General features: G+C 61.3%; 51 protein-coding genes, 1 tRNA gene and 1 pseudogene. 33 read left to right on the top strand and 20 right to left on the bottom strand.

What is annotated here, in order from left to right:
- Window positions 1-206 precede the first annotated feature (206 nt).
- The gene (locus AC0ZT5_RS17895) at window positions 207-1,583 is read left to right on the top strand and encodes a tyrosine-type recombinase/integrase (RefSeq protein WP_488497500.1); all 1,377 of its coding nucleotides are present in this window, start codon (window positions 207-209) and stop codon (window positions 1,581-1,583) included.
- On the opposite strand, the gene AC0ZT5_RS17900 is transcribed toward AC0ZT5_RS17895, so the two are convergent.
- The gene (locus AC0ZT5_RS17900; RefSeq protein ID WP_488497501.1) at window positions 1,557-1,796 is read right to left on the bottom strand and encodes a hypothetical protein; all 240 of its coding nucleotides are present in this window, start codon (window positions 1,794-1,796) and stop codon (window positions 1,557-1,559) included. The two genes, AC0ZT5_RS17895 and AC0ZT5_RS17900, sit on opposite strands and share 27 nt — an antisense overlap.
- Window positions 1,797-2,117: 321 nt before the next feature.
- Here AC0ZT5_RS17900 and AC0ZT5_RS17905 point away from each other — a divergent pair, with 321 nt between their 5' ends.
- From AC0ZT5_RS17905 to AC0ZT5_RS17945, 9 genes are all read left to right on the top strand, one after another.
- A complete protein-coding gene (locus tag AC0ZT5_RS17905; RefSeq protein WP_488497502.1) occupies window positions 2,118-2,339 on the top strand; it encodes a helix-turn-helix domain-containing protein in 222 nt (73 codons plus the stop codon).
- 58 nt (window positions 2,340-2,397) lie between these two features.
- Window positions 2,398-4,005, top strand: coding sequence for a hypothetical protein (locus tag AC0ZT5_RS17910; RefSeq protein WP_488497503.1), 1,608 nt, complete (start codon window positions 2,398-2,400; stop codon window positions 4,003-4,005).
- On the top strand, window positions 4,002-4,229 hold the full coding sequence (locus AC0ZT5_RS17915; protein ID WP_488497504.1) for a hypothetical protein: 228 nt from the start codon (window positions 4,002-4,004) through the stop codon (window positions 4,227-4,229). The genes AC0ZT5_RS17910 and AC0ZT5_RS17915 overlap by 4 nt, the downstream gene beginning before the upstream one ends.
- Before the next feature lie 15 nt (window positions 4,230-4,244).
- Window positions 4,245-4,649 carry a hypothetical protein gene (locus tag AC0ZT5_RS17920; RefSeq protein ID WP_488497505.1) on the top strand — a complete coding sequence of 135 codons (405 nt, stop codon included), beginning with the start codon at window positions 4,245-4,247 and terminating at the stop codon, window positions 4,647-4,649.
- A gap of 361 nt (window positions 4,650-5,010) precedes the next feature.
- Window positions 5,011-7,323, top strand: coding sequence for a VapE domain-containing protein (locus AC0ZT5_RS17925; RefSeq protein WP_488497506.1), 2,313 nt, complete (start codon window positions 5,011-5,013; stop codon window positions 7,321-7,323).
- A gap of 333 nt (window positions 7,324-7,656) precedes the next feature.
- Complete coding sequence (locus tag AC0ZT5_RS17930; RefSeq protein ID WP_488497507.1) at window positions 7,657-8,055, top strand: hypothetical protein; 399 nt, start codon at window positions 7,657-7,659, stop codon at window positions 8,053-8,055.
- Between the two features lie 531 nt (window positions 8,056-8,586).
- Entirely contained in the window at window positions 8,587-9,483 is an 897-nt protein-coding gene (locus AC0ZT5_RS17935; protein WP_488497508.1) for a LysR family transcriptional regulator, read from the top strand.
- 419 nt (window positions 9,484-9,902) lie between these two features.
- Window positions 9,903-10,943, top strand: coding sequence for an aldo/keto reductase (locus AC0ZT5_RS17940; protein WP_488497509.1), 1,041 nt, complete (start codon window positions 9,903-9,905; stop codon window positions 10,941-10,943).
- A gap of 496 nt (window positions 10,944-11,439) precedes the next feature.
- Entirely contained in the window at window positions 11,440-12,732 is a 1,293-nt protein-coding gene (locus AC0ZT5_RS17945; RefSeq protein WP_488497510.1) for a sensor histidine kinase, read from the top strand.
- 183 nt (window positions 12,733-12,915) lie between these two features.
- Here AC0ZT5_RS17945 and AC0ZT5_RS17950 read toward each other — a convergent pair whose 3' ends face one another.
- Both AC0ZT5_RS17950 and AC0ZT5_RS17955 read right to left on the bottom strand, forming a co-directional pair.
- Window positions 12,916-13,512, bottom strand: coding sequence for a tyrosine-type recombinase/integrase (locus AC0ZT5_RS17950; RefSeq protein WP_111546305.1), 597 nt, complete (start codon window positions 13,510-13,512; stop codon window positions 12,916-12,918).
- Window positions 13,513-13,770: 258 nt separating this feature from the next.
- Window positions 13,771-15,615, bottom strand: a complete 1,845-nt coding sequence (locus AC0ZT5_RS17955) for an adenylate/guanylate cyclase domain-containing protein (protein WP_488497511.1) — start codon at window positions 15,613-15,615, stop codon at window positions 13,771-13,773.
- 556 nt (window positions 15,616-16,171) lie between these two features.
- Between AC0ZT5_RS17955 and AC0ZT5_RS17960 the strand changes: the two genes are divergently transcribed.
- Window positions 16,172-17,938 (top strand): adenylate/guanylate cyclase domain-containing protein, encoded by a 1,767-nt coding sequence (locus AC0ZT5_RS17960; protein ID WP_488497512.1) that lies wholly within the window; start codon window positions 16,172-16,174, stop codon window positions 17,936-17,938.
- Window positions 17,939-18,326: 388 nt separating this feature from the next.
- On the opposite strand, the gene AC0ZT5_RS17965 is transcribed toward AC0ZT5_RS17960, so the two are convergent.
- Window positions 18,327-18,872 carry a recombinase family protein gene (locus tag AC0ZT5_RS17965; RefSeq protein WP_488497513.1) on the bottom strand — a complete coding sequence of 182 codons (546 nt, stop codon included), beginning with the start codon at window positions 18,870-18,872 and terminating at the stop codon, window positions 18,327-18,329.
- Window positions 18,873-19,275: 403 nt separating this feature from the next.
- Here AC0ZT5_RS17965 and AC0ZT5_RS17970 point away from each other — a divergent pair, with 403 nt between their 5' ends.
- The 3 genes from AC0ZT5_RS17970 to AC0ZT5_RS17980 all read left to right on the top strand — a co-directional run bounded on the left by AC0ZT5_RS17970 (window position 19,276) and on the right by AC0ZT5_RS17980 (window position 22,317).
- Window positions 19,276-19,464: an excisionase family DNA-binding protein gene (locus tag AC0ZT5_RS17970; protein WP_488497514.1), complete on the top strand. Its 189-nt coding sequence runs from the start codon at window positions 19,276-19,278 to the stop codon at window positions 19,462-19,464.
- A 191-nt stretch (window positions 19,465-19,655) separates the two neighbouring features.
- A complete protein-coding gene (locus AC0ZT5_RS17975) occupies window positions 19,656-19,988 on the top strand; it encodes a hypothetical protein (protein WP_488497515.1) in 333 nt (110 codons plus the stop codon).
- A gap of 1,192 nt (window positions 19,989-21,180) precedes the next feature.
- A complete protein-coding gene (locus tag AC0ZT5_RS17980) occupies window positions 21,181-22,317 on the top strand; it encodes a Nal1-like putative serine protease (RefSeq protein ID WP_488497516.1) in 1,137 nt (378 codons plus the stop codon).
- Window positions 22,318-22,583: 266 nt separating this feature from the next.
- On the opposite strand, the pseudogene AC0ZT5_RS17985 reads toward AC0ZT5_RS17980, so the two are convergent.
- Window positions 22,584-22,741 (bottom strand): annotated as a pseudogene (locus AC0ZT5_RS17985) (IS1595 family transposase); the annotation flags it as partial.
- Between the two features lie 166 nt (window positions 22,742-22,907).
- Here AC0ZT5_RS17985 and AC0ZT5_RS17990 point away from each other — a divergent pair.
- Window positions 22,908-23,225 carry a hypothetical protein gene (locus AC0ZT5_RS17990; RefSeq protein ID WP_488497517.1) on the top strand — a complete coding sequence of 106 codons (318 nt, stop codon included), beginning with the start codon at window positions 22,908-22,910 and terminating at the stop codon, window positions 23,223-23,225.
- Between the two features lie 25 nt (window positions 23,226-23,250).
- Window positions 23,251-23,610 (top strand): DUF4160 domain-containing protein, encoded by a 360-nt coding sequence (locus AC0ZT5_RS17995; protein WP_488497518.1) that lies wholly within the window; start codon window positions 23,251-23,253, stop codon window positions 23,608-23,610.
- Between the two features lie 89 nt (window positions 23,611-23,699).
- Here the strand turns inward: AC0ZT5_RS17995 and AC0ZT5_RS18000 are convergent, their stop codons facing one another.
- The 3 genes from AC0ZT5_RS18000 to AC0ZT5_RS18010 form a co-directional block, all read right to left on the bottom strand.
- The gene (locus AC0ZT5_RS18000) at window positions 23,700-26,843 is read right to left on the bottom strand and encodes a BPTD_3080 family restriction endonuclease (protein WP_488497519.1); all 3,144 of its coding nucleotides are present in this window, start codon (window positions 26,841-26,843) and stop codon (window positions 23,700-23,702) included.
- A complete protein-coding gene (locus AC0ZT5_RS18005; RefSeq protein ID WP_488497520.1) occupies window positions 26,843-29,545 on the bottom strand; it encodes a DNA methyltransferase in 2,703 nt (900 codons plus the stop codon). Before AC0ZT5_RS18005 ends, AC0ZT5_RS18000 begins: the two co-directional genes overlap by 1 nt.
- 302 nt (window positions 29,546-29,847) lie before the next feature.
- A tRNA-Ser gene (locus AC0ZT5_RS18010) sits at window positions 29,848-29,937 on the bottom strand.
- A 363-nt stretch (window positions 29,938-30,300) separates the two neighbouring features.
- On the opposite strand from AC0ZT5_RS18010, the gene AC0ZT5_RS18015 reads away from it, so the two are divergent.
- From AC0ZT5_RS18015 to AC0ZT5_RS18035, 5 genes are all read left to right on the top strand, one after another.
- On the top strand, window positions 30,301-31,005 hold the full coding sequence (locus tag AC0ZT5_RS18015) for a hypothetical protein (RefSeq protein WP_488497521.1): 705 nt from the start codon (window positions 30,301-30,303) through the stop codon (window positions 31,003-31,005).
- Window positions 31,006-31,125: 120 nt separating this feature from the next.
- The gene (locus tag AC0ZT5_RS18020) at window positions 31,126-31,449 is read left to right on the top strand and encodes a hypothetical protein (protein WP_488497522.1); all 324 of its coding nucleotides are present in this window, start codon (window positions 31,126-31,128) and stop codon (window positions 31,447-31,449) included.
- 97 nt (window positions 31,450-31,546) lie between these two features.
- The gene (gene msrA, locus AC0ZT5_RS18025; RefSeq protein WP_488497523.1) at window positions 31,547-32,209 is read left to right on the top strand and encodes a peptide-methionine (S)-S-oxide reductase MsrA; all 663 of its coding nucleotides are present in this window, start codon (window positions 31,547-31,549) and stop codon (window positions 32,207-32,209) included.
- A 27-nt stretch (window positions 32,210-32,236) separates the two neighbouring features.
- Window positions 32,237-32,425: a hypothetical protein gene (locus tag AC0ZT5_RS18030; protein WP_488497524.1), complete on the top strand. Its 189-nt coding sequence runs from the start codon at window positions 32,237-32,239 to the stop codon at window positions 32,423-32,425.
- Window positions 32,422-33,411 (top strand): BMP family lipoprotein, encoded by a 990-nt coding sequence (locus tag AC0ZT5_RS18035; RefSeq protein WP_477285737.1) that lies wholly within the window; start codon window positions 32,422-32,424, stop codon window positions 33,409-33,411. The genes AC0ZT5_RS18030 and AC0ZT5_RS18035 overlap by 4 nt, the downstream gene beginning before the upstream one ends.
- Window positions 33,412-33,475: 64 nt before the next feature.
- On the opposite strand, the gene AC0ZT5_RS18040 is transcribed toward AC0ZT5_RS18035, so the two are convergent.
- Window positions 33,476-33,862: a hypothetical protein gene (locus AC0ZT5_RS18040; RefSeq protein WP_488497525.1), complete on the bottom strand. Its 387-nt coding sequence runs from the start codon at window positions 33,860-33,862 to the stop codon at window positions 33,476-33,478.
- Between the two features lie 21 nt (window positions 33,863-33,883).
- A complete protein-coding gene (locus tag AC0ZT5_RS18045; RefSeq protein ID WP_123151274.1) occupies window positions 33,884-34,090 on the bottom strand; it encodes a SlyX family protein in 207 nt (68 codons plus the stop codon).
- Between the two features lie 259 nt (window positions 34,091-34,349).
- Between AC0ZT5_RS18045 and AC0ZT5_RS18050 the strand changes: the two genes are divergently transcribed.
- The 6 genes from AC0ZT5_RS18050 to deoA all read left to right on the top strand — a co-directional run bounded on the left by AC0ZT5_RS18050 (window position 34,350) and on the right by deoA (window position 40,622).
- Window positions 34,350-35,882 (top strand): ABC transporter ATP-binding protein, encoded by a 1,533-nt coding sequence (locus AC0ZT5_RS18050; RefSeq protein WP_488497526.1) that lies wholly within the window; start codon window positions 34,350-34,352, stop codon window positions 35,880-35,882.
- Entirely contained in the window at window positions 35,879-37,018 is a 1,140-nt protein-coding gene (locus AC0ZT5_RS18055) for an ABC transporter permease (protein WP_488497527.1), read from the top strand. Before AC0ZT5_RS18050 ends, AC0ZT5_RS18055 begins: the two co-directional genes overlap by 4 nt.
- A 1-nt stretch (window position 37,019) precedes the next feature.
- Window positions 37,020-37,991, top strand: coding sequence for an ABC transporter permease (locus AC0ZT5_RS18060; protein WP_488497528.1), 972 nt, complete (start codon window positions 37,020-37,022; stop codon window positions 37,989-37,991).
- Between the two features lie 63 nt (window positions 37,992-38,054).
- The gene (gene cdd, locus AC0ZT5_RS18065) at window positions 38,055-38,447 is read left to right on the top strand and encodes a cytidine deaminase (protein WP_488497529.1); all 393 of its coding nucleotides are present in this window, start codon (window positions 38,055-38,057) and stop codon (window positions 38,445-38,447) included.
- Window positions 38,448-38,493: 46 nt separating this feature from the next.
- A complete protein-coding gene (locus AC0ZT5_RS18070) occupies window positions 38,494-39,303 on the top strand; it encodes a purine-nucleoside phosphorylase (protein WP_488497530.1) in 810 nt (269 codons plus the stop codon).
- Window positions 39,303-40,622 carry a thymidine phosphorylase gene (gene deoA / locus AC0ZT5_RS18075; RefSeq protein ID WP_488497531.1) on the top strand — a complete coding sequence of 440 codons (1,320 nt, stop codon included), beginning with the start codon at window positions 39,303-39,305 and terminating at the stop codon, window positions 40,620-40,622. Before AC0ZT5_RS18070 ends, deoA begins: the two co-directional genes overlap by 1 nt.
- Window positions 40,623-40,646: 24 nt before the next feature.
- Here deoA and AC0ZT5_RS18080 read toward each other — a convergent pair whose 3' ends face one another.
- The 3 genes from AC0ZT5_RS18080 to AC0ZT5_RS18090 form a co-directional block, all read right to left on the bottom strand.
- Window positions 40,647-41,210, bottom strand: a complete 564-nt coding sequence (locus tag AC0ZT5_RS18080; protein ID WP_488497532.1) for a TIGR02281 family clan AA aspartic protease — start codon at window positions 41,208-41,210, stop codon at window positions 40,647-40,649.
- A 120-nt stretch (window positions 41,211-41,330) separates the two neighbouring features.
- On the bottom strand, window positions 41,331-41,960 hold the full coding sequence (gene upp, locus AC0ZT5_RS18085; RefSeq protein WP_095084682.1) for a uracil phosphoribosyltransferase: 630 nt from the start codon (window positions 41,958-41,960) through the stop codon (window positions 41,331-41,333).
- A 148-nt stretch (window positions 41,961-42,108) separates the two neighbouring features.
- Window positions 42,109-43,083, bottom strand: a complete 975-nt coding sequence (locus AC0ZT5_RS18090; RefSeq protein ID WP_488497533.1) for an adenosine deaminase — start codon at window positions 43,081-43,083, stop codon at window positions 42,109-42,111.
- A gap of 134 nt (window positions 43,084-43,217) precedes the next feature.
- On the opposite strand from AC0ZT5_RS18090, the gene ubiE reads away from it, so the two are divergent.
- The 3 genes from ubiE to coaBC all read left to right on the top strand — a co-directional run bounded on the left by ubiE (window position 43,218) and on the right by coaBC (window position 47,197).
- Window positions 43,218-43,994: a bifunctional demethylmenaquinone methyltransferase/2-methoxy-6-polyprenyl-1,4-benzoquinol methylase UbiE gene (gene ubiE, locus AC0ZT5_RS18095; protein ID WP_488497534.1), complete on the top strand. Its 777-nt coding sequence runs from the start codon at window positions 43,218-43,220 to the stop codon at window positions 43,992-43,994.
- A 70-nt stretch (window positions 43,995-44,064) separates the two neighbouring features.
- Entirely contained in the window at window positions 44,065-45,639 is a 1,575-nt protein-coding gene (gene ubiB, locus AC0ZT5_RS18100; RefSeq protein ID WP_488497535.1) for a 2-polyprenylphenol 6-hydroxylase, read from the top strand.
- Window positions 45,640-45,727: 88 nt separating this feature from the next.
- On the top strand, window positions 45,728-47,197 hold the full coding sequence (coaBC, locus tag AC0ZT5_RS18105; protein WP_488497536.1) for a bifunctional phosphopantothenoylcysteine decarboxylase/phosphopantothenate--cysteine ligase CoaBC: 1,470 nt from the start codon (window positions 45,728-45,730) through the stop codon (window positions 47,195-47,197).
- 58 nt (window positions 47,198-47,255) lie between these two features.
- On the opposite strand, the gene AC0ZT5_RS18110 is transcribed toward coaBC, so the two are convergent.
- Window positions 47,256-47,822 carry an invasion associated locus B family protein gene (locus AC0ZT5_RS18110; RefSeq protein WP_488497537.1) on the bottom strand — a complete coding sequence of 189 codons (567 nt, stop codon included), beginning with the start codon at window positions 47,820-47,822 and terminating at the stop codon, window positions 47,256-47,258.
- A 340-nt stretch (window positions 47,823-48,162) separates the two neighbouring features.
- On the opposite strand from AC0ZT5_RS18110, the gene AC0ZT5_RS18115 reads away from it, so the two are divergent.
- Window positions 48,163-48,471, top strand: a complete 309-nt coding sequence (locus AC0ZT5_RS18115; RefSeq protein WP_488497538.1) for a hypothetical protein — start codon at window positions 48,163-48,165, stop codon at window positions 48,469-48,471.
- Between the two features lie 126 nt (window positions 48,472-48,597).
- A complete protein-coding gene (locus AC0ZT5_RS18120; RefSeq protein ID WP_488497539.1) occupies window positions 48,598-49,074 on the top strand; it encodes an NUDIX hydrolase in 477 nt (158 codons plus the stop codon).
- Window positions 49,075-49,083: 9 nt separating this feature from the next.
- Here the strand turns inward: AC0ZT5_RS18120 and AC0ZT5_RS18125 are convergent, their stop codons facing one another.
- The 5 genes from AC0ZT5_RS18125 to AC0ZT5_RS18145 all read right to left on the bottom strand — a co-directional run bounded on the left by AC0ZT5_RS18125 (window position 49,084) and on the right by AC0ZT5_RS18145 (window position 54,306).
- Window positions 49,084-49,932, bottom strand: a complete 849-nt coding sequence (locus AC0ZT5_RS18125) for a citryl-CoA lyase (protein ID WP_488497540.1) — start codon at window positions 49,930-49,932, stop codon at window positions 49,084-49,086.
- The gene (locus AC0ZT5_RS18130; RefSeq protein ID WP_488497541.1) at window positions 49,929-51,113 is read right to left on the bottom strand and encodes a CaiB/BaiF CoA transferase family protein; all 1,185 of its coding nucleotides are present in this window, start codon (window positions 51,111-51,113) and stop codon (window positions 49,929-49,931) included. Before AC0ZT5_RS18130 ends, AC0ZT5_RS18125 begins: the two co-directional genes overlap by 4 nt.
- 15 nt (window positions 51,114-51,128) lie before the next feature.
- Complete coding sequence (locus AC0ZT5_RS18135) at window positions 51,129-52,652, bottom strand: tripartite tricarboxylate transporter permease (RefSeq protein WP_488497542.1); 1,524 nt, start codon at window positions 52,650-52,652, stop codon at window positions 51,129-51,131.
- A gap of 4 nt (window positions 52,653-52,656) precedes the next feature.
- Window positions 52,657-53,193: a tripartite tricarboxylate transporter TctB family protein gene (locus tag AC0ZT5_RS18140; protein ID WP_488497543.1), complete on the bottom strand. Its 537-nt coding sequence runs from the start codon at window positions 53,191-53,193 to the stop codon at window positions 52,657-52,659.
- A gap of 135 nt (window positions 53,194-53,328) precedes the next feature.
- A complete protein-coding gene (locus AC0ZT5_RS18145) occupies window positions 53,329-54,306 on the bottom strand; it encodes a Bug family tripartite tricarboxylate transporter substrate binding protein (RefSeq protein WP_284283710.1) in 978 nt (325 codons plus the stop codon).
- Between the two features lie 288 nt (window positions 54,307-54,594).
- On the opposite strand from AC0ZT5_RS18145, the gene AC0ZT5_RS18150 reads away from it, so the two are divergent.
- Complete coding sequence (locus AC0ZT5_RS18150) at window positions 54,595-55,365, top strand: IclR family transcriptional regulator (RefSeq protein ID WP_477306913.1); 771 nt, start codon at window positions 54,595-54,597, stop codon at window positions 55,363-55,365.
- A 155-nt stretch (window positions 55,366-55,520) separates the two neighbouring features.
- On the opposite strand, the gene AC0ZT5_RS18155 is transcribed toward AC0ZT5_RS18150, so the two are convergent.
- Window positions 55,521-56,060 (bottom strand): GNAT family N-acetyltransferase, encoded by a 540-nt coding sequence (locus AC0ZT5_RS18155; RefSeq protein ID WP_488497544.1) that lies wholly within the window; start codon window positions 56,058-56,060, stop codon window positions 55,521-55,523.
- Between the last annotated feature and the right edge of the window lie 95 nt (window positions 56,061-56,155).

Raw genomic sequence — 56,155 nt, forward strand, 5'->3', positions numbered from 1 at the left:
TTTTCGTTCAGATTGGCCCACGGCCTCACGTTGTGGACTTTTCTGTTTGAGTAGGCCAGCCAAGCAGGGAAAGAAGCAGAAGACCTAGGCTCTCCAGAAATCTCCAGCGATTTCAAAGCGTTGTCGAGCGATGGTGGCGGAGAGAGCGTCCGCCTAAAGTCTTCGCCAGCAATAGTTTGAGGCAGTATGGGTTATCTGATAACTATTTGATAACACTTGATTTTGTGAAAAGCCTGTCCGCCACCGTCCGTTCTCGTTTGCTCGCTTCCGCGATTTTGGTTTATGGTTGCCTTTATGTTTTTGAGGGGCGAGCCATGGCGGCTAAGGCGAAAATCACGACTGACAAGGCACTGTCGGCCCTTACCGGGCAGGGCAAAATTTATTCCGATAGCATCAAAGACACAGGGCTCTACCTGTTCGTCACGAAGACAGGCACCCGGCGGTGGGTTTTCATTTACAGCCGCCACGGCAAGCGCCGTGAAATGGCGCTTGGCTTGGTGGATGGCCCTAAGGGCGTTTCCCTGAAAGAAGCTCGCAACCAAGCCCGTGCGTACCAGGCGACGCTCGCGCTAGGCGGCGACCCTTGGAACGACGTGCGCCGCGAAAAGGAACAGCAGACCAAAGCGCAGACGTTCGGCGAATTCGCGGACACGTTCATATCGGAACAGGCCAAGGGCTTCCGTAATGCCAAGCATATCGCGCAATGGAAGATGACGATGAAGGTCTATGCGAAGCGCCTTCAACGCCTTCCGCTCGACAAGATTGAAACCGCCGACGTGCTGGCGGTATTACAACCGATCTGGACCGCGAAACCTGAGACTGCGAGACGCACACAGGGACGCATTGAGCGCATTCTTGACGCCGCACGGGCACAGGAGTTGCGGGGCGGAGAGAACCCGGCGCGATGGCGCGGCCACCTCGATAAGCTACTGTCCCGCCAGAGTAAGCTATCGCGCGGGCACCATGCCGCGCTCCCATACGCGAGCGTTCCCGCGTTCCTCGCCAAATTGCGTCAGTCGGACGCGGTTTCCGCGCTGGCTCTGGAATTCCTCATCCTGACAGCCGCGCGCACCGGGGAAGTGATCGCGGCCCGCTGGAATGAAATCGACGCGACAAACGCCGTGTGGACAGTTCCCGCCGCTCGTATGAAGGCCGGACGCGAACACCGTGTCCCGCTGTCAACTCGCGCGCTTGAAATCCTAAACGCCGTGGTTCCGGTCCGCACTGCGCCTGACGGTTTCATTTTCCCAGGGGCCAAAGAGGGCAAAGGGCTCTCCCAAATGGCGCTGGCAATGATGCTGCGGCAATGCGGTGAAAATGACATGACGGTGCACGGCTTTCGGTCGTCGTTTCGGGATTGGGCGGCGGAGGAAACCGACGCTCCCCGCGAAGTCGCCGAAGCGGCCCTGGCCCACGCGGTCGGCGACGCGACAGAGCGTGCGTACCGTCGGGGCGATGCGTTGGCGAAGCGGCGTTTGTTGATGGATGCTTGGGCGGCTTTCGCGCGGAACGACCCAGTTGCTGAAAGAGGCACATTTGACGCGAGCACGGATGATCTAGCCCCAAAGGACGCCAATGATTAGGAGAAGCAGGACGAACCCGAGAAGAAACGAGTAGAGCTTCAGATAGCTCTTGTCTATCCGAACAACGATCACCTCGCGCTCCAGAGGCGCTCCAAGAGGCTGCTCTTCAAGCACTGTTTCACGGTAAGTCTCAAGGAAGGGTACTTTTGATGAGCGAAGCCTCTCATATTTCTCATCTAGCCGCCTCCTGGGGTCCATCTTCTTGTCCTCCATTCCCGTGTTGATCTGTGTATGTTGCAGCAGGTCGTCATTCCAAGCTGGCTCGATCGAGCCGTTCGTCGTGGTTTTCGTGGAAGACCACAAGGGGCGTGAACCGAAATTCGAACGCTACCCAGCGCTGACAAGTTGCCAGCAAGCTACATCTAGTTTTAGGAGATATCGCACGGATTGCGCGACAAAACTATGCTGCAGCATTTTCAATGATTTAGGGGAACGGTGCGGGATAACGGCCCGATTTTTCCATCAACATGTTGTGGCTCAAAGGTGGCGATGAGTATTGTCCTGTATGTTGGTGACATATGAGGACAACGAAGCATGTTGACGGAAACCACGACCGCGCGCGGTGCGATGTCGGTAGCAGAATTCCAGCACTGGGCCAGCGTCGGGCGGAGCAAGCTTTACCAAGAAATCAGTGCCGGGCGGCTCCAGGTACGGAAGATCGGGCGCAAGACCGTCGTCACTATGCGCGATGCGGAGGCGTGGCTTGCCAACCTTCCCGCCCTGGAAGTCCCGCAGCGCCACCGGGTAGAGAAGTAATATGCCACGCTTTTCTGGAACACTAGTCGAGGATACGCCGGACTCGGAAGGTCCGTGGGTGAAGTACGGCAAAATGGCTCGCTTCACAGGAACGCCGGTCGAGGAAAACAACCCAGACTCTCCCGTGCCGGATGGTCCTTGGGTGAAGTATGCAAAGCAACCTCGCTTCAACGGGACGCCAGTTGACTTCCCTTCCGACGTAGGTCAGCCGGCGCAGGCGCAGGAGGCTATGTCGGCCTCCGACGTGCTGTCAGGCGCTGTCAGCAATTTCCTGCCCAGCGCCGGCCAGTTCGCCAAAGACCTGGCGCAGCCCGTGCTGCACCCGATCCAGACCGCGCAGAGCATTGGTGACATTGCCGCCGGTGTCGCGGCGAAGGCGGGCATTGGCAACGCCGACCAGGGTGCGGCTGACGCCCTCGGCCAGTTCTTCGCACAGCGCTACGGTGGCATCGAAAACGTCAAACGTACGATGGCGCAAGACCCTGTCGGCTTCCTGTCGGACCTCGCCACCATCTTCTCTGGCGGCTCGCTGCTCGGCGCGAAGGCTCCAGGCATGCTCGGCACCGTCGCTCGTGCGGCCGGTACGGCAGCGGACATCGTTGACCCGCTGGCGAACGCCGGCCGCGTCGCTGGCGGTGTCACGCGCGGAGTGGGCAACAAAATCGTTGCGCCTGTGCTGGGCGTGACGACCGGCGCGGGTGGTGACGCAATCCGTGGGATGCAGCGTGCCGGCCGCGAGGGAAACACCGCCGCGCTGGCACAAATGCGGGATGCAGCCCCCGTCACGGACATCCTTGATAGTGCTGAAAACGCCGTCCGTGCCTTGTCGAGTGACGCCAGCGCGAACTACGCGCGGGACATGGCAAGGGTCAAATCCAACACCAGCGTCCTGGATTTCAACGATATCGATCGGGCTTTGACTGACGCACAGGGCGAGGTCTTCTTTAACGGCAAAGCCAAAGACACCCGCGCAGCTTCGGTGCTGGCTGACACTCAACAACTGGTTGATGAGTGGCGGAACGCCGGTCCAGCTTTGCATACGCCAATGGGTTTCGACGTGCTCAAACAACGCCTCGGCGAAATCCGCGATACCGCTGATGTGGGCACGCTCGCGCGGCGCGTCGCTGACAAGGCGTACCATAGCGTCAGGGACACAATCGAGGCGGCAGCGCCAGAGTACGCCGCCGCTATGCGTGGATACGCCGACGCGGCGGGAATGCTGAAGGATGTCCGCAAGACTTTTTCGCTCACGGATATCGCCTCCCACGACACCACAATCCGCAAGCTCCTATCAACCGCCCGGAACAACGTGAATACCAATTTCGGGGCACGGCAGACGCTTCTGGGCAAATTGGCGACGAAAGAGCCTTCGCTCCCTGGCATGATTTCCGGTAGGGCTTTGTCGTCGTGGGAGCCGCAAGGGCTCGCTCGCGTCATGCAGTCGGGGTCCCGCTTCGCTGTGCCTGGGGCGGTGCTGCTTTCGAACCCGACCGCGCTTGCGGCGGCTCTCGCGTCGCTTGCTGTGTCGTCTCCCCGCGTCGTCGGTAGTGCCGCTTATGGCATCGGACGGGCACGGGCCACCCTCAACCCCGCAATGATGCGGCTCATCACCAAATCCGCTTATCAGTCGGGCCGCGCGGAGCGGGCGGTGGGAGGTGCCAAATGACGAATTTCGTCAGGGACATCGTTTCGGCCTTTGTGCGCAACGCCGCTGCGGCTCTTTCGCCCGAAGACACGGAATATGTGAGGGCAACCCGGATCGACCCACCCCCACCAGCCGACTTTGACCCCGATGAGCCCGAGACCGTGGTCTGGGCTTTTGCCTGGGCGGCGTCCTTGGCAAGGGGCTTTGATCCCCTAGCGCCCGAATACTCCCCCACCATTCATTGAAGGAAATCTACCCCAATGCTCCTACCGGAATTCGTGCCCGAACGCTTCAAAACCCCCGAAGCACAGGCCGCGCTAGAGTGGCTTGTGACCCGCGTTAATGCGCTTGGCTCAGAGAGGGATAAGCGCCTGTTGGTTGAAGCGACAAAATCGCTTCTGAACGAAATGGTTGCCAACGCCAACACCACGCCGCGCGAGGAAGTTGACAGGTTGATCGAGTCGTATCTCGCGGATTGGCATGGTGATTTTGGTTTGGACTACGACGATATGATAGAGCGGGCGAGTGACAACGCCGATGCGCCATCACCTCCGGGCGCAGAGGAAGTCCTGTCCGACGAAAACCTGCTTTCATTCCCTATGCCGGACCTGTTCGTTATCGCGGGGTTCCCCCCGGCGACGAGCATAGGGCGAGGGGCTTCATGAATGATTTCCGCGCTATGGCCCGTGATGCTTGGAAAGCGCGGATGGCGGCCCGTGTTGTCAATGCTGACAGCGGCTGACAAGCAGTAATCCCGTGCTCGCCTAGGGCACCGGGCCCTAGGGTAGCGGGCAAATTATCGCCCACTGATTTACCCCATATCTAGTGCCTACAGCTTGCTTTTTTGCACTTCTGGCGCTAGATTTTGTGTTGCTTGTTCGCGCACGGACACGCCATTCCGTTGCCTGCACCACTAACCGGCCTTGGGGGGTCGGGGTGCAGGCAACCAGGAAAAGCATCCCCGCCGGCAAAGCCCGTTTCTCCCCAAAATCCCAACACTCTACTTTCCTTCGGAAAGGCTCCCCCGTGCGCTCAGACACTAGCCATACCTTTGGCAGCTCCGCTGCCCCGTTTATCCGTGCCGGTTTCCCGGCAGCGGACGTACTGCCGATCATCCCGCCCGGCGCTCAACTTGTCCAAAAATCGACCGTCAAGCCAGACCAAGCAGGAAAGGTTCCTGGTCGCTTCTGTAATGGCCCTTGGTCCGGCCTGTCAGGGCCATGGCCTTCTAGGGGCATTGACCCTGGTACCATTTCAGCCGCCAAGGAATGGCCCACCGGCAACGTGGGGCTTCGCTCGGCGAACTTCCCTGCAATCGACATCGACACCTCTACGGACGAAGCGCTTGCGCTTGTCGAGGCTTTGGTTGTGTCGTTATTCGGCACGGGGTTGCCTGCGCGCTTCCGGCCCGGCGCGCCCCGCGCCCTATATCCGTTCCGGCTCAAACCGGGTGCCGAGGCCTTCCGCAAGGGCCGGCTAGAGTGGACCGACAAGCAGGGGAAAAGGCATGTAGTGGAAGTGCTCGGCTTCGGGCAGCAATATGTTGTTGCCGGCACGCACCCGAAAGGCGGGGCGTACCAGTGGCGCGACGGCAAAAGCATTGTGTCAGTGGGTGCTGACAACCTCCCCTGCCTGACAGGCGGAGACGTTGCGGCGTTTGTCGATCTGCTGATAGAGGCAATCCAGGCAGACGGCGGCACTATTGTCAGCGCGGCAGCGTCGGTGGAGGGCCCAACGCACTATGAGGTGACGGTGCGTGATGCCGATCCCGCATGGCCCGACGAAATGGCGTTAGAAGCCTTGAACGCAATTCCGAACACCCAGCAGGCACTGCCGTCGAGGGAAAGCTTCGTCGCACTCTTGGCGAGCTTCAAAGCCGCAACAGGCCGCAAAGCCGACGCGCTGGCGTCCGACGCTGAAGCCTGGGCAGTGCGGCATGGGTGGGCGGACTCCGAATATTTCTGGAAGATATGGGACAGCCTCACGGTTTCGCACGTGCCGCCGGAACACTTGGCGTATGTAGCCAAGCAACACGGGTGGGACGGAGCCGCGCAACTTGCCCAGGTTGATTTCGCCGAAATTGATGGCAGTGCGGCCGACGACCAATCCCGTGCAGCCGGCTACGTGCCTCCGATCTTAGAGAAAAAAGGAGCGGTCAACATGGCGGCGTTGGCAGACGCCCTCCGCCATGCCGACTCGCCCTACGTCCGGTTCAACGAAATGGATCAGCGGCCCTTCCTCGTGCGCTCTCTGACGGGCGAACATAGCTTTAGGCCCCGGCCTTTGACGGACATGGACGAGCTAGTAATGCTGGAACGCCTGCAAAAAGGGCCGTTTCCTACAGCCAATCTGGATGCCCTACATCAAGCAATCAATCTCGTCGCCGAAGAGCTCAAATACCATCCCGTCATGGACCATTTGAACAGCTTGGTTTGGGATGGGCGCCCACGTATAGACACTTGGTTGACGCGGTATCTCGGCGCAGAAGCAACCCCGGCGAACCAAGGGCTTTGGGTCAACGATACCTTGGTCCACCCCGGGCTTGGGGCCATGTTCCTGTTTTCGATGGTTGCGAGGGTGAAGCACCCCGGCATCCAGGCCGATCACGTCCTTATTCTTGAAGGCGGGCAGGGCACGGGAAAATCGTCCGCAAGTCGTATTCTAGCGGGCGAGTGGTTTTCTGACACGCTGCCGGATGTCTCAAGCCGGGACGCGGCCATTCAATTGCAAGGTGTCTGGCTACTTGAGTTGTCGGAACTTGCCACCATGCGGAAATCGGACGCAAACTCACTTAAGCGTTTCATTTCCAGCCCTGTAGATCAGTTTCGCCCAGTTCACGGGAAACGCACTGTCCGGGTGCCGCGCCAGAATGTCTTTATCGGGACGACAAATGAGGCGGCGTATCTTCAAGATGACACAGGCAACCGGCGTTTCTGGCCTGTGCAGACTGGCGCAATCGACCTTGACGCCCTGACGCGGGATCGCGACCAGCTTTTGGCCGAAGCCTTCACGCGGTTTAATGCCGGCGAAAAGCACTACCCGACGCGGGAGTTCGAAGCCAAATACCTCGCGCCATTGCAAGCGAACCGCCTCGAATGTGATGCGTGGGACGAGCCGATTGACGATTTCCTGTCCGATAAGACCGAAGTCAAAAGCTTGGCGGCCATTGCCGAAGGGGCGTTGAAGTTGCTCCCAGCCCAAATCACCAAGCCAACGCAAATGCGGATTAGCTCAGTCATGCGGCGGAGGGGCTGGGTGCAAGCCAAAGGGGCAAAGGGGGCTCGCTGCTGGCGGCGGGGGGCGCAGCGGCCCAGCGTGCCAGGGGCGACGGCGTTTTAGGTGGCATTAGGTGGCACGACGGTGGCGCAAGATTTCGGGAGCAGCGCCACCAATTAAACCATTGAATTGGCAAGTGAAATCGCCCTAGGTGGCACAGGTGGCATTACTTTTTCTAAAAGATAATAAGGGTGGGTGGGAGCTCCGTGCCCAACACACTCCTCCGCTGGCAGATAAATATGAGGAATTTTGATGCCACCTGTGCCACCCGCAGTGAACGCTTTGAAATAGAACGATAATTCGGAACAAGGTGATGCTACCCCTTCTGCCACCTTGCGCCACCCAATGCCACCTCACAACACGTGGGTTGCACGAGGTGACTCCCCAGGAACAGCAATGGAAATGACAGACAAAAAGCAGGCTATCGAACGGGTTGACAAGGGGCGGTTCGCCAAGGGCCAAAGCGGCAACCCTGGTGGTCGCGCGGCAGTCCCCGCCGATATCAAGGAAATGCTCGGGCGGTTGACCCCCCGTGCGGTGGAAATCATGGCGGAAACGTTGGAATGCGATGACCCCAAATTGCGCTTCCAAGCCGCACAAGAGGTCTTGAACCGCTCGCTGGGCAAGCCCCATGCCACGCTTGATGTGAAGGCAACGGTTGACAGCGGCCAAGCACACCTACAGGCGCTTGTGTCACTGACAGCTCTCGGCGCTTCTCAGAAGACGGTCGAGGCGCTGACTATCGACGCAACGCCCGCGCTCTCCGCTCCGCTTGCAATCGAGAGTGACGATTAGGGTCAAAACTCAATCAACTGGCTGCCGCCAATGACCGAGATGGGTGGCGAGCTGTCATTCCTGTCGGGCACTGGAACGAGCAGGCAGCGCCATGAGCGGCCCTTAGGGATAAGGCATCGAATGACCGCAGTGGGGCCGGAAGCCGAATTGCGGCTTCACGACTTTGGGATGGCGATCGCGGACGTTTTTGCGCGAGCGGCATGAAGTCTCGACCTGACCCTGACCGGACCTTCCGGCCGCCAATCAGCATCCAAGTGGACGTTCGGCCGAACCACACCCATGACCCCCCTTGCCGACCCTTCTCTGCGACAGACTCCTGTCCTTAGCTGCGCGAAAACGCGGGCCCTTCTGAGTTTGCTCCAGCAGTAGAATCCGGCAGTGGCAATTAGAGCTTCGAAGGGCAGCCTGTAGCAAGAGAGTCTACGCCACTGTGCGCAAACGCATTTTTTTACGCGTTGCCGGTTAGGTAGCCGGGCTGGCTTTGAGCGATCTGGACCTATAATTTGCATTCGGTGTTGAATGGACCTCACGATGCCGCGTGACGATTTCAGCGAATTGCGGGCCTTCCTGGAGGTGGCGCGGGAGCGCAGCTTCACGCGGGCGGCAGTCAAGCTGGGCGTGACCCGCTCTGCACTCAGCCATACGATCCGGGCCCTGGAGGAGCGCCTCGGCGTTCGCCTTCTCTCGCGCACGACCCGCGACGTCGCCCCCACAGCGGCCGGCCAGCGCCTTGCAGAGCGCATCGGGCCGCACTTCGAGAGCATTGCAGCGGAAGTCGGCGCACTTGGAGCCCTCCGCGACACGCCGTCCGGAGAGGTCCGCGTCGTGTGTCCGGACGACGTGACGGAAATGATCTTTCGGCCCAGGCTGGCGGGGTTCCTTGCGGACCACCCGGACATTTCTGTGGAACTCGTCATCGACAATGGCTTCACGAACATCGTCGAACGCCAGTTCGATGCCGGGGTCCGGCTGGGCGAAGCGGTTGCGCGCGACATGATCGCCGTTCGCATCGGTCCAGATGTGCGCTACTGCGTGGTGGGCTCGCCTGGCTATCTTGCGCGTCGGTCAGCCCCGACCACCCCGCATGAGCTGACCGACCACAACTGCATCAATCTCAGGCTGCCGACATCAGGCGCGCTCTATGCCTGGGAGTTCAAGAAGGACGGGCGCGAGTGCAGCGTGCGCGTCGATGGCCAACTGATCCTGAGCGACTTCCGGTCAGCGCTGGATTCAGCGCTCGACGGCATAGGTCTGGCTTATGCGCCGGCTGTACTCGTCGCGCGATATGTGAAAGCCGGCCAACTGCGCGAGGTACTGACGGATTGGTGCCCGACCTTCCAGGGCCACCACCTCTACTACCCGAGCCGGCGCAACCTGTCGCCTGCCTTCGGCACCTTCATCGACGCCTTTCGACACCGATCAAGGTAGCGTCCGAGATCCGTGGCAAAGCATAATCAGCTAACACCCATCTCGGCCGTCGGCCGCAGTCAGCTGCGGGAGTTGATAAGCTAGAGCGCTAGCGTGTGAAAATCGCCCCGCCGGGGCGACGGATGCATGAAGTCAATGAACGCGGGAATACGAAGTCGCTGCCTCCAAACATTGTTGTCTTCTGCTCAACAAGACATGTCGATTAGGGACCATTCTCAAACATGTCTGTCACCGCTACGTTGAAGCCAATCTCAACAGACTGCTGCAGTGGCGTTGAAAAGCCGGAGGTTGCCAATGTGTAAAACATTGCCTCCCTGCAGCCCAGCCCGGCTGTGCCGTCCGTCCATGCGCAGGCCCGTTGAAAGAATGGACTTCAGCAGTCCGCAAGCAGCTTGCGGCCGACACAAGGAAACCTCTCGATGCGTTACAATCAACTTGGAAATACCGGACTTTTCGTCTCGGAAATCTGCCTCGGCACCATGACATTCAGCGAAGCAGGCAGCGGGGGTGCCATCGCTGGCGTGGGCCAGAAGGCTGCTGACCAGATCGTTGAGCGCTCGCTCGCAGCCGGCGTCAACTTCATCGATACCGCCGATGTCTATTGGTTCGGGGAATCCGAAAGGCTGCTGGGCCAGGCGCTGAAGAACCTTGACGTCCCGCGCAAGGACGTCGTCCTCGCTACCAAGGTTTCTCGTGAGATGGGCGACAAGCCGAACGATCGCGGCGCCTCGCGCGGGCACATCATGGATTCCGTGGAAGCAAGCCTTAAGCGGCTGCAGACGGATCACATCGATCTCTATCAAATCCATGCGACCGATGCCGTGACGCCCATCGACGAGACGCTTCGCGCTTTCGACGATCTCATCTCGCGCGGTCTCGTGCGCTATATCGGTGTTTCGAACTGGCAGGCGTGGCGGATCGCCAAGGCGCTCGGCATTTCCGAACGCCGCGGCTTTGCCCGCTTCGAAACCGTCCAGGCCTACTACTCCATCGCTGGCCGCGATCTCGAACGCGACATCGCGCCGTTGCTGAATGAGGAGAAGCTCGGCTTGATGGTCTGGTCGCCACTTGCCGGCGGCCTGCTCTCAGGCAAGTACGGTCCCGGCGCGCCCGGCAACGGCGAAGGCCGTCGCGCCAGCTTCGATTTCCCGCCAGTGGACAAGGATAAGGCCTGGGCCTGCATTGCCGTCATGCGCGAGGTTGCCCAGAAGCATGGCAGCAACGTCGCGACCGTGGCACTCGCCTATGTTCTCGCCAAGCCGTTCGTCACCAGCGTCATCATCGGCGCGAAGCGCATCGAGCAACTCGATCAGAACCTTGCTGCCGTCACCCTGAAACTCGACGCCGGCGACATGCAGAAACTCGATGAGGTCAGCGCGCTGGGGCCGGAATATCCGGGCTGGATGCTTGCCCACCAAGGCGCTGGCCGCCGCCCGCCGCCCTTCGAGCCAAAAGCCTGAGACCTGGAAACGGAAACGCCGATGCCTCAGGCATCGATATTGCCGGCTGGGGGTCACCTGGCTGAGCTGTCCCCAGGCGGCGTTTGTCATAGGCCAGAGCATCCTGGTGGATAGCGGGCTCCAGCATAGGGCCGGTCATCGATCCGGACCATCTCGAGGAGGCTCAAGTGATTTGTATCTGCTGCGGTTCTGTCTTTCTACGGCGGCCATTCCAATACTACTTCTGTTCGAACATGTGCTGGGAGGATGCCAAAACCAATACCCCGTGGAGAATTCTGTCCGATGATTTCGGACCGTTCACGCCTGCTGTCAGGCTCACTGCTTCCGCCAGCTATCCTCGTCCCGGCCCATGCCGGAGAGCGCGGCGACCAAGCCGTCAGTTAAACCACACCATGGGACACGACCCCCTATCTCGGTTTGGACGGACGTGAGCGCTATCGCGAACTGCAGCTAGTGCTAATATGCTGCGCTCACCGTCAAAGCCGAAGAACTGCTCATGAACGAGAGCATCGAAGGAGAATGGACCGTATCTGAGTTGGAAGATCGGGTGACCGAACTCATCGAGCATCAGACGGCCATCTCAGAAGTGCTGAGCGCCATTGCAAGCTCGCCGCACGACATGCAACCTATCTTCGACGCCATCCTCGACAGCGCCACACGTCTCTGTCGAGCGGATATAGGCGGGTTACGTCTCTCCGAAGAGCGCGGCCTGCGTAGCGTGGCGATTCGAGGGGACCCCCTTTTGGTTAGTCAGGCGTTGTCGTCATTCCCAGTAGGGAGCCTTCTGAGTCGATTAGCCACAAGCAAGTCACCCACCCACATCCCCGACTTGACAATGCTTAAAGGCTCTCGCCGGGATGATCTCTGGACCATGGAGGTGAACGCAGGTCTTCGAACGGCCCTGATTGTGCCGTTGCTCAAAGACGATGAGCTAGTCGGGGTAATTGCTCTGGGTCGCAAACAGGTGCAGCCGTTCACCGACAAACAGATTTCCTTGTTCAGGGACTTCGCTGCGCATGCCGCCATTGCCTTAGAGAGCACGCGTCGCGAGCGGCAGTTTCGCGAGATGCAGAACGAGCTGGCGCATGCCAACCGTATCACTACCATGGGCCAGCTCACCGCCTCGATTGTTCATGAAATCAGGCAGCCCATTGCGGCGGCACGCACAAACGTCACTGCCGCAATGCGGTTTTTGAACCAAAGCCCACCTGATCTGGCGGAGGTGAGGGAGGCGCTCGCCTGCATCGTGGACGACACCGATCGAACCAGCGACATCGTCGACCGGATCGGGACCCTCATCAAAAAAGCGCCACCTCGGAAGGAGACAGTCGACATCAATGCGGCGATCCTGGAGGTGGTCGCTTTGACCCATGGGGAATTGGTCAAGAGCTTCGTCACTGTGGGCACGCAACTGGCGGGCGGGATGCCACGCATCCAATGCGATCGGGTGCAACTACAACAAGTGATGTTGAACTTGATCGTCAATGCCATCCAGTCGATGAGTGGCGTTGAGGACGACAACCGCGAACTACACATCAGCACAGTGAGTATCGAGCCGGAGGCCGTGTGCGTCGCGGTGCGGGATACCGGCCAAGGACTGCGCCCGGAGAGCCTGCCGCGTCTCTTTGAACCCTTCTACACGACGAAGCCCGACGGCATGGGCATGGGCCTTTCGATCTGCCGCTCGATTATCGAAGCCCATGGCGGGCGGCTGTGGGCAACCAAGTGCGAGCCGCGGGGTGCTCTCTTTCAGTTTACAATCCCCGCTGACAGAGCCGCCAATCCTTGATCGATGTCGCCTATTGGCGCAGCCGTAAATCCAGCGTGGTCGTCGGAGATTTCTGCTTTCGGGCAACCGCACAACTTGACTCTACGACCGACATTAGGCGCTTAGCCGCCATTCGGTCGTGAATTCACCTATGTCCGCCGCGGGTCACGGAGCGACGCTTGTGAATGCGCCGCTCCGCATACTTCAGAGTTCAACCTGTTCAGAGATCGCCAATGCGTCATCGACTTCGATGCCGAGGTAACGGACGGTGCTCTCCAGCTTCGTGTGACCGAGAAGCAGTTGCACAGCTCGGATGTTGCCGGTCTTCTTGTAGATCTGCGACGCCTTTGTCCGCCTCATTGAGTGCGTACCGTATCGTTTCGGGTCGAGGCCGATGCTGGCCACCCATCTGCCTACGATCCTCCCATACTGCCTCGTAGACATGTGCGGCTTAGCGCGAACCCGGCTGGGGAAAAGGAAATCCCTTTCGGTCAGGCCTCGGCGTGCTATCCACGCACCGACGGCCGCGCGTGTCTGCTCCGTGATCTCGAACTGCACTGGCCGCCCTGTCTTCTTCTGTACGATAACCGCCCGATCACGCACGCTACCCGAAAGGGCGACGTCTCCGACGGTGATCGTGACCAAGTCGCAACCGCGCAGCTTGCTGTCGATCGCGAGATTGAACAGCGCAAGATCGCGTTCTGCGCCTGATACCTGCAGTCGCGTCCGGATGCTCCAGACTTCTCGTGGCTTGAGCGGAGGCTTCTGGCCAACAATGTGGCCTCGGTTCCAACTAGGCATGGTCCTTCTCCCATGCCGCCCTCCACAGCCGCAGCGCCCGATCCGAGCCCGCAAATTGTACGTCTCGCCTGGAGCCGCCTCCGAGGATTCTGTTCGAAAGGTTACCGACTTGCGACTTGCGGCGTGTCCGATTAAGTGGACCACGGTAATTGGCGCACTCGCGCCAACTCCTGACATTTGCGTTGGGCGCAGCGAAGTCGCAATCCGAGCCTTGCTAGACATTTTCTTGGCCTGCCGGCCAGGCCACACCGTCAGCCCTCACTCCTCCGGCAAGCCCGCGATCCGCATGTGTTTGAGCAAGCGTTCGAGGCCTCCGGGGGCAGTATATACCTTCTCCAATTGCTTGCGCAGTTTGCTGATGGAGTTGAGCGGCGAGTCTTTGAGGAAAACGGCAAGCGCTTCTTTCGCTTCCCGCTCCTTTCCCAGACAGGCGTAGATTCCTGCAAGCGTTCGGTATGCTTCGTTCGGGATCCTGGACATTTTCCGCATCCACGTCAGCGCAGCCCCGCAATCGTTCTTTGCGTAGAGCGCCCAGCCCATCTGCCAGTTGAACCATTCAGGGTAGAAAGGATCGATGCCCATAGCCTGCTTGATCCGATCCATCGCTTCGTCTGTACGGCCGACCCAGATCAGCGGATCCGTACTGCTGACGAGGATCATGGAGTTGCTGGGATTGAGGGCGATCGCCTGATCGAACCGCGCAAGGGCCTGCTCGACCTCGCCGGCGTCAGCATGCACGCGGGCGCGTGCCCACTGCGACTCGGGATCGTCCGGAGCGAGCAGGATAGCCTTGTCTGCGTATTCGGCGGCACGCTTCAACCCCTCGTCACGGTCCTGCTCGTGCCACCCGAAATCCGCGTCAATGCGATAGGAGTGGGACAGCCCGATATAGCCGAACTGGGAGTTCGGATCCGCTTCGATCGCCTTGAGGCTGAACTGCCGAAGCAAAGCGGTCCCCTTGCCAGAGAAATCCTTGTCGATCTCGGCAAACCCCATCAGATAGTAGTGCAGCGCGCTCACTCGGGCGGCATCGCTCTGTGGCCAGGGTCGCTCGATCCTATGCCAGACCCTTTCCGCAATAGTACGGATGATTTCCTCCTGAACGACGAAAAGATCGCCGATCGCGCGGTTGTAGGTGTTGGCCCAGAGATGCGATCCGTCATGCGCATTCAGCAGTTGGGCCGTCACTTTCAGCCGGTCTCCCATCTTCTGCTGGCTGCCTTCGAGCAGGTAGTCGACCCCGAGTTCATCGCCGATCTGCCTGGCATCTGTCGGCTTGTCGCGGTACCTGAAGCTCGAGTTCTGGGCGACGACGGCATAAGTCTTGCTCTGCGCCAGCTCGGTGATGATCCCCTCGGCGACGGCGTCGCTAAGATATCCCTTGTCCGCACCGGTACTGAAGTCCTCGAAAGGAAGGACCGCAATCGTCGGCATGTCGCTCGAACGAACTGGACCTGCCCGCCATGTCTCGGCACCGTAGTAGGCGCCGATCGCTGCGGCGACGAGAACGACTGCAGCAAGAATGAAGCCGCGCCGGGAATGGCTGCGGCTCTTGTTTAGAGCCTTGATCAGGCGGCGCCGTGGCTGCCCATGCAGATTCACCCGGTAGACCGCCACGGGCTCTACGATGTTCTTCATACGCTGCTCGCCCATGGCCTCGAAAGCGAAGGCAAGCTTCTTTTCTACCTCCTTGGCCACCTTGCCAGACACGTAAATGCCGCCAGGCTCCGCGATCTGCTCCAGGCGCGCGGCTATGTTGACCCCTTCACCAAAACGGTCGTCACCCTCGACGATCACCTCGCCCAGATTGACGCCGATCCGCACCTGGAAGCGCTGGTCCTCTGGAACGGCCGCGTTGCGCTCTACGAGGCCCTTTTGCAGCGCCACGGCGCATTCGACCGCATCCACAACGCTTGAGAACTCAGCCAGCAGACCGTCGCCCATGAGCTTGAATATCTGGCCATGGTGGCGGGCAATTTCCGGTTCGAACACTTCTTCTCGGCCGGCCTTAAGACGCTCGAACGTGCCCTGTTCGTCCTGCTCCATCAGTGCGGAGTAGCCGACGACGTCTGCGGCAAGAATGGCTGCGAGCTTCCGGTCCATGACCGACCTCAACGTAGCTCTTTTATCACGGGGCTGAACAGCGGTACAGGGTGGGGTATTTGGAACACCCGATCGTAAACATGTTAAGCTGAGCCAAGATTCCTTAGATGTCGCAGGTGTTCTATTGGCGGGTAGCAGCCGAACTCTCTGGAGGTCGCAGAAGCAGAGCGCTCGTCGAGCTCCCGCAATGCCTAAGTCGGCTTCGATGTCTGATCGCGACGTTGTCCGCACCCACGAACGTCCGCTCTTTGGAATCCGCAGCCTGAAGCTGCCAGTCCGCTATCGTGCCCCGGTCGGCAAAGCGCCGCCTGGGCGGTTGAAGTCAGGCTTGCCACCGCCCTATAGCGGACATTACCGGCGACCACGCTGGAGGTCGCGGTTGCGCCATTTCGAGACATCTCAGCATCGCCGGCAATGTCGCGCTTCGGATGGAAAGCGGCTGCCCGGTCAATGGAAGACCCGGAGTGCCCTCCATCGCTGCGAAATCTTGCTATTCAAAAATGAAGCAGCCCTGTCCCTGAGTCTGTGTTATGTCGGATAGCGAAGGAGGGGCAAGGTGAGCGAGACCCGCAAGCTTGCGGCGATCCTGGCCGCCGATGTCGTCGGATACAGCCGGCTGGCAGGCTCGGACGAAGATCGGACGCTCGCGCGCCTCCGGGCGCTCCGCAGCGACCTCATTGATCCTACCATCGCCGTGCACACCGGACGCGTGGTGAAGCGCACTGGAGACGGAACCCTCGTCGAGTTCCGCAGCGTGGTCGACGCGGTCCGGTGCGCCATCGAGGTGCAGAACGCCATGCTTGAACGCAATGCCGGCGTGCCGCCTGATCGACGTATCGAGTTCCGCGTCGGTATCCATATCGGCGACATAGTCGAGGAGAGCGACGGCGACCTGATGGGCGACGGTATCAACATTGCTGCCCGTCTGGAAGGTATCGCCGAACCTAATGGGATTTGCCTGTCGGGTGCGGCATACGAGCAGGTGCGCGACAAGCTGAAGGATGAATTCGAGGATCTCGGCGACAAAGACCTCAAAAACATCGCGCGGCCGGTGCGAGCCTTTCGTGTGGTCTTAAACGGGGACACCGCCAGAGAGCCCATTGTGCCCGACTTGTGGGGTGGAAAATTGGCGCTGCCCAACAAGCCGTCGATCGCCGTCTTGCCGTTCCAGAACATGAGCGGCGACCCAGAGCAGGAATACTTCGGCGACGGGATCGCCGAGGATATCATCACCGCCCTGTCGAAACTTCGCGGCTTCTTCGTCATCGCCCGAAATTCGACCTTCGCGTACAAGGGCAAGGCGCCAGAAATCCGTCAGGTCGCGCGCGAGCTCGGCGTTCGCTATGTACTGGAAGGCAGCGTCCGAAAGGCGGGGGAGCGCCTGCGCGTAACCGGCCAGCTAGTCGATGCCACCACGGGAAACCATATTTGGGCGGAACGTTACGACCGACCCGCGACCGAGATTTTCGCGCTACAAGACGAGATCACCGCCAGCGTTGTTGCGGCGATAGAGCCGCAGATTTACGCAGCTGAACGCCTTCGCCTTCAAAGTAAGGCGCCGGAGAGTCTCGATGCGTGGGGCTGCGTTGTACGAGCAATGCCTTACATCTGGACATGGGTTATTCAAGACGAGGACACTGGCATCAACCTGCTGAAGCGAGCGATTGAGCTTGATCCCGACTATGCACGCGCCCGCAGCCTACTCGCGTGGGCCTTCGCCACCCGTGCAGTCACCGGTAAATTGGAGTTTGAGCGAGGCATATCCGATGGCCTCGCCTTTGCCCAAGGTGCGATAGACCTTGATCCCGACGACCCGTGGGCCCATTTTGCGGCAGGTTACATATACTCGTTTTCGAGACGACTTGGGCCGGCGGTGGAGGAACTGAACGAGGCATTGCAGCGCAACCCGAACTTTGCATTTGCCCACATAATCTTGGGTGTAGCGTACGGCTATGCGGGACTTGCGGAAGATGGTCTCCGTCAGCTCGAAATCGCGCGACGATTGAGCCCCCTTGACCAAACCCAAGCAGCGAACCTTTCGGTCGAAGGGCTTTGCCATTTAGTCGCCGGACGCTACTCCGAAGCGGTAAGGGCGGAACGTCGAGCCGTGCAGATGAGACCAAACTTTGGAACCGCTTGGCGCACACTCACAGCAGCCGCAGGACTAGCCGGTGATCTGGAAACCGCGCGTCAAGGTCTCGTCGAATGCAAACGTCTGCAGCCAAACGTCAGCATTGCCTGGGTCGAGAAATACCATCCACTGATCCGTACTGAGGACCGCTCCAGGTATATCGATGGCCTACGTCGTGCGGGCCTCGAATAGTTCAGGCTAAATAGGTGCCGGTCCCTTAACACCGGCGCCGATCTCGGCAAGGCACAAGTAGACCGCAAGGCGCTTAGCCTGGCCGCTTCATGCGCAAGCTTGGAGGTCGTGTGAAGCCGTTCGCGCGTGTGGTGAGCAATGTCCAGGCTCAGGTCCGTTTGCGACATTCGAAACGACCAAAGCCTATGACTGCGTTGGGTCATGGGCGTGAGTTCGACCGAGGGCGAGCGAACTTCCGCAACGGGTGGAACTCGGTCGTTCAGAGTGATTGGGTTTTGACCCGAGAGCCTCCGAACCGAACGCCCTCATCACGCCCGTCTAATGGGGAATAGGGGGCGCAAAAAAACCGCCAATGAGGCGGGTTTTTGGTTCTTTGTGGCGAGGGCTCCTAAGCCGCTTCGCCTAGGAGCCTGTAGACGCTGGCGCGCCCTATCTTCAATTCCTTGGCGATCTCTGTTGCGCCTTTCCCTTCCTCCCGGAGAGCGCGGACGCGCTCCGCATCGATTGAAGCCTTGCGACCCTGATAGACGCCAGCGGCTTTTGCCTTGGTGATACCCTCCATCTGGCGTTCCCGCCGGAGGTTGGTTTCAAATTCCGCGAACACGCCCAGCATGTCGAGGAAGGCTTTCCCGGCGGCGCTGCTGGTATCAATCGGCTGTTCCGTCGCTTGGAGGTGCGCGCCCTTCTCGCGGAGGCGGCGCATGATCGTTTGCAAGTCGCCGACGCTACGCGCGAGACGGTCAATGCGCGTCACCACCAGCGTATCGCCAGCCCGAAGGAAGTCGAGGAGCGTCGCCAACTCCGCCCGCTTCTCCATAGTCGTGCCGCTCTGCTTTTCCGCTCGGACGACTTCGCACCCCGCTGCTTTCAATGCAGTGGTTTGGATTGAGAGGTCTTGGTCGGTGGTGCTTACCCGGGCATATCCGTATTTCATCGAGGGCCGTGCTCCAAATGTCTCGTTTGAGTCTAGAGCTCTAACGTGTATTGTCTCATATGCCGGACGTCAACCCTAATAAAACACTTTTCGCGTCTCGCCCCGCTGCCTTTCCGGGGTATACCAAAATGAGACGCGTTCAGTGCTGGAGCATTACGCGGCGCCATGCCAGCTTCGGCTTTTGCCTGACCTATTGCGCACGGAGGCAGATGCGATCTACCAGCAAATGCTTCAAGGCAGTTGGGGCAACCCCGGGATTGCCCCCATGATCGTGGGTTCGGGCTGGTTTCGCCCCTAGCCGAAACAATAGCCGCCCCAGCCGCTTGCTTTTACCCCCCCAGGGGTGGCCCCACAGGGGGCACTTCTATAATATTAGGGCCGTCTTTCATTGGATAGGAAAAAGGTGGCAAAGGAGGAAAACCCACAGGTCGAAAAGCTCGCCTACAGTGTTCCCGAAGCCGCATACGCGCTTTCCTTGTCGCGGGACTACGTTTGGAAGCTCGTTGCTATGGGCAAAGTGCGGTCGATAAAGGTGGGAAAGCGGCGGCTCATCCCCGCTGATACGCTGAAAGAGTTTTTGAAGACCCGGTAACTAAGCCTCCCCTGCGAGGCCCGCTTTATCGTACGTCAGAACTTGTTTTAAAAACAAATTGTTGCGGACAGAGTCCATTGACCGGTACGGCCAATTGGGCACAAGCTCTCCAGTGCTTTCCGAAGCAAGGCGGTCCTAGCTAGCTAGTAGTCAAAGGGCCTCACCGCAAAAACGATCACGGAGATATCGTTATGGACATCGATATCACGCCGATTGAAGTTTTGAAGCCACTGCTGGACGTCGCCGATGCAAGCGACTTGGCACGATTGATCGACGGACATCAGCGCGCATTCTTCGCCTTCAATCAGCATTGCATGGTGTTGGCTGAACAGCAGAACTCGGGCGCCGCGAAAGAGGCCGAATGTCGGAAACTCAGCGCAAAGGAACGAAGTGCAATGCACGATCTTCTGGTCTACCAACCGGCATGCCTCGCGGAAGTCAGGGCCAAAGTAGCTTATGCCTTGCTCGCGGGCGACGCGTTCACCGCAGCCGATCGCGACGGCCTGTTGCGGTCACTTCTTTAACAGGCTTAGCTGGGAGAGCCATTTCCGGAATAAATGCAAGCAAGGCAAAGAAACCTATAGACGTTCGCCAAAGCAGAGCAGGGAAACGGCACCGTATTACTTGTTCTTCGGGTACGATCTCAGCCCGCCCTTACGGTGGGTAGCTTACGAAAGGAGCTAGCCGAATGCGCTCAATTGTTTCGGGCGTATTGGTGTTTGCATCGAGTGTGGCAATCGCTCAACAAGCTCCGCTCGAACAGCAGCGATGCTGGCTAGGTGGCATGGGGTACTCCCCTGGTGCAACCGTGCGGGCCAGCGATACCGTAATGAAGTGTTCGCCTGCCTTCATTTGGGAGGCCACCAATGCCGCTGCATCTGGCTGCGTCTTTAAAGGCGAGTTCTATAGCACTGGCGCTATCGAGGGCGGTAAAGACGCCCCCAAGAACGAGTGTCAGCCCGACGGCACTTGGGCGACTGTCTCGCCTAATCCGTAGGTCTCACCGGCCCCTTTCCATGCCATCTGATGAAAGCTGCATCCTTGCCGATGATTTGTCCTTCACCTCTTCAAAAAGGCTTCATGCAGCGCCTGGAGCGTTAATGATTGCAGCCAGGCGATATCAGGGGGGCGACGATGCTCTTATGCACCCGGTCCGCATCCGAAAGGAACAGTTCTAAATCGGCATGTGAAAGCTACTTGGGATGTTTGTTTTGGGGGGGTGAAAGGCCGGATTCAGCAGACAAGTGGAAAAATGCGAAAACGCCTATTTGGCACTGGAAATTATGCGTTTTGCATATTCATAATGGCGAAGCGGATTCTCCCGCTTTGATACGACTTCCCCGGATGGCTCGGGGAAGAAGGCACCCGTAACAGGGGTGCGCCATCCAGCGACGCCCGGTGGGGCGGGGTGTGAGCGCTTTTGCGGGCCGACTCACCCCCTCCATCGCGCTGGAATGTCAATTGATCAGGATTCCGAAACTCGGTGACAAGAGTCCCAGCCCGAAAAACCGATTCGTTTCAGTGCTTTCTGTGGGAAAAGTCACATGACCAGTGGAAAACCGGGAAAAGAATCTGATGAAAAACGGTTCAATGAGACCGTACAGCGGATGTTGAAGACGCCACCGAAGCCGCATGAAAGTCGATCCGACCGTCCAGCCGAAGACGCACGTAAGCCGTATCGTATAAAGGGACTCGCAAAGAAAACAGAACCGTAGCATGGTGCAAGCAATCTTGGGGGGATTGCAAATGCAGCCATCGGTAGCAGCCCGTATTTTCTACGAATGGGCGTCGGTCGAAGGTCTGATCCCAGAAAAGCCTCAACCGATACGGCAAAGTACCGATGCCGAGTTCGCGTTGATTGCCCCAAAAGGGGCGCTTGGTACTGCCGTCTTGCGCAGCAAGCAAATAGAAGCCGTGTCGTTCGACGCGTCCAGTCAAAGCATATCCGTATTTACCAAACGGGTCGCACCAAGGACCAAAAGGCAGTTAGCTTTACTGCCAGACCGAGTTGATGACGTTGCAATCAAGTACCGTCAGGGGGTGCAGGAGCCGGTGGGCTCGGTCCCCAATCCTCCCCATGGCGGGCCGACTTACATTGTCAGACAGGGAGCTGGCGGCAATCGTTTAGCTTGCGGCAGCTCCATATCAGTCGGGAACAATCGAGAAGCAGGAACGATTGGTTGCCTCGTGCGCGATCCTGCGGGGGTCATCTACGGGCTGACCAACAACCACGTGAGTGGCGGCTGCAACTTTGCCGGGGTCGGTTTACCCATCGTCGCTCCCGGGATCTTTGACGTGGTGCCAAATGGTCTCAATCCATTCACTTTGGGATTGCATACGCGCTCACTGACAATGGTGCCAGGATCGGCTGACAACATTGACCCTAAGCTCAATAGCGATGCCGCGATCTTTCAGCTCCTCGATATCGGGCTTGTGACATCCTATCAGGGGAACTCATACGATACGCCTGCGACGGTCGGCGCTCTCGCAGCAGGGATGAACGTGGAAAAGGTTGGCCGCACAACCGGGGCCACAAAAGGGCGCGTTGTCGGGCAGATGCATGGGGCTCACGGCATCCGCTACGCAGCTCCCTTGTACACATTTTCCGGCGACGTCTATTTTGAGCCCGTTTTTGTGATTACTGGAATTACTGACACTTTTTCCGACCAAGGGGATTCCGGCTCGTTGATCACGTCCTTGGACGCCAATGGGCAACGAATTGCGGTTGGAATCGTTGTTGGAGGAATGAATGACGGAAACGCACCGGGTCAGAAATCAACGATTGCTTTACCAATTGAGCCAATCTTGGCTGCATTTGGGGTGAGTTTGGTTTCGGGTCACAACGTATTATGACTGGACGGCTAGAAAAGGCTGCATCAAAACTGCATAGCTCGATCAAGGCGCCGCCGGGATCAGTCAACACGTTGGCTTGCCCGCATCCGGTCGGACACAGGAAAGGTTGCATCAGGGTTTTGGTCGACCCGATGTATTGGCACTTTGCCAATGATATTCCGCATAGCTTCGAAGGCTACCCTGTGGTGATTGAACGCCGTCAGCCGTCGTCCGCCTATCACTGACGTTTTGATTTTCGCAAGCGCATCAGCTTTCGCGCCTTCTGCTTAGGCGATACCGGCTTCACCAATCCGTCGATAGGTAAGGCGCTTGCCATCGATCATGGCAAGCAGACTGGTCGTGGCGTGGGTGATCTTAAGCGCTGTGCGGCGATTGTAGGGAAATCGAATTCGGCAAGGTACCGGTGCAAATGAGCCTCGCCGCATGCTGATAGCCAACGACACGCTTCTGCAAACTGCCGCTTTTGCCATGCTTGGTGAGGGGACGGCCCTTGCGCCACGGTGACACGTAGGAAACGTCGGGCTGTCGGTGAATTGCATTGACGAACTCCAGGCACTAAAAGCGCGTTCGAAGGATGAGGTTTTTCGCGCATGGTTGATTTCAGCATTGTCGACGTCGGCAACAAGGCTTTCTTGCTTCCTATGGCCGAGAGCGCCTATCGGCAGATCGCCATAAGTTTGAGAGAGTACGACAGCGACGGCGGCCAGGTGTTCGACGCGCGGCTAGAGGTCGCCCTAAGTGCGGTTCGTCGGGCAGCCAAAGACATGGCCGACCTGTGCAATACCGAGCAAGCTGCTTTGGCTGCGAACGCAGAAATCGCAATGTATGAGGCCGGCCTGTTTGCCAATGGCATAAACCCACTAAGCGTGCCCCACCCCGCGCGCTACGCCGATTACTACCGCATTTGAGATTCACCGGCGAGCAAACCGCCCGATGGACCAAATCAGAATCAGCCTAGGTGAAGGCTTGGAGCGAGAGCTCCAGGCGCTTCTAAATCGAGTCAACCCCGACGGCCTAGTTGCCAAGCACTTTTTAGCGTTCGTGGAAGGTAAGCTACGGGCTGAGGTGCGGGCCAACGAGCATCCCCCACCGCATTTTCACATCACATATGACGGTGAAGATGCCAGCTACTCCATCGAGACGGGGCAGCGCCTCCCCAACATCAACGGCTTAGAACGCTACGACTGGGCCATCCGGCTCTGGTGGCAGAAGAACAAGCGCAAGATTGCCCTGAAGTGGAATAGTTCTCGTCCGTCAGACTGTCCTGTTGGTCCAGTTGCTGTTCCTGAGTGACTGCATTCTTTGCTGATGGGCACCGGCGCACCCTGGGCGGCGCTGGAACCCCCGCGAGGAGATAATAGCAACGCTTGGGACAGAAGGCGTTATGCTAGATCGAATACGCCTTCATCCCAGGCAGAATTCGAGTAGTCGTTGAGCATCAAACCCAGGCGGCAGGGATCGGTGACAAGTAGGTAATGCCACGTTCCGTGCTGACCGAGTCGCGTCACGGCTTTCGTCCATCGGTCTGCGGCCTTGGCCTTAGCGTCGGCGTTGTCGGTCACCTGACCCTTTATCTCGACAATTACGTTGTGACCCGTATCGGTCACGGCGATGAAGTCCGGAATGTATCGCGCCGGCAGACCGTTGCGGCGGTAGGGAATGAAGAAGCCAAGATGCTCGTTCTTCACCCACTTCGTGACACCGGGATGCGTATCAAGAAGAAGCCCCGCAATCTGTTCCCATTTCTGCGTGTCAGCGACCATCGCGTTAAGATGACTGCGCGTGGCGAGTTGGATCGGCTTTGTCGTGTGAAAATCGACATAGAGTGTGCTGCCGCGCCCCGCCGCCCCCTGCGGGATAACTGCCACCTCTGCGCTGGACGTTGACGTGCCTTTCTTGACAGCGTCCAGCAGTGCGCCGACGGCCGCCTGCATGTACTGGCCGACCAGCAACACGTCGCAGGGCTGGCTGTCTCCCAATCTTACTAGCTTCTCGGCCAGGAAGCGTTTTGCCGCAAAGGCAACGCGCGGAAAAAGTTGCTGTACCGGCACGGCCGCCGCCCCGTTGTCGGCCTGCCAGCGGATACAGATTTCGCGGGCAAGGCGGAAGGCAACCTGCTGATCGCGGAATAAGGCGCGCCACTCTTTCAACGAAAGGACCGGCTTTTCGCCGGGACCGTAGGCGGCTAGAGCGCCGTCAGGCGTAGTGAGCGGCGTCAGTTCCACAAGCTGTGGGATGCGCATGGGATCGATAGTGACCTTTGACACCTGGTCCCAATCGACGGAAACATCGAAACTCCCCGACTGGTGATAGCCTGTCACGATGGGGAAGGTGATTTCGTATTCCGCCTTCTCAGGCACCGAATAGATGTGGTTCGGGTCGGGCTGCGGCGGCTGCGGCCCTGCAGGCGCGACCTTGAACGGGATCAACTCAAACGGCACGCCGAAGACCTTAGCGGTTTCCTCGGCGAACATCTGCGTGTCCTCGTTGAGCGCGTAACTCTTGCGACGCAGCGCGCGGCCGACGACTTGCTCGCAGAGAAGTTGCGATCCGAACGGGCGTAGGCCGACGATGTGGGTCACTGTGTTAGCGTCCCACCCTTCGGCCAGCATGGCGACGGAAACGATGCAACGCACGTCTCGCCCTGGCGGGATGCGCTCGTCGATCCATTTGAGCGAGCCATCATTGTCCTCGCTTGCAGCCTTCTCGTTGTGCTTGCGCACAAGCTCAGACCATTCCTCGGGCACTTTGCCCCCGAGCCATTGCGCTTTGCCGATGGTATCGAGAATAAAGCGCAAACGCCGCGTCTCGTCCTTCGTGCCACCCGCCTCGATATCCTCGATCACCTTCGAGTCAATGCGGACGGTGACTTCCTGGCCGGGTGCATTGCGGAACCACGGCGGCGCAACGCCGTAGCTGTCATTGCCGTTGGCAAGCCACGAATGAACCTCACGAGCGACGGCCGTGTCGCGGCAGACGACGATGAAGACCGGCGGAACCGGGTGCCTCTGCTGCTGTTTGGAAAACTGCTCCCATTCAACGAATCGCTGGTGCCACTCGGCCGCCAGAAGATTGATGGGCGCGCTGGCATAGTTCATGACGATCTGCGGCGTCATGGTATCGCCGTAGCCGTCTTCTTTCGCCTTGGCCTGTACCCACCTCCAGATGTTGAAATACGCCGCTTCCTCCGCTCCGGTCACGTCACGTGCAGGCAGCTGCGGAATCTTCACAAGGCCGGATTCGATGGCGTCGAGAAGCCCGAAGTCGGAAACGACCCACGGGAACGGCTTGCCGACTTCGTTGCCGGAGCCCTGGATATAGAAAGGTGTTGCCGAAAGGTCGATGCAGAGATTGATGCCGCGCCGCCGGCTGCCGCTGGCTAGCTTGTTGATGCGATCGAGGCCTTCAATCCAGATCGTCGCTTCGCGTTCGTTCTTGCTGGCGAGGTCTTTGTCCTCGTCGAGGGACAATTCCTCAGTCGCGGTGTCGCCGCGCCGATAGGCGTGATGCGCTTCGTCATTGAAAATCAACCAGTGCGGGCTGCGCCCCTTGCCGCTGCCGATTTCGCGGCGAATGCGCTTGAACCATGCGGCGTCGGACTCGAAATACCTCGTCTCGACAGTTTCGTTGTCCTTGCCGGCGTTCTTCACAACCTCAACGGCCTCGCCGGTCTTTACGACCTTGGCGGAGTCGCCGTTGACGGTGTTGGTTTCCTTCTTTGCTAGGCGGTGCCAGTTGGCGATCATCACCTCGCCACGCCGCAAATCCTCCATGCGGTGGACAGGGACAAGCTGCCGGGTTCTATAAAGAGACAGATCCCCGAGCGCGGGGTCCAGTTCCTGCAAGCGTTCCCGGATGGTGACATTCGGGCAGACGATCAGGATCGTATCCGAGAACCGATCATCGCGGGGCGAGGCCACACTGTTGAGGATGGACCAACCCGCTAGCATTCCCATTACTGTTGTCTTGCCGGAACCGGTCGCCATCTTGCAGGCGTACCGGACAAAGGTACGAACGCCGGCCGCCTTGGATTCGAGGCCGGGTTCGTCCTTCGGGATTTCGGGAATGCCCTTGCGATACAGGTCAGCGGCTTCCGCCAGAAAGATAATTGTCTCCACTGCCTCGACCTGGGCGAAGAAAAGCCGCTGCATCCGGTCGCTGCTGCGCCAGAGTTCCAGCAACTCCTTTGTGATCGGCGATGCGCCATCATAGGCCACGCCGCCGGAACGGCCGCCGGTGCGCCATTCCTTCACCCGCTCGCGGACGAGGTTAACGACCTCAAGCTCGACTTCTTCGCCTTTCGCGTCCTCGAATAGCTCGGCCTGCTTCTTCCCCTTTCGGCCCCGCCCGGCATGTTCCGGCACGCGGTAGAAATAGCTGGCACGGCGTCGGCCTTCGGCCGTTACTGGCGGCTTTCCGCGCTCGATCTGCCAGTGATATTCCGGCTCGCGGAACGGCGAATTGATGATCGGGGACTCGACCTCGGCAACGGTCAGCGGAGCCTGTGGCTGTGCGACGGCCGTCATCAGCGGCCTCCCTCGGCGGTCTTGACGACCATCAACTCGTTGCCGCGCTCGTCGATGGCTTTCACGGCGACACGCTTCTTGTCGCCGAGCACAAAGGGTTCGCTGACCGTGCCGGCAAGGTGTTCCCAAACGCTGTCGCTGAATTGTCCTTTGAGGGACTTTTGCAGGTTCTCCCACGCGCCGGTCTTCGGAAAGAAAACCTGCGTCGCCATGAACACCATGCCGTTGTAGTTGCTGTCGAGCATCCAGCACGGCAGGTTCTCGGCCTTGATCTCGTCGGTCTCCATCGTGTCGGGACGGAACACGTCGAGGCCCTTGATGATGACGTGATGAAGCGGCGTTCCATCCTTGTGTTTCCCGGCCGATTCCAGCGTTACGTCTGGCAGGCCGGTGATGGAGAAGATTTCGCTGGCCTTGCTGGTCTTGAGCAGGTCGGACATGACCACATCAGGCGTGACCGACACGTAAGTCGTCGGGATTTTCAGCTTGTCCAGCATCTCGCGAGCCTTCGCCTGGATCGCAAAGCCGAACAGGAAAAGCTGCTGGTAACCTTGTTGCAGCGCCTCGGTATGCGCGTTGAAGACATACTCGGAACCGATCGCTCCGTCCTCGGGGCCGAAGACGAAGGCGATGCGCTTGTCAGTCCCGTTTCGGGCGACGCCCTCGGCGTGGAGGTATTCGCGATCGGCAAGCGGACTGACGGTTTCCAATTCGAGAATGAGGTTGCCGGGCAGGCGGAGCGTCTTGCTCTGGCGCAGCACCTCGATCATGCGGTCGAGGTAGGCGCGCGGGTTGCTCGACGGCTGGTGCAGAGAAGCCCCCGGTGCATCTTCCTCCATGTTCATGGTCGCCTGAATAGTGGCTTCGACTGTGAAGGGCCCACAGACGCGGGTAACTTTGTTGTTGACTTCGGGGCGGTCAACAAGCGTGACCATTTCCGGTTCTTCGCTGTTGGCGACAGACTTTAGCGTAATACGTGGCGCGAGGCCGCCAATTTCCTCTCCCTTGTTATTCTGCTTGCGCTCGTAGACGAAACCACCAACGGGCCCCCTAACCGGTTCCTTTAGCTTATACCAAGGGAAAGTGCTGGTCAGGAGCCGCTGCCGTGCAAGGGCTATTGGAACACGCGATGTATCAGTAGTGATCCAGCGTCGCCCCCATTGTTCTGCAACATATGCAGATGTACCAGAACCACAGGTCACATCCAGCACAAGGTCGCCCGGATCGGTCGCCATAAGCATACAGCGCTCGATTACCTTAGAGCTTGTTTGAACAACATAGCTTGGCCTCTGTTCTCCGTGAACATCGGTCCAAACATTGTTGTAACTGACGTAGGGCCAGTCATCCCAAAATGAAATCCCACCCAGCGACTGACCACCCCCATCATGAAGGCGGCCAGCATTTGCGAGGCGATCAAGTCCTTCCGGGACATCAAAGCGCCACTGGTTGTTAGCGCCACACGTCTTTTCTTTTCCTTGGAAAAGGTATGGCTTGGTCCGAGTCTTGCTGTAGTGCTGGCTGACGATAGGGTAATTCGCCCGCGCCCATCGCCATCCGGTCGAAGTTAGCTCGACGATTTCCTCTTGGGATAGGTCCTTTATCTTCTTTTCCTGACCATCAGGAGAAATTATCGTGTTGAATTTGCTGTTGTCCTCCGGATTTGGCCTTCTATAGTAAAGTTGTCTTGGTCTAAATTTTTCTTTGTCTTTAGCGCACCAAATAATAAAATCGTTTACGGCGTGTGTGACCTGTGTTGCGCTCTTTTTCTTGAATACGATCGTTACAAGATAGTTTTCTTTTCCAAAGACCTCCTCTACTACCGACCTCAATTCGGTATAGGTTTCGTCAGAAATCTGAACGAAAATGGAACCTGTCTCGGCAAGCAGTTCCCTAGCTAACAAAAGCCGATCTCGGAGATATGTCAGATAGGAATGAAGCCCCAACTCCCATGTATCCCGATAGGCCTTCACCATCTCGGGTTCGCGGATCATATAATCGTCGTTTCCGTGATTAGTGGAAACCTTGCGATCGCGTACAAACGGCTGGAAGTTCGATCCGAATTTCACCCCGTAGGGCGGATCGAAATAGATCATCTGCACCTGACCGCCCATGCCTTCGTACTCCAGCAGGGAGTTCATGACCTGCAACGAGTCGCCGAGTATGAGGCGGTTGGTCCACGGCCCCTTGTGCTCGTAAGCATCCAGCTTATCGGCAACATCAAGGCCGGTGTCGCCGAACAAATCGAGGTTGGTCCCAAGGGCCTTGTGTGATTTCAGCGTTTCCAAAATCGCTTGCGTCGAATGGCGCTCGTGGATGAACAGCGGCAGTGTCGGCACGGTGACCTGCTGCCGCTCGGCTTTGCCTGTCCAGTTGAGAAAGGGCCTGGTAAGGCTGCGCAGCCGGGCGACACATTGTGAGAGCGACGAAAAGCTCTCTCTGTTTCCTTCCCACACCTGCGCCGTAGCGAAGACGTTGCCCTCTCCCTTCTCGGCTGCATCGGCGACCAACGCCAACAACCACTCCGCAAAAGCTCGGTCGGCGCTCTCGTCCCAGGACAATTCAGGCGCGAGGCTGGAATCGTACCTGTAGGCCTTGGGTGCTTTTTTGTTCGAGAATTGCGCTTCGACGCCGACATCCGGGCGTTGCACGGATTCTTGATCATGTTTGTAAACCGATGCGCCCGAATGATGGTCCTGCGCCATTGTCCCCCCCGCTCGATAAATTCGAGACCGCTTGTCGTCGTTCGACGCGCGCAACCCGACTCGTCACTCCATACTGGCGAACGCCGGAAGTATTGCAACTGATTGGCGAAGCACAGGGGATACGGACTGTATGCTCCTGTAAACAATACCGTGGGAGGCACCGGCATTTTTTGCGATTCATGAGCGATTTTCGTGCCAAACGCACAGCCCACTAGCGTAGCAGCTTCGCTCCGCTAAGATTTATGGCTGGACTTATGGCTGGCGGAAGAAATACGAAATTACCTAATGAAATCAATTGCTATTGGCGGAGAGAGCGGGATTCGAACCCGCGTTACGGTCTCCCGTAAACACACTTTCCAGGCGTGCGCCTTCAACCACTCGGCCACCTCTCCGTCCATGCATGTCGCGCCGGCCGGTTTCGCCGCGCGGGTTGGGGAGATGCACCTCCCTTGGGGCGGTGGCGTGGAATTCCGCGCCGGCGTCGCCAACCAGCGAACGCCCTTCCCCTGCGCCTGAGCCGTCGAAGCAACAGGCGCGGGGCTCATCTAGTCGATCCGGCGCCGAATGCCAAGCCATAACGGCAGTCTATTCGCTTTGCCGGCCACACAGCGTTCCGCGAGACTGACGGCGCCTCCGTTTGAGGCGCCGCCACCCGAATGATGTGCACAGGCAAGGTCGCAAGGCCGGCGGCGCTTGACTTCGCCCGGGGTCGCCTGTCTCGTGGTGGAAAGACTTTGCGGGGGCATTGTCCGGACATGACATCGAGCAATGGACAGACGCCAGCGAGGCGACCGGACAGCGGCCTGTCCTTCGTGCCGCCGGGATGGCTCATCTTCGTCATGGCATGGTCGGTCTACGGCCTGATCTCCGCCTGGCGACTGGTCAGCGACTACGGCCTGCCGGACAGGGTCTTCTATCTCGTCTATAGCGGCCTCGCCGTCGACATCATCACCATCCTGTGGGGGCTTTATCTGCTCGGCCTCGCCTTCGGCCGCTCTGCCCGCTTCCCGCGTCATTTCACCATCTGGCAGATCGCCACCATCATCTGGCTGCTGACGAGGCAGGCCTATGTGCTGACGATTTCCGATTTCGTCTTCTCAGGCCAGGCGCTTGTCGTCACCGCTGCCGAGATCGCCATCGGGGTTCTCTGCATTTATCTGCTCCGCCGCGGTTCAGAAGCCGGGACCGTCTATGCCAATCCTGAAACCGAAAGCCCGCCTGTCTTCGTCTCGGTTGTCGCCGCCCTGCTCGGCATCATCCTCGGCGCGGTCATCGGCGCCGTGGGTGGATTCTTCGCGGGCTCGGTGATTGCGGATGCCACGGATATGAGCTGCTTCGAGGGCGCCTGCGGCTATTTTGCCGTGTTCATCGGTCTGGCCGGCTTGGTCGTCGGCGCGATCGCTGGTGGCCTTTTCGCCGTCTGGCGCGTCCATCGGCGCAAACGCAAGCCTGCGGCATAGGCCGGGCTTCAAATTCGCGTATGGCGATTGCGAACCAGGCATGCGCATTCTATCTCTGGTTTGAAACCGGAAGGCCCTCGGAAGAGCTTGAGGACCAGGCCGGGAGGAAAAGGTCCCTGAATGTTTCGCTTGCTCTTTCGTCTTGCCGCGATGATCGCGCTGTCGATATCCGTCATCATGGCGGTGCTCGACGCGACGCGCACCGTGGCGGCTTCGGCGCTGGTGCTGACCCCGCTCAACGCCAGTTGGCTGGCGGTCTCGCCCGACACCCGGGCCGCCTTCGAAACCTTGGTGCGAACCAAGGCCGGTCCGCTGCTGTGGGACGTCGCCATCGCCTGGGTGCTCAACCAGCCGGGCTTCGTCGTGTTCGCGGTGCTGGCCCTCCTGCTCTATGCGATCGGCTACAGGCGGCAACGACGCCCCGGACAATTCGCGTCCACCTAGTGGGAGAGGGACAGACCCGAAAAGTGGCACCGGTCTTGGGAAAATCCGATGCTCGAACGATAGACCACTTCTTGTGTCCCACCATCGGAGATCGCGCATGTTCTTTCTCAGCGACATGCTGAACAAGAAGCTCAATCTGCCGAAGCCGTCCGAGGCGTTGCCAGGCCGCGCCCGGGCGATCCCGACGACTTCCAGGCATCATGTCCTGAAAAAGCCGCTCAAGGGTCCCTATCCCGAAGGCTTCGAGACGGCGCTGTTCGGGCTCGGCTGTTTCTGGGGCGCGGAGCGGCTGTTCTGGCAACTCGAAGGCGTCTGGGTCACTGCGGTCGGCTATGCCGGCGGCATCACGGCCAATCCGACCCATCAGGAAACCTGCACCGGCCTTACCGGCCATGCCGAAGTGGTGCTGGTCATCCATGACCCCAAAATCGTCTCCTATGCCGCGCTTCTGAAGCTGTTCTGGGAAAGCCACGACCCGACGCAAGGCATGCGCCAGGGCAATGATGTCGGTACCACCTACCGCTCCGCGATCTACACATTCGGGGATGCGCAATTGCGGGCCGCGAGCGCCTCGCTCGATGCGTACGAAACCGCTTTGCGCGCGGCCGGCCATGGCAGAATCACCACAGAGATCGGGCCGGCGCCTGAATTCTACTTCGCCGAAGGCGACCACCAGCAATATCTGGCGAAGAATCCTTACGGCACCTGCAACCTCACGGGCACCGGCATCCCATGCATCCCGGCTGCCATCTCCGCCTGAAGCCTTTGGCGCAAGGAACGAGCTGCGGTGCAGCTTGCCCGCGCCATGCTTTTCCAAAAGGTCAAAATTCCGCGTGAATTTTGTTTCGGGCCGTGCCAGATTGCCGCCGAGCGGGAGGGGAATACACTCCTGGCTGATGTCGTATGCCTGCCGAAGAACCGGGCCGGCATGCGGCGCGTAACGGAAAAAATAACCGACAGGGTGTGGATCACATGAAACGAATCGTTCTCGGCCTCCTGGCCGCAACCGCAATGGTTCTTCCGGCTTTCGCCGCGGATGTCCAGCCGGCCATCCTCTATGATCTCGGCGGCAAGTTCGACAAATCCTTCAACGAGGCTGCCTATCATGGCGCCGAGAAATTCAAGACCGAAACCGGCGTCGCCTATGTCGAGTTCGAGGTGTCCAACGCCTCGCAGCGCGAGCAGGCGCTGCGCCGCTTCGCCGAGGACGGCCGCAACCCGATCGTCATGGCCGGCTTTGCCTGGGAGGACGCACTGAAGAAGGTCGCGACCGAATATCCGGACCTCAACTTCGCCATCATCGACGATGCCGTCGATCTGCCCAATGTCCGCTCGCTGGTATTCAAGGAGAATGAAGGCTCCTATCTGGTCGGCATCCTGGCGGCGATGGCTTCGAAGTCGAAGAAGGTCTCCTTCGTCGGCGGCATGGACATCCCGCTGATCCGCAAGTTCGAATGCGGCTATGTCGGCGGCGCCAAGTCGGCCGGTGCCACGGACGTCATCCAGAACATGACCGGCGACACGCCGGCTGCCTGGAACGACCCGGCCAAGGGCGGCGAGATCGCCAAGACGCAGATCGACCAGGGCTCCGACGTGGTCTACGCCGCGGCCGGCGGCACCGGCGTCGGTGTGCTGCAGGCGGCGGCGGATGCCGGCAAGCTTGGCATCGGTGTCGATTCCAACCAGAACGGCCTGCAGCCCGGCAAGGTGCTGACCTCGATGATGAAGCGCGTCGATGTTGCCGTCTACACCGCCTTCATGGACGGCAAGAACGGCACCTTCAAGGGTGGCCTGCAAAATCTCGGCCTCAAGGAAGGCGGTGTCGACTACGCCATGGACGACAACAACAAGGCGCTGGTGACCGACGAGATGAAGGCGGCGGTCGAAAAGGCCAAGGCCGACATCATCGCCGGCAAGCTCGAGGTGCACGACTACACCGCTGACAACGCCTGCCCGTATTGATCGGCACGGAGTACAGCCATGATCTGCAAACCGCCGGGCACACGCCCGGCGGTTTTGCGTTTGGCTATAGCCTGCCCGCCAGGTAGCCCAGCGCGAAGGCCACGATCAGACCGACCGCAACGGCAAATCCGCGCCGGCCGCCGAGCGCGTGCAGGCCAATGCCGTGCGGCCGCTGCGAGAGGCTTCGGAATTGGGCATCGCTGCCGCCCAGACCGGAGGTGCGCATCTGCGGCAGGTCGGCAATGCGCTGCGTGATCTCCATCCAACGCTCTTCGCCATCAGCCGGTCTGCCGCGGTCGAAGACGTGCATGCGTTCGGCAAGTTGCACGACCGCATCGCGGAAGGCAGGGTCTATCTCCAGGTCGCGCTCGGCCCGTTCGCGCTCCGCATCGTTCATCAGGCCGAGCACATAGTCGCCGGCCCGCGCGACGCGATCGCTTTCTCTGGCCATGACTTCCCCTCCCCTTTTTCCTCACCAGTGCGGCGGCTTGGTTACAGGCACGTCAGGCGCCGCCTGCTCCTCCAGGGCCAGGAAGCGGTCGGTCAGCGCATCGAGCTTGCGCTGCATGCGCTCGATCACCTTCCACTGCTCGGCGATCTGTCCGGACAGTTCCTCGATGGTCTTCTCCTGTTCGGCGGCGCGGATCTCCAGCGTCGTCAGCCGGTCGGCGGGCATGATCATTCAAATCCCCAGTCTCGTAGCGTAGTGTCTCGCAGCGTAGTGTCTTGCAGCGCAATGCCTGTATCGCGATGCCTTGCGCCCCGATGCGAATTTCGGCTTCGCCATATTAGCGAATGTGAAGGCCCCGGCCACGTTGGAAATTGACAAGCACACCGGGATTTGTCGAGAGTGACCAATGCTCCGCCAATTGGCACGGGCGAAGTGTCATGCTAGGCGTTTTGACCAAGCGATAAAAAATAAGAGTGGGACAGGCTGCATGGCGCAAGCCGCAATCGAGTTGATCGGCATCAACAAGAGTTTTGGCGCCGTGCGCGCCAACCGCGACATCAATCTGGAGATCGCGCGCGGCACCATCCACGGCATTGTCGGCGAGAACGGCGCCGGAAAGTCGACGCTGATGTCGATCCTCTATGGGTTCTATCAGGCCGACAGCGGCGAGATCCGCGTCGGCGGCCAGCCGGCCTCGATCAAGACACCCAATGACGCCATCGCGCTCGGCATCGGCATGGTGCATCAGCATTTCATGCTGGTCGACAATTTCTCCGTGCTGGAAAACATCATCCTGGGCGCCGAGAGCGATGCGCTGCTGAAGCGGAGCATCGCCAAGGCGCGCTCCGAACTCGAGCGTCTCGAACGCGAATACGGGCTGGAAGTCGATCCCGATGCAATCATCGAGGAACTGCCGGTCGGCCTGCAGCAGCGTGTTGAAATCCTGAAAGCGCTCTATCGCGGCGCCGAGATCCTGATCCTCGACGAGCCAACGGGCGTGCTGACCCCGGCCGAGGCCGACCATCTGTTCCGCATCCTCAGGCAGCTGAAGGAACAGGGTAAGACTGTGGTGCTCATCACCCACAAATTGCGCGAGATCATGGCCATCACCGACACGGTGTCGGTCATGCGCCAGGGCACGATGGTGGCGACGCGCGAGACCAAGAAGACGACCGTCGAGGAACTGGCCGAGCTGATGGTCGGGCGGCGCGTGCTGCTCAGGGTCGAAAAGGGCGAGGCGGATGCCGGCGCCGTCAAGCTCGCGGTCAAGAACCTGACGGTGAAGGATACGCGCGGCGTCACCATGGTCGACGACATCTCCTTCGACATTCGCGCCGGCGAGATCGTTGGCATCGCCGGCGTCGCCGGCAACGGGCAATCCGAACTGCTGGAGGCGATTTCCGGCATCCGGCACGCCGTTTCCGGCTCGGTCATGCTCGACGGCAAGCCGATCGACCTGACGGGTGCCGCCGATCCGGGCGAATTGCGCGACCGCGGCCTGGCCCATGTGCCGGAGGACCGCCATCACGTCGGGCTGGTGCTGGCCTTCGAGGAGAACGAGAATTCCATCCTCGGCTATCACGACGACCCCCGCTATTTGAAAGGGCCGTTCCTCAACATCGATGCCATCCGCAATGATGCCAAGGATAAGATAGCCAAATACGACATCCGCCCGGCCGACTCGCGGCTGAAGACCGCCAATTTCTCCGGCGGCAACCAGCAGAAGATCGTGCTGGCGCGGGAAATGGAACAAGACCCAGGTGTTCTCATCGTTGGCCAGCCGACGCGCGGCGTCGATGTCGGCGCCATCGAGTTCATCCACAAGCGCCTGATCGCCATGCGCGACCAGGGCAAGGCGGTGCTGGTGGTCTCGGTCGAGCTGGACGAGATCCGTTCGCTCTCCGACCGCATCCTGGTGATGTTTGCCGGCCGCATCGTCGGCGAGCGCGGCCCGGAAGCGACCGAGGGCGAACTCGGCCTGCTGATGGCCGGTGTCGAACATCAGGAGGCCGCCCAATGAGCACGCCTTACGCCAAACTGCCGGCCTGGGCCGACTACGGCCTGATCCCGCTGATCAACCTGTTCGTTGCCTTCGTCGTCGCCGGCTTCGTCGTGCTTCTGGTCGGCGAGAACCCGTTGCGCGCCGCCGTCATCCTGGTCGAAGGCGCCTTCGGCAAGGGCACAGGCATTGCCTTCACCCTCTTCTATGCCACCACCTTCATATTTACCGGGCTTTCGGTGGCCGTGGCAGCGCATTGCGGCCTGTTCAACATTGGCACCGAGGGGCAGGCCTACATCGCCGGCCTCGGCATCGCCGTCGTCTGTCTTTCCTTCGACAGCGTGCTGCCATGGTGGCTGACATTTCCGCTGGCCATTGTCGCTTCGGCGGTCGTGGGCGCGTTGTGGGCGCTTATCCCCGCCTATCTGCAGGCCAAGCGCGGCTCGCACATCGTCATCACCACCATCATGTTCAACTTCATCGCCGCGTCGATCATGGTTTACCTGCTGGTCGGCCCCTTGAAGCCGGCAGGGTCGCAAGCGCCGCAGACGCGCAACTTCCTCGCCGGCGCGGAATTGCCGAAGCTCAACTGGATCATCGAACTGTTCGGCGCCAAGATCCGCTCGGCGCCGCTCAATGTTTGCTTCCTGCTGGCGCTGATCATGGCCTTTCTGGTCTGGCTGCTGATCTGGCGCACCAAGCTCGGCTACGAGATGCGCACCTACGGTCACAGCCCGAAGGCGGCACGCTACGCCGGTATTTCGGAAACCCGCATCATCATCACCGCCATGATGATCTCCGGCGCGCTGGCCGGCATGATGGCGCTTAACCCCGTGATGGGCGACCAGCACAATGTCGCGATCGACTTTGTCAGTGGTGCCGGTTTCGTCGGCATCGCCGTGGCGCTGATGGGCCGCCTGCACCCGGTTGGTATTGTGCTGGCGGCGATCCTGTTCGGCATGCTTTACCAAGGCGGCGCCGAGCTAGCCTTCGAAATGCCCGCGATCAGCCGTGACATGATCGTCATCATCCAGGGTCTGGTCATCCTGTTCGCCGGTGCCCTCGAGCATATGTTCAGGCCTTACATCCAGGCACTGTTCGCCTCGTTCAGTCCGCGATCCGTCGGCATGGAAGCGGTCAAGGGGAAGGGTGCCTGAGATGGACGTGTTCAACGCAATCGTCCAGACATTGGACTCGACCATCCGCCTCTCGGTGCCGCTGCTGCTGGCTTGCCTTGCCGGCCTCTATTCGGAACGCGCCGGCATCTTCGACATCGGCCTAGAAGGCAAGATGCTAGTCGGCGCCTTCGCCGGTGCCGCGGCCGCTTCCGTGTTCCATTCGGCCTTTCTCGGCCTCGGCATGGCCATCCTGATCTCCGTCGCCTTTGCCATGGTGCACGGCTTTGCCTCGATCACCCACCGCGGCAACCAGATCGTCTCCGGCGTGGCGATCAATTTCGTCGCTGCCGGGTCGACCATCATCCTCGGCCAGGCGTGGTTCCAGCAAGGCGGGCGCACGCCGGCCCTGCAACCGGGCGAACGCTTCGAGGCCATCACCTTGCCGGGTGCCGACGCGGTCCACGACGTTCCGATCATCGGACCGATCTATGCCGAGCTTCTGTCGGGCCACTCGATCCTGGTCTATCTCGCTTTCCTGATGGTGCCGTTCACCTGGTGGGTGCTGTTTCGCACGCGCTTCGGCCTCAGGCTGCGCGCCGTCGGCGAGAACCCGGCCGCCGTCGACACCGCCGGCATTTCGGTCGCCTGGCTACGCTACCGGGCGCTGATCTGCACCGGCGTGCTGACCGGCATCGCCGGTGCCTATCTGTCGATGGTGCAGAATGGCGGGTTCGTGAAGGACATGACCGCCGGCAAGGGCTACATCGCGCTGGCCGCGCTCATCTTCGCCAAGTGGAAGCCGGTCAATGCCATGTTCGCCTGCCTCTTGTTTGGCTTCCTCGACGCGGCGGCGATCCGCCTGCAAGGCTCGCCGCTGCCCATCATCGGCAAGGTGCCAGTGCAGTTCATGCAGGCGCTGCCTTACATCCTCACCGTCATCCTGCTCGCCGGCTTCATCGGCAAGGCGATCCCGCCGCGCGCCGGCGGCGTGCCCTACGTCAAGGAACGCTGAGGTCGAAGCGCTGCCCGGCGTAGGCGCCGGGTTTTGGACACGATCGTCGGAGAGAACGAACCAATGTCGCATGATCTGTTCGAAGCGGCCAAAGCTGCCATGGCCAAGGCCTATGCGCCCTATTCGAAGTTTCCGGTGGGCGCCGCCTTGCGCACCGAGGACGGGCGCATCTTTGCCGGCGCCAACATCGAAATCGCCTCCTATCCGGAAGGCTGGTGCGCCGAGACCACGGCGCTTGGCCACTACATCATGGGTGGCGGCGGCAAGATCGTCGAGATCGCCGTCCTTGCCGAGCGCATGGCCAAATGCTCGCCTTGCGGCGGCTGCCGGCAGCGCTTGGCCGAATTCTGCCGGCCGGAAACAAAACTCTTTCTCTGCGACAATGCCGGCGTGGCCGAGACCGTGACCATGGGCGACATGCTGCCCTACGGTTTCCGCGGCGACATTTTGAAATGAAGCCCTGGTTGAACGAAGAATTGGCTGAAATGAAGAGTTGGCTGCGATGAAGGAAAAGGCGCTCGACCATCTCGTCGAAAGGCTGGACGGCCTGGCGCCGTCGACCGCACTGGTGCTGGGTTCAGGCCTGGGCGGGCTGGTCGATCAGATCGAAGATCCGATCCGCATCTCCTACGCCGACCTGCCGGGCTTTCCCAGAAGTGGCGTCACCGGCCATGCTGGCCAAGTCGTGGCGGGGCTATTTGCCGGCGTGCCGGTGCTGATGCTGTCCGGTCGCGCCCATTACTATGAGCACGGCAACGCGGCCGCGATGCGGCCCGCGCTGGAAGTGCTTGCCGGTATCGGCATCACGAACCTGATCCTCACCAATGCCGCCGGTTCGGTCGATCCAGACATGCCGCCGGGCTCGGTGATGCTGATATCGGACCACATCAATTTCTCGGGCACCAATCCGCTGATCGGCGAGCCCAGCGACAGCCGCTTTGTCGGCCTGACCGAAGCCTATGATGCCGGCATCCGCAAGGCGATCGAACGGGCGGCGAAGGCGACCGGCACAACACTTCACAAGGGCGTCTACATGTGGTTCTCGGGCCCGTGCTTCGAAACGCCCGCCGAAATCCGCATGGCGCGCGTCATGGGCGCCAATGCGGTCGGCATGTCGACCGTGCCGGAGGTCATTCTTGCCCGCTTCCTTGGACTTCGCGTCGCCGCCTGCTCGGTCATCACCAATTTGGCGGCCGGCATGACCGGGGCCGAGCTTTCGCACCAGGAGACCAAGGACATGGCGCCGGTCGGCGGCGCGCGGCTGGCAACGATCCTGCAGCGCGTGTTCCGCGACGGACTGCTGGAGAGCTGATGCTTCCCCAGGAAATCATCCGGCGCAAGCGCGACGGCCTGAAACTGTCGGTGCAGGAGATCGCCGGCTTCGTCGAGGGCATCACCGAAGGGACCGTTTCGGACGGCCAGGTCGGCGCCTTCGCAATGGCGGTGTTCTTCCACGGCATGAGCCGCGACGAGGCGGTGGCGCTGACGCTGGCGATGCGCGATTCCGGCGACGTGCTCGACTGGTCGGACCTGCCCGGCCCGGTCACCGACAAGCATTCGACAGGCGGAGTCGGCGACAATGTCTCGCTGATGCTGGCGCCGATCGTCGCCGCTTGCGGCGCTTATGTGCCGATGATTTCCGGCCGTGGCCTTGGCCATACCGGCGGCACGCTGGACAAGATGGATGCGATCCCCGGCTATACCAGCCAGCCCGACATCGCGCTGTTTCGCAAGGCGGTGCTTGAAACCGGCTGCGCAATCATCGGCCAGACCGCGGACCTCGCGCCGGCCGATAGACGGCTCTACGCGATCCGCGATGTTACCGGCACGGTCGAATCGGTGCCGCTGATCACCGCTTCGATCCTGTCGAAGAAGCTGGCGGCCGGGCTGCAGTCGCTGGTGCTCGACGTCAAGGTCGGCAACGGCGCCTTCATGGAGAAGTCGCGGGACGCAACGGCACTCGCCAACAGCCTGGTCGAGATAGCCAATGGCGCCGGCCTGAAGGCCTCGGCGTTGATCACCGGCATGAACGAGCCGCTGGCCTCGGCCGCCGGCAACGCGGTCGAGGTGCGCAACGCCGTCGACTTCCTGACCGGCCGTGTTCGTGATCGTCGGCTGGAGGACGTGACGCTGGCGCTCGCCGCCGAGATGCTGCAATCGGCAGGACTGGTGTCGTCGAACCAGGATGGCATGCGGCGCGCCACCGAGACGCTTGCCAGCGGCCGCGCCGCCGCCACTTTCGCGCGTATGGTCGCCGCGCTCGGCGGTCCCGCCGATCTCATCGAGAAACCGGAAAAATACTTGGCCGTGGCGGCGACCGAGTTTGCCGTCAAGGCGACCGAAGACGGCTTCGTCACTGGCATAACGACCCGCGACATCGGGCTCGCCGTGGTTGGCCTGGGTGGCGGACGCACGCGGCCGGACGACAAGGTCGACCCGGCTGTCGGCATCACCAGGCTGCTGCCGGTCGGCGCGGAGGTTCGGGCTGGCGAGCCGCTGGCGCTGGTCCATGCCCGCTCATTGGCCGATGCCGAGGCGGCCGCCGCCGCCGTGATTTCGGCCTATACGATTGGCGCCTCAAAGCCGGCTGCCGACAAGTCGGTCATCCGGCGGATTCTTTCGCGCGGCTGATTGCGGATTCTTGCGCGTGGCTGATTATTGGACGAGCAGCAGCGTGCCATTCTCGGCCTGGAATTTGCCAAGCCGATTGAGGAAGCTCATACCGATCAGATTGGTCTGCAGCGCCTTGTCGTCGAGCACAATGGTCTGGACGTCATTGACCGTGATGCTGCCGATCTGTAGCCGGTCGATCATTGCCACGGCAGCCTTGATCGAGCCGTTGGCGGTGCTGACCTCATGACTGAAGTCGGAAGGGTTCAGCGACAGGCCGATCCTGCGTGCTGTCGAGGTGTTGATGGCAACCAGCGTGGCGCCGGTGTCGATCATGCCGTCGACCTGACGTCCGTTGAGCTTGAAGGCCGACGAGAAATGTCCGCGCTCGTCTGCGGAAACGATGACCTTTCGGCCAAGCAGCAGCGGCGTGGCCGGCTTGCTGGGCACCGCAGCCAGTTTGGCGTCCGGCTGGGCCTCGACCGCGGCCTTGCCCGTCATCGGCGATCTCAGCAGGTTTTCGATGATTTGCGGATTCGACTGATACACGATCGGTATCGATGCCGATGTGCCGGCGAAAACGCCAAGGATGAGAAGTTTGCGCAGCATGGATCGGCCTTCGTGACGGCCGATCCTTAAGCCCGGATGGTGTTTTCCGCTTTAACGCGCGCCAGAACCACGCCTTTGCGTAAACATTTGGTAAATAGTACCAGGCAACTTTGCCTGGTACTACTTGGTCCCGTACATGCGGTCGCCGGCATCACCGAGCCCAGGCATGATGTACCCCTTCTCGTTGAGCTGGCGGTCGATCGAAGCGGTGAAGACGGGAACGTCCGGATGCGCCTTGGTGAAGCGCTCGATGCCTTCGGGCGCCGCCAGCAGGCAGAGGAAGCGGATGTTGGTGGCGCCCCGCCCTTTCAGCTTGTCGATCGCCGCGATCGCCGAATTGGCGGTCGCCAGCATCGGATCGACGACGATCACCAGCCGGTCGGCGAGGTCGCTCGGCGCCTTGAAGAAATATTCCACCGCTTCCAGCGTTTCATGGTCGCGGTAGAGGCCGATGTGGGCGACACGGGCCGCCGGCACCAGGTCGAGCAGGCCTTCGAGCAAGCCGTTGCCGGCGCGCAGCACCGAGGCAAAGACCAGCTTCTTGCCCTCCAGCGTCGGCGCCTCCATCGTCTCGATCGGCGTTTCGATCGTGGTCGTCGTCAGTTCGAGGTTGCGGGTGACCTCATAGCCGAGCAGCAGCGAGATCTCGCGCAGCAGTCGCCGGAAGCCGGCCGTCGAGGTCTCCTTCTTGCGCATGATGGTCAGCTTGTGCTGGACAAGCGGATGGTCGACGACGGTGACGCCCTGCATGGTGTTCTCCTGATGCCTGCGCCCGAAAGTGCACGCATGGTCCCTTTCGGACGGCGCCGCGCTTCAAGCTGCTTGAGTGAACCCTAGCGGCAATGCGCCGGCCAAGGAACCGCTTGGCCTGCACCGACCACAGCTTTGTCTGAAGAAATCAGCGAGCGGCGCCGTTGAGGCGGGCAAGAAGCGCGGTCTTGGTCTTACGGTCGACGAAAGCGGCCTCGATGGCCGTTCTGGTGACGGCGGTCAGCGCCTTTTCGCTCATCGAGAAATGCTCGGCGGCGATGTCGTATTCGCGCTTCAGCGAGGTCCAGAAATAGGGCGGATCGTCGGAATTGAGCGTCACCTTGCAGCCGGCCGCCTGCAGGGCCGGAAAGGGATGGTCGGCAAAACTGTCGAACACCTTGAGCGCTATGTTGGAGCCGGGGCAGCACTCCAGCACGATGCCCTCATCGGCAATGCGCCGGACAAGGTCCGGGTTTTCGATGGCCCGCACGCCATGGCCGATGCGGGAAGGGCGGATGTGATCGAGTGCAGCCTTGACGGTCTCCCAGCCGGTCAGTTCGCCGGCATGGATGGTGATGCCGAGCCCGGCCTCGCGCGCGATCTCGAAGGCCCTGACATAGTCCTCCATATCGCCGATGCGCTCGTCGCCGGCGACGCCGAAGCCGGTGACCAAAGGGTGCCCGCAGCGCGCCGCGAAGCGCGCCGCCTGCTCGATCGACTCGACGCCGACATGGCGCACGCCGGTGACGATCATGCGGCCCTCGATGCCGGTCTTGGCCTTGGCCCGGGCCATGCCTTCGCCAAGTGCGTCGGTATAGGCCTTGGGCGACAGCCCGGCCCTCTTGGCATGGTCGGGCGAAGTGAACACCTCGGAATAGATGGCACCGTCGCGGGCGAGGCTGGTCAGATAGTGGTCGGCCAGCCGCGCATAATCCTCCTCCGTCCGGAACAGATCGGAGGAAAAATCATAGGCCGCCAGGAAGGATGTGAAATCATGCCAGACGAATGAGCCGTTCTGGATATAGGGCGTGGTATCCCTGCCGTATTTCTGCGCCTGGCGGATGACGAGTTCGGGCGCCGCTGCCCCTTCAATGTGGCAGTGCAATTCCGCTTTCAAAGGCATTCAATCATCCCGTCGGTCAGTCCAGCTGTTGAAAAACCAACACCTGGAAGCGCGGCTGAACACCGCGCCTTAAACAATAGCGCCCGCACCATCGATCGGCTATGGTCCCGCCGGTTTTATGACGGATCAAAAAAATGTCAGTTGAGAGAACCACGGCCGCGGGCGGCATGGAAACCTCCTATGGTTTCAAGCGTGTAGGGGCTGGCGACAAGCAGTCCCTGGTCAACGATGTTTTCCACAAGGTAGCCAACCGCTACGACCTGATGAACGATCTGATGTCGGCCGGCCTGCACCGGCTGTGGAAGGATGCCATGGTCACCTGGCTCAATCCTCCCAAAAGGATGGGCTGGCGCGTGCTCGACGTTGCCGGTGGCACCGGCGACATCGCCTTCCGCATCGTCGATGCCAGTCACGGCAACGCCCATGCCACAGTGCTCGACATCAACGGCTCCATGCTTGGCGTCGGCCGCGACCGTGCCGAGAAGAAAGGTCTGTCCGGCAACGCCGACTTCGTCGAGGCCAATGCCGAGGAACTGCCCTTCCCCGACGCCACATTCGACGCCTACACCATCGCTTTCGGCATTCGCAACGTACCGCGCATCGATGTCGCGCTCAGTGAAGCGTTCCGCGTGCTGAAGCCGGGCGGCCGGTTCCTGTGCCTCGAATTTTCCGAAGTCGAGATGCCGCTGCTCGACAAGGCCTACGAAGCCTGGTCGTTCAGCGCCATTCCGAAGATCGGCAAGATGGTCACCGGCGACGGCGAGCCCTATTCCTATCTGGTCGAATCGATCGCCAGGTTTCCCAACCAGCAGAATTTCGCGACGATGATTTCCCACGCCGGCTTCGATCGCGTCTCCTTCCGCAACTATTCCGGTGGCATCGCGGCACTTCATTCGGGCTGGAAGCTTTGAGGCTGGACCGCATTTCTGCTAGTCGATGTGCGCCATGCCGGTTCGAAGAACCGGTAGGACAGGCACGGCCATGAGCACCGTCAGCGCGGGATTTCGGCTCGTGCGGGCCGGCTGGGTGCTGGTGCGCGAAGGCGTGGTCGCCGCCTTGCCGGGCGAGGAACTGTCCGGCCTGCCGAAGTTCGGCTGGCGGCTGGCGCGGCTGTTCACCCGCCGCCGCGCGCTGACCTATGAGCGCAGCGACCGGCTGGCCAAGGCGGTCGTCCGGCTCGGACCGTCCTATGTCAAGCTCGGCCAGTTCCTGGCGACACGCCCCGACGTCGTCGGCAACGACATGGCGCTCGATCTCGCCATGTTGCAGGACAAGATGCACACCTTCCCGAGAGCCGAGGCGATCTCGGCTATCGAGGCTTCGCTCGGGCGCAAGGTCGGCGATCTCTACGCGCAATTCGGCGACCCGGTCGCAGCCGCTTCCATCGCCCAGGTCCATGCTGCCGAAACCATCCATGACGGCGCTGCAACCAAGGTCGCTGTAAAGGTCATCCGGCCGGGCGTGCGCCGCCGCTTCTTCCAGGATCTCGAAAGCTATTTCCTCGCCGCTCACCTGCAGGAAAAATACATCCTGTCGTCGCGCCGGCTGCGGCCGGTCGAGGTCACCCAGACGCTGGCGCAGACCACCAAGATCGAGATGGATCTCCGCCTCGAGGCGGCCGCGCTTTCGGAACTCGGCGAAAACACCAAGGATGATCCCGGCTTTCGCGTGCCATCCGTCGACTGGGAGCGCACCGGCCGCGACGTGCTGACCATGGAGTGGGTCGACGGCGTCAAGATGAACGACATTGCCGGCCTTGCCGCTGCCGGTCATGACCTGAAGACCATCGCCGCCAACCTCATACAGTCGTTCCTGCGCCATACGCTGCGCGACGGCTTCTTCCACGCCGACATGCATCCGGGCAACCTTTTCGTCGAAGCAAACGGCACCATCGTCGCCGTCGATCTCGGCATTGCCGGCAGGCTCGGCAAGAAGGAACGCCGCTTCCTTGCCGAAATCCTCTACGGCTTCATCACCCGCGACTATCTGCGTGTCGCCGAAGTGCATTTCGAAGCCGGCTATGTGCCGCGCCAGCACAATGTCGCGGCCTTTGCGCAAGCAATCCGGGCGATCGGCGAGCCGATCCACGGCCAACCGGCAGAGACCATTTCGATGGCCAAGCTTTTGACGCTGCTGTTCGAAGTGACCGAACTCTTCGACATGGCGACGCGGCCGGAACTGATCCTGCTGCAGAAGACCATGGTGGTGGTCGAGGGTGTGGCCCGTACGCTCGACCCGGCCTTCAACATGTGGAAGACGGCCGAGCCGGTGGTCAGCGGCTGGATCGCCGGCAATCTTGGCCCGCGTGGCATGATGGTCGATGCGCGCGACGGCGCCAAGGCGCTGCTGACGCTGGCCCGCCAGGCGCCCGAGCTTGCGGCGCGCACCGATCGGCTGTCGCGTGAGATCGACCTGATGGCCGAGCACGGCCTGCGCTTCGACGAGACCACAGCCCGCGCCATCGGCAAGGCCGAGGCGCGCTACAGCCGCTCCGGTCGCCTCGCGCTGTGGGTGATCGCGCTGACGCTGGTCTATATCGCCTGGAAGCTCATATAGCGCCCAGCCACTTCCGGGCGCCGCAACTTGCGGCAACCTGATTGCATTGCTATCATTGCACGCAGCAACTGCGGCAGAGTGCAATCATATGGCCAGCATTACCATTCGCAACCTGGACGATGAGGTCAAGGAACTGCTGCGCCGATTGGCGGCGGAGAACGACCGCTCCATGGAGGAGCAGGCGCGGGTGATGATCCGGGCCGCCGTTGACGGGCAGATCGGTTCTGTGGGCCGCATTGACCAGATCGAGAAAACCCTCCGCGAACTGACCAGTTCGCACGGCGTAGCGGCTCCCGCTGCCGCACCGGCAGGCAAAGCCGTGCCGCGCGGCCTCTCCGGCAAGCGCATCCTGCTCATCATCGGCGGCGGCATCGCCGCCTACAAGGCGCTGGATCTCATCCGCCGGCTGCGCGAGCGAGGTGCCGTAGTGCGGGTGGTCATGACATCAGCCGCGCAGGAATTCATCACCACGCTGTCGGTGGGCGCGCTCTCCGCCGACCATGTCTTCACCGAACTGTTCGACCGCAATGACGAGCACGATGTCGGCCATATCAGGCTATCACGTGAGGCCGACCTGTTGGTGGTGGCGCCTGCCACCGCCGACCTGATGGCCAAGCTTGCCAACGGCCATGCCAACGATCTTGCCTCGACGGTGTTGATCGCCACCGACAAGCCGGTGTTGATGGCGCCAGCCATGAACCCAAGAATGTGGGCGCATCCGGCGACACGCCGCAACCGCGCGACGCTGCAGAAGGATGGCGTCGGCTTTATCGGTCCGGCCAGGGGCGAGATGGCGGAAAGCAACGAGGCGGGCGAAGGCCGCATGGCCGAACCGCTGGAGATCGTCGCCGCCGTCGAGGCGCTGCTCGATGTCAACCCCAAGCCGCTATCGGGACGCCGGATTATCGTCACCTCTGGCCCGACGCATGAGCCGATCGACCCGGTGCGCTATATCGCCAACCGTTCGTCCGGCAAGCAGGGCCACGCCATTGCGGCGGCCCTGGCCAGGCTCGGCGCCGATGTCCGCCTCGTCTCCGGTCCGGTCACCATCGCCGATCCCGCCGGGGTGAAGACCATCCATGTCGAACGGGCGCAAGAGATGCGCGATGCGGTGGAGCAGCTTCTGCCTGCGGACGCGGCGGTGTTCGTCGCCGCTGTTGCCGACTGGCGCAGCGAGAACTCGGCCGGTGAGAAGATCAAAAAGGTCGCCGGCGAAGGACCGCCGGTTCTGCGCATGGTCGAGAATCCCGACATTCTCGCCGGGGTTGGCCATCACAGCCAGCGACCCGGCCTTGTGGTCGGCTTCGCCGCCGAGACACAGGATCTCTTGCGCAATGCCGAGGCCAAGCTTCGCAAGAAGGGCGCCGATTTCATCGTGGCCAACGACGTGTCGCACGAAAGCGGGATCGGTCCTTCGGGCGTGATGGGCGGTGATCGCAATCGGGTGCGGATCGTGTCCAGGGCCGGCGTCGAGGAATGGCCCGAAATGAGCAAGGACGAGGTGGCAGCGCGGCTCGCCGCCCTGATCGCCGAACGTCTGAAGACGACCGTCGTTTGAGCGGGGGCGCTGGAACGACGGCGCGCTTCAGGTCATTTGGCTCTGCATGACCCTGAGGTCAATTGGACAAAAGCTCCGCGGTTCGGGCAAGGGCGCCGGCGAATCCATTGAGCGGAATGGAAAAACTCACCGCTTGTCCGGTGTCGGCCGCGAAGGCTTCGATCTTGAGGATGGTGCCCGACTTCAGCAGCGGCGTGAGGGTCGCATCGAACGCCACCGGCACCAGGCAGCCGACGACCTGGCAGGTGTTGAATGGCAGGCTGCCATCCAGTTTCTGGTCGTCGATGCTCAGGCTGACGCCCTTGGCCAGCGCCAGGCCGAACGGCAGGGCGAGCGTACCGGCGGCATCCTCGCCGGTTTTGCTCGACAGCTCGATCGCCAGCAGGCGCTGGTTGTTTTGCTTGTTGAATTGCTGATGCGACAGGCTGCAGGTCTTGGTCGCGCCTGATATCTGGCAATTGACCGTCCAGTCGCCATGGGTCTCGGACAACGCCGACGCGCCACCGGGCAGTTGCGGCGCATCGGCGGCCGGCGCCGCCGCGGTCTTGGTTTGCGCCGCAACAGCCGGCACACCGACGACGCAGGCCACACCCAGCATTGCCACGAAATACGCGTACTTCCTCATCAAGACTCCTCCCGCCCGGCTCCGCCTTGGGCCAGCTGGATGCTGACCTTGAGAGACGCGCCGATCGCGTTCTGTTTAAACTGTTTCGCCGGAGGCGCCGTCACAGCTGACGGCCGGCGCCATTGACGCCACTCAGCTCACGACGGGCGCCGACCGATAGAGCGGCGAATCGACGACCTCCGTCAAGTGCAATGCGGGGTTGTCAGGCAGATTCTCCGCCGCAGTGAGGTGGCCTTCGCCGGTCGACAAACCGATATAGTTTCGATCAGCCCCAAGATATGGCACAGCCGCACAGACGCCCTATATTAAGGCCATGACTTCTTCACGCGGGAATGAGCGGATGTCGGCGTTTCGACCATCGATGGTTTTCACATCGGCAATGCTGGCGACGGCAGTGCTGGCCGGCGGTTGCCTGCCGGCTTCCGCGCAAGCCGTCAATTCCCTCAACGGCAACAACGCGCTGATCCGGCAGAATGACCTGCAAATCCTGCAGAACCGGGTGCAGCGGCAGCAATACCAGCAGCAACAGCAGCAGTATCGTGCCCAGGACCGCCAGATCGTCCAGCAGCCGCAGCCGGTGGTGCCACAATACAGGCCAAGCTGTACGACGCAGATAATCGGCGTCACCGCCTTGAGCAATTGCCGCTGACAAACCGGCGTTTTTCATTTATTAGCCGACTTATGTATTCGGAGTGCCTCTCGGCACACGCGAAAGTTTTGGTTTTGCAACGATGCCTTGTCGCGCTATGCGGCATTGCATCGACTGGATCCACGAATGACAGCCACCAAGAAAAAGGCCGTACGCAAGGCAAAGAAGGGCGAGAGCATCCGTCAGGTGGCGGCGATTCCGTTTCGGCTAAACGCACGCGGCGATGTCGAGGTGATGCTGGTTACCTCGCGAACCACAAGACGCTTCATCGTCCCCAAGGGCTGGCCGATGAAGGGCAAGAGCGGACGCAAGGCGGCCACCATCGAAGCGCGAGAGGAAGCCGGCGTGCTCGGCAAGACGGTGAGGGAGCCGGCGGGCAGCTACTCCTACTGGAAACGGCTGGCCAACCGCTTCGTCCGCGTCGACGTCATCGTCTATCTGCTAGAGGTCACCGAGGAACTGGCCGACTGGCAGGAAGCCAAGCGGCGGCAGCGGGCCTGGCTGCCGGCCGCCGATGCGGCCACGCTCATCGATGAGCCGGACCTTTCGACCCTGGTGGCGAACCTGATGATTGCCAAGCCCGAGCCACTCGACCTCGCCTGAGGCTGGACTTCACTCGCTCGTGTCGCCCGCTTCGGGAAAGGGGCGCAGCGGCGTGCCGGTATAGGCCCACAACCATTCGCGCGGCAGCGGTCCTTTGTTTCGCTCGACTTGCTGTGACTGTTCCCAGGCATGCGCCAGGATGCCGACCGAGCGCGACAGCACGAAAAGCCCGCGCGTCAGCGGCGGCGGAAAGCCGAGTTCGCCATAGATGACGGCGGTGGCGCCATCGATGTTGAGCGGTATCTTTTTCCCTTTGCGCCGGGCGACTTCCGCCTCGATCGCCTCGGCGATGTCGGCGAAGCGTCCATTGACGACGCCACGCGCGGCAAACGCGCGGGTCAGCTCCAGCAGGCGCGGCGCGCGCGGGTCGACCGGATGGAAGCGATGGCCGAGACCAGGCACATAGCCCTTCTCCTGGGCGAAGAACCGGTCGAGCCGCGTCGTGACGGCTTCATTCAGCGTCATGCCGCCGTCGAGCGCGACAGCGATGTCACCGTAGAAGGACAGCGCCTGCTCGCCGGCGCCGCCATGCACGTCGCCGAGCACGTTGATGGCCGAGGCCATGGCGCTGTTGATGCCGACGCCGCAGGTTGTAGCCATGCGCGCAATCGCGATCGACGGCGCTTGCGGCCCATGGTCGACGGCGGCGCCCAGCGCAATGCCGAGCAGCGCCGCCTGGTCGTCGCTGGGCAACTCGCCACGCAACATCAACCAGATCATCGCCGGGAAGCTGACGCGGCCGATCAGATCCTGGATCTCATAGCCGCGAAGCCGGATGACACCGGGCCGCATCTCGATGATATCGGTCTGCCACCATTCCTCGCCGCGCTCACGGCCGGTCTTCTTCTCGGTGCTCATGCCCGTGCCTTTGTCTTGGCGCGCGGCGGCAGCTCCGCGAAAACCTCGTTCATATGCTCGCCCAGCGCGGGTGGCGGCTTCGTCGGCAGGGGAGCCGCGCCATCGACCATGAAGCCGCCGCGCAGAACTGTCAGTGGCCCGTCCATACCAGGCACGCCCTCAAAATTCGTGGTCACCTGGCGTTCGAGCACTTGCGGTTCTGCCAGCACTTGCGGGATCGTCAGCACCCTGCCCGCGGGCACGCCGGCGCGATTGAGGGTTTCTTCCCAGACCGCCGCCGGGGCGCTCGCCAGGGCGTCCTCGATCTCGACCTTGAGCGCCGCACGGTTGCGCTTGCGCGTCTCGCGCTCGGCAAAGCGCGCATCCACCGCCAGCTCCGCCCGCCCGATCAGCCGGCACAGCGCCACGAACTGCTCCTGCTTGTTGGCGGCGATGTTGAGCAGCCCGTCGCCGGTGCGAAAGGCGCCGGACGGCGCCGCTGTCATGTTCTCATTGCCCATCGGCTGCGGATCGACCGCTGCCGTGAGGTAGTTGGAGACCGGCCAGCCGAGCGCCGAGAGCGTGCATTCGAGCATCGAGACGTCGAGAAAGGCGCCCTCGCCGCTCGTCTTCTGTCGCACCAGCGCCGAGGCGATTGCGAACGCGCCGACCAGCCCGCCAAGCGTGTCGGCGACCGGATAGCCGACCCGCAGCGGCGCCGTTTCCGGCGTGCCGGTGATGCTCATGATCCCCGACAGGCCCTGGATGATCTGGTCATAGGCGGGATTGTCACGCATCGGTCCGGTCTGGCCAAAACCGGATATCGCGCAATAGACAAGGCCGGGACGGACCGCCTTGAGCGCCTCGTAGCCAAGGCCGAGCCTATCCATCACGCCGGGGCGGAAGTTCTCCACCAGCGCATCGGCGCTGGCGACCAGATCGAGGAAGCGTTCGCGATCGGCCGGCTTCTTGAGGTCGAGCACCACCGATCGTTTGCCTGCGTTCTGCGCCAGGAACGAGGCGCCCATGCCGGCGCTGTTGAGCTTTGGCGAGCCGCCGAGCTGGCGTGCCAGGTCGCCGCCTTGCGGGACCTCGACCTTGATCACATCGGCCCCGAGCAGCGCCAGCTGATAGGCACAATAGGGGCCAGCCAGGACGTTGGTCAGGTCGAGGACGCGGATACCGGAAAGCAATTCGGTCATGACAGCTCAAATCGATCAGGCATCGCCCGGCACATGCTCCGGTCCGCGCCGCCGGCGGTGCTCGACATAGGCCCAGATATGCGGCCCGACCAGGCCGATGAAGGCGAGCGTCAGCAGCGTCAGCGACAGCGGATGCTTGTAGAACACCGACCAGTCGCCATTCGAGATGGTCATCGCCCGGCGGAACTGGGTTTCGGCGAGTGGCCCCAAGATCATGCCGATAATGACCGGCGCGGTCGGGAAATCGAAGCGCCGCATCAGGAACCCGGCCGCCCCCAGGAGATAGAGGATGACCAGGTCGATAGGCGATTGCGAGATGCCATAGGTGCCGACCGTGGCGAATACCAGGATCCCGGCATAGAGCTGCGGCGCCGGGATCTTCAACAGACGCACCCACAGCCCGATTAGCGGCAGGTTGAGGATGACGAGGATGACGTTGGCGATGAACAGGCTGGCGATCAGTCCCCAGACGAGGTCGCCCTGCGTCGTCAAAAGCAGCGGCCCCGGATTGATGCCATAGCTCTGGAAGGCCGACAGCATGATCGCCGCCGTCGCCGAGGTCGGCAGGCCGAGCGTCAGCATCGGCACCAGCACGCCGGCGGCGGACGCATTGTTGGCGGCCTCGGGGCCGGCAACGCCTTCAATGGCGCCGACCGTGCCGAATTCCTCCTTGTGGTTCGACAGCTTCTTTTCGATTGCGTAGGACAGGAAGGTCGGGATTTCTGCCCCGCCTGCCGGCATGGCGCCGATCGGAAAGCCGATCGCCGCGCCACGCAGCCAGGGTTTCCACGAACGCGCCCATTCGGCTGATGTCATGTAGAGCGAGCCCCTCAGCGGCACGATCTCGTCCTTGCCGGCATAGCGGCGCGAGGCCATGTAGAGTGTCTCGCCGACGGCGAACAGGCCAACGGCGGCGATGATGACGTCGACGCCGTCAAGCAGTTCGCTCATGCCGAAGGTGAAGCGCGGCTGGCCGGTCTGCAGGTCGACACCGATCATGCCGATGACGAAGCCGGCGAACAGGCTGGTGAGGCCGCGCACGGACGAGGAGCCGAGCACCGCCGAAACCGTGATGAAGGCCAATACCATAAGCGAGAAATATTCGGCCGGGCCGAAGGCCAGCGCGAATTTGACCACCACCGGCGCCAGGAAAGCGACGCCCAACGTGCCGATGGTGCCGGCGACGAAGGAGCCGATCGCCGAGGTGGCAAGTGCCGCGCCGCCGCGGCCGGACCGCGCCATCTTGTTGCCTTCCAGCGCGGTGACGATGGTCGCGCTTTCGCCGGGCGTGTTGAGCAGGATCGACGTTGTCGAGCCGCCATACATGGCGCCGTAATAGATGCCAGCGAACAGGATGAAAGAGGCCTCCGGCGCCACCTGGTAGGTGATCGGCAAAAGCAGGGCGATGGTCAGCGCCGGCCCGAGACCGGGCAGCACGCCGATGGCGGTGCCGAGCGTGGTTCCGAGCAGGCACCACAGAAGATTGACCGGGGTGAAGGCGACCGAGAAGCCGTGTGCGAGATGGCCGAGCGTTTCCATGGCATCAGGCTCCAAACGTGCCGATGATCGCATCGATCACCGTGTTCAGCTGGTTCTCGATGAAGCCGGCGCCGATGTTGACGCCGAGCGCCCTGGCGAAGCCGAAATAGGCGGCCAGCGCCAGGATCAGGCCGAGCCCTACGTCACGCAGTGTGCGCTTGCTGCCGAAGCCGTGGCAGACGAGAACGAACATGATGACGGATGCCGCTGTGAAGCCCAGCGGCTGGATCAGCAGCAGATTGGCGACGAGGCCGATGACGACGAAACCCATCGCCTTCCAGTCGGTCGGCGTTTCCTTTTCCTCCTCCGGCTGCCAGCCGCCGCGAAGCGCCGCGAGGATGAGCAACAGGGAAAGCACCACCAGGCCGACCATGGTGAGGTAGGGAAAGACGGTCGGGCCGACCTTGGAGTAGAGCGGCGACACCGGGATCGCCAGCGTTTGCCAGGCTACAGCGCCGGCGCAGGCCAGAAGCCCGACGCCGATCAACAATTCCGGCACGGCAAGGCGCGACGGCGCCACCTGCTGGTCACTGCTGCTCATGATTGTCCTCCCCAAGAATACTGGCCAGGATAGCTGGCCAAGATGCCCGGCACCGCACGGCCGGTCCTCACCGCAGTGCCGGCTTTGCATTCCATGCGAGAAGGGGCGGCGAGCGCCGCCCCTTATTTGGGAAGATCAGGCGAGCCCGAGGTCTTTCAGGATGGCCTCGATGCGGGCCGTATCCTCGGCCACGAATTTCGCATAATCGTCGCCGGTGAGCAGGATCTGCGTCCAGTTGCGGTTCTTGCACTCGGTCGCCCAGGCATCGCTCTTGGCCATGCTCTCGACCAGCGTGATCATCGCCGCCTTGTCGGCATCGGAAACTCCGGGAGGTGCGAAGACCCCGCGCCAGTTGAACAGCTCGACATCGATGCCGGCTTCCTTCAGCGTCGGCGCGTCGATGCCGTCCTGGCGCTTGTCGGCAGAGATGGCAAGCAGCCGCAGCGCGCCCGCCTTGACCTGCTCGGAGAACTCGCCGAAGCCGGAGATGCCGGCCGCCACCTGATTGCCGAGCAGCGCCGACAGTGCCTCGCCGCCGCCGGCGAACGGCACGTAGGACAGGTTTGTCGCAGGCACGCCGACGGTCTTGGCGATCAGCCCAAACAGGATGTGATCCGAACCGCCAGCCGAGCCGCCAGCAACAGGAACCTTTGTCGGATCGGCCTTGAGTGCGGCGACGAAATCAGCTGCCGTCTTGAACGGCGACTCCGCCGGCACCACCAAGGCCTCGAACTCGCCGGTAAGGCGCGCGATCGGTGTGACTTGCGTCAGATTGTTGGCAGCCTTGTTGGCGATGATCGCACCGACCATGACCATGCCGGCAACCATCAGCGAATTGCCTTTGCCGTTCCATTGGTTGATGAACTGCGGCAGCCCGACCGTGCCGCCGGCGCCGCCGACATTGGTGATCTGTGAGCCGGAGATCAGCTTTTCGCTGCGCAGCACCTGATCCATCGTGCGCCCTGTCTGGTCCCAGCCACCGCCAGGTGCCGCCGGGACGAAAATCTGGATCTGCGGCGCGCCTTCGGCGAAAGCGGGAGAGAGATGAAGTCCTGCAAAGCCGGCAGCGCCTGCCGCCGCCGTGCTCGTCAAAAATCTGCGTCTGTTCAGCATGGGATTCCTCCAGATCACGACACCTCCTCCGGTGCCTGCCAAAACGCGCCTGAATCCAGACCCGTAATCGAGTTCAAGCAGATGTTACCGAGTTCTGTCAACGGGAACGATATTCTACTAGACAGAACGCATCGGCAGCGCGACACAGTGGCTCCGCTAAGCAGGTTCCGCAAAAGCGTCCCGCGGTTTTGCGGCAAGAACCTGCGGCAAACAAAGAAATCTAAGCAGACGACGCGTTGGCGAAGCCAGCGGTGTCTGCTTAGGACCTTCTCCGAATTGGGAACCGCAATGGACTCATCAAGCAGATCGGCTGATCCAGACATCCGGCACGCGGCTACCGAAGGGGTTGCCGCGCTTGATCGGGCGATCGCCATCCTCGACGCCTTCACCAAGGCCGACCGGTCGCTCAGCCTGGCCGAAATCGCGGCCCGTACCGGCCTCTACAAGAGCACCATCCTGCGGCTTGCGCATTCCTTGTTGCGCGGGCAGTTGCTCGAGCGCCTGGACGATGGCCGCTACCGCGTAGGACCCGCCACTTTCCGGCTCGGCGCGCTCTATCAGCGTTCGGTGGTGGCGGTCGACATCCTGTTGCCGATCATGCGTGACCTTTCCGAGCGAAGCTGGGAGAGCGTTGCCTTCTATGTTCGCTCGGGCGACGTCCGCACCTGTCTCTACCGCGTCGAATCCAAGCACCCGATCCGCTACACGATACGCGAAGGCGACGTGCTGCCTCTGCTGGTTGGGTCGGGCGGCCGCGTGCTTGCGGCGTTTTCCGGCCAGCAGGGCGAACCCTACGAGACCATCCGCAAGACCTGCAACTGCCTCGCCGTCGGCGACCGCGACCCAGAGACGGCGGGCGTGTCGGCGCCGGTGTTCGGTCCGGGCCGGGCCCTGCTCGGCGCCTTGACGCTGGCCGGCCCCAGCTCGCGCGTCGACGCCGCGTTCCTTCAGCGCATGAAACGCCCGCTGCTCGAGGCGGCGGCGCGCGCCACCCGCGCCTTCGGCGAGGACGCCTCCATGCTCGAGCAGGCGAGCCTCGCCGCGGACGCTGTGTCGTAGTGGGGTCGAAGGCGCCGCAGCCGGAGCTGCGTCAGTTCAATTTGACCAGAACCACACGGCGGTTCTTGGCACGGCCCGCCTCGTCGTCATTGCTGGCGACAGGCGCACTGCGATCTATGCTTGGCAGCGCGGGGATCTCCAGTCGATGACGCCGCTCAGGGCTGCCGCTCAAGCAGGATGGTCGGGGCGTCGTGGTAGGTGGTCCGCACCACTTCCCGGTAGCCGCACTTCGTCGCAACGTTCAGCGACGCGGCGTTTTCCGGATCGATGATGCAAACGGTCCTCGCGGACCCGAAAGTCTCTTCGCCCCATGCCAGGACGCGGCCAACCACCTCGGTAGCGAAGCCTGCGCCATGAATGGCCGGAGCGAGCGCCCAGCCGGCCTCGGGAATGCCTTCGATCGACGGCTCCATATCGCGCTTCAGGTCGTGGAACCCGGCCTCGCCGATGAAACGGCCCGTCGCCTTCTCCTCGATCGCCCAAAAACCGTAGCCGAGCAACGACCACAGGCCGGCATGACGCAGGAAGCGCATCCAGCTTTCTTCGCGCGTGCGCGGTTTGCCGCCGATGAAACGGGTGACCATGGGATCGGTCCACATCACGGCATAGGCGTCGAAATCTCCCAGCCGGTGTGCCCGCAGGATGGTTCGCTGCGTCTCGATCACAGGGGCGCTCGTTGCTTGCGGATTGTGCATGGAATTTGCCTCGCTTATCTACCCGGCGCGTAGCAAATTGCCCGGGCCAGGCAAGGGCCAAGGCAGGGCATGTCATCTTCCAGGCGAGAAAATCG

Source organism: Mesorhizobium sp. CNPSo 4670, assembly GCF_057784235.1.

Excerpts from the sequence above, each read along its gene's own strand:
- AC0ZT5_RS17935 (WP_488497508.1), top strand. The coding sequence starts at position 8,587 with ATGCCGCGTGACGATTTCAGCGAATTGCGGGCCTTCCTGGAGGTGGCG.
- AC0ZT5_RS18060 (WP_488497528.1), top strand. The coding sequence starts at position 37,020 with ATGGACGTGTTCAACGCAATCGTCCAGACATTGGACTCGACCATCCGC.
- AC0ZT5_RS17940 (WP_488497509.1), top strand. The coding sequence starts at position 9,903 with ATGCGTTACAATCAACTTGGAAATACCGGACTTTTCGTCTCGGAAATC.
- AC0ZT5_RS18115 (WP_488497538.1), top strand. The coding sequence starts at position 48,163 with ATGTCGGCGTTTCGACCATCGATGGTTTTCACATCGGCAATGCTGGCG.
- AC0ZT5_RS18145 (WP_284283710.1), bottom strand. The coding sequence starts at position 54,306 with ATGCTGAACAGACGCAGATTTTTGACGAGCACGGCGGCGGCAGGCGCT.
- ubiB (WP_488497535.1), top strand. The coding sequence starts at position 44,065 with ATGAGCACCGTCAGCGCGGGATTTCGGCTCGTGCGGGCCGGCTGGGTG.
- cdd (WP_488497529.1), top strand. The coding sequence starts at position 38,055 with ATGTCGCATGATCTGTTCGAAGCGGCCAAAGCTGCCATGGCCAAGGCC.
- AC0ZT5_RS18080 (WP_488497532.1), bottom strand. The coding sequence starts at position 41,210 with ATGCTGCGCAAACTTCTCATCCTTGGCGTTTTCGCCGGCACATCGGCA.
- AC0ZT5_RS18000 (WP_488497519.1), bottom strand. The coding sequence starts at position 26,843 with ATGACGGCCGTCGCACAGCCACAGGCTCCGCTGACCGTTGCCGAGGTC.
- AC0ZT5_RS18035 (WP_477285737.1), top strand. The coding sequence starts at position 32,422 with ATGAAACGAATCGTTCTCGGCCTCCTGGCCGCAACCGCAATGGTTCTT.
- AC0ZT5_RS17990 (WP_488497517.1), top strand. The coding sequence starts at position 22,908 with ATGGTTGATTTCAGCATTGTCGACGTCGGCAACAAGGCTTTCTTGCTT.
- AC0ZT5_RS18110 (WP_488497537.1), bottom strand. The coding sequence starts at position 47,822 with ATGAGGAAGTACGCGTATTTCGTGGCAATGCTGGGTGTGGCCTGCGTC.
- AC0ZT5_RS17920 (WP_488497505.1), top strand. The coding sequence starts at position 4,245 with ATGCTCCTACCGGAATTCGTGCCCGAACGCTTCAAAACCCCCGAAGCA.
- AC0ZT5_RS18070 (WP_488497530.1), top strand. The coding sequence starts at position 38,494 with ATGAAGGAAAAGGCGCTCGACCATCTCGTCGAAAGGCTGGACGGCCTG.
- AC0ZT5_RS17915 (WP_488497504.1), top strand. The coding sequence starts at position 4,002 with ATGACGAATTTCGTCAGGGACATCGTTTCGGCCTTTGTGCGCAACGCC.
- coaBC (WP_488497536.1), top strand. The coding sequence starts at position 45,728 with ATGGCCAGCATTACCATTCGCAACCTGGACGATGAGGTCAAGGAACTG.
- AC0ZT5_RS18015 (WP_488497521.1), top strand. The coding sequence starts at position 30,301 with ATGACATCGAGCAATGGACAGACGCCAGCGAGGCGACCGGACAGCGGC.
- ubiE (WP_488497534.1), top strand. The coding sequence starts at position 43,218 with ATGTCAGTTGAGAGAACCACGGCCGCGGGCGGCATGGAAACCTCCTAT.
- AC0ZT5_RS18120 (WP_488497539.1), top strand. The coding sequence starts at position 48,598 with ATGACAGCCACCAAGAAAAAGGCCGTACGCAAGGCAAAGAAGGGCGAG.
- AC0ZT5_RS17965 (WP_488497513.1), bottom strand. The coding sequence starts at position 18,872 with ATGAAATACGGATATGCCCGGGTAAGCACCACCGACCAAGACCTCTCA.
- AC0ZT5_RS18055 (WP_488497527.1), top strand. The coding sequence starts at position 35,879 with ATGAGCACGCCTTACGCCAAACTGCCGGCCTGGGCCGACTACGGCCTG.
- AC0ZT5_RS18090 (WP_488497533.1), bottom strand. The coding sequence starts at position 43,083 with ATGCCTTTGAAAGCGGAATTGCACTGCCACATTGAAGGGGCAGCGGCG.
- AC0ZT5_RS17955 (WP_488497511.1), bottom strand. The coding sequence starts at position 15,615 with ATGGACCGGAAGCTCGCAGCCATTCTTGCCGCAGACGTCGTCGGCTAC.
- AC0ZT5_RS17900 (WP_488497501.1), bottom strand. The coding sequence starts at position 1,796 with ATGGAGGACAAGAAGATGGACCCCAGGAGGCGGCTAGATGAGAAATAT.
- AC0ZT5_RS18130 (WP_488497541.1), bottom strand. The coding sequence starts at position 51,113 with ATGACCGAATTGCTTTCCGGTATCCGCGTCCTCGACCTGACCAACGTC.
- upp (WP_095084682.1), bottom strand. The coding sequence starts at position 41,960 with ATGCAGGGCGTCACCGTCGTCGACCATCCGCTTGTCCAGCACAAGCTG.
- AC0ZT5_RS18150 (WP_477306913.1), top strand. The coding sequence starts at position 54,595 with ATGGACTCATCAAGCAGATCGGCTGATCCAGACATCCGGCACGCGGCT.
- AC0ZT5_RS17995 (WP_488497518.1), top strand. The coding sequence starts at position 23,251 with ATGGACCAAATCAGAATCAGCCTAGGTGAAGGCTTGGAGCGAGAGCTC.
- AC0ZT5_RS18140 (WP_488497543.1), bottom strand. The coding sequence starts at position 53,193 with ATGAGCAGCAGTGACCAGCAGGTGGCGCCGTCGCGCCTTGCCGTGCCG.
- AC0ZT5_RS17975 (WP_488497515.1), top strand. The coding sequence starts at position 19,656 with ATGGACATCGATATCACGCCGATTGAAGTTTTGAAGCCACTGCTGGAC.
- AC0ZT5_RS17980 (WP_488497516.1), top strand. The coding sequence starts at position 21,181 with ATGGTGCAAGCAATCTTGGGGGGATTGCAAATGCAGCCATCGGTAGCA.
- AC0ZT5_RS17945 (WP_488497510.1), top strand. The coding sequence starts at position 11,440 with ATGAACGAGAGCATCGAAGGAGAATGGACCGTATCTGAGTTGGAAGAT.
- AC0ZT5_RS18050 (WP_488497526.1), top strand. The coding sequence starts at position 34,350 with ATGGCGCAAGCCGCAATCGAGTTGATCGGCATCAACAAGAGTTTTGGC.
- AC0ZT5_RS18020 (WP_488497522.1), top strand. The coding sequence starts at position 31,126 with ATGTTTCGCTTGCTCTTTCGTCTTGCCGCGATGATCGCGCTGTCGATA.
- AC0ZT5_RS17950 (WP_111546305.1), bottom strand. The coding sequence starts at position 13,512 with ATGCCTAGTTGGAACCGAGGCCACATTGTTGGCCAGAAGCCTCCGCTC.
- AC0ZT5_RS17905 (WP_488497502.1), top strand. The coding sequence starts at position 2,118 with ATGTTGACGGAAACCACGACCGCGCGCGGTGCGATGTCGGTAGCAGAA.
- deoA (WP_488497531.1), top strand. The coding sequence starts at position 39,303 with ATGCTTCCCCAGGAAATCATCCGGCGCAAGCGCGACGGCCTGAAACTG.
- AC0ZT5_RS17930 (WP_488497507.1), top strand. The coding sequence starts at position 7,657 with ATGGAAATGACAGACAAAAAGCAGGCTATCGAACGGGTTGACAAGGGG.
- msrA (WP_488497523.1), top strand. The coding sequence starts at position 31,547 with ATGTTCTTTCTCAGCGACATGCTGAACAAGAAGCTCAATCTGCCGAAG.
- AC0ZT5_RS18135 (WP_488497542.1), bottom strand. The coding sequence starts at position 52,652 with ATGGAAACGCTCGGCCATCTCGCACACGGCTTCTCGGTCGCCTTCACC.
- AC0ZT5_RS18005 (WP_488497520.1), bottom strand. The coding sequence starts at position 29,545 with ATGGCGCAGGACCATCATTCGGGCGCATCGGTTTACAAACATGATCAA.
- AC0ZT5_RS18125 (WP_488497540.1), bottom strand. The coding sequence starts at position 49,932 with ATGAGCACCGAGAAGAAGACCGGCCGTGAGCGCGGCGAGGAATGGTGG.
- AC0ZT5_RS18155 (WP_488497544.1), bottom strand. The coding sequence starts at position 56,060 with ATGCACAATCCGCAAGCAACGAGCGCCCCTGTGATCGAGACGCAGCGA.
- AC0ZT5_RS18040 (WP_488497525.1), bottom strand. The coding sequence starts at position 33,862 with ATGGCCAGAGAAAGCGATCGCGTCGCGCGGGCCGGCGACTATGTGCTC.